Here is a 57671-nt window from a genome sequence, read left to right on the forward strand (position 1 = left end):
CCTGACTTCCGCTTCGCCCTGGCCGTCGCCTCCACCGCGGACATCCTCCGGGGCAACCCGGCCGCCGAGGCCTGGAGCCTGGCCACTGCGCAGAAGCTCGCCGAGGGCGCCGCCGCTGGAGACGCTGACCGCAACGAGTTCGTGAAGCTGGTGTCGCAGGCCCGCGCGCTGTCCGGCGCGTCCGCCCGCGGCGAGTAGGCAGGCCCAAGCAGGTTGCAGGGGGAATGGGGTGGAAGGCCCGGGGGGCGCCTTCCACCCCATTATTTTTCGGGCGGGTCCGAGGGACGCGCTCAGTACGCGACGACGGTGGGCGCAGTGGTGCTGGTGAAGAAGTCCGGGAAGGTGGCCACGTAGTTGCCGCCAGTGCCCGTCTCCCCGCCGATGCGGCCCGACTTCGACCCACCCACCGTCAGCGTCGTGCCATCCGTCTGGATGCTCAGATAGGACAGGAAGACACTTCCAGTGCCCAGGTACACCGCGAGGCCGGAGGTCCGCACCACGGTCATCAGCTCCGGGTCCACGTGCCGAAGGCCCACCGTCACGGGCGAGCTGCCGCTGTAGTTGTTCTTCATGGTGTACCCCACGGCCACGCCCAGGTCATTGGCCGCCAGCGCCAGGCTGGGAGTGACGATGACGGAGCTGCCTACCCACACACTCGCCGCGGGCCAGCGGCACGACTCCGTCGCGAGCCGGGACAAGGTGATGTCGTGGATGGGCGGCACCGTGCCCGTCCGCACCGCGGAGGTGAGCTCGAAGGTGCAGCCTCGGGACACCGCGGCCACCAGCGCCGACTCCCGGGTGCCGGCCCCCTCCTCCATCCCGCCCGCGGGCTCCTCGCCACCACACGCCGGGAGGACCACCGCCGCACAAAGACAGACAGCGCGTCTGAAGAATTTCATGACGTGACGACCCCCATGTTCGTTTGAAAGCGGCGGCACGCTAACAGTCCTGCAAGTCATTGCATGGACATTTCCGTGCAAGGAGGGCAGGCACCTCGTGGACGCGTTGCGGTATCCTTCGGGGCGTATGCGCCCATCCCACCTGCCCTCCCGACGTCTGCTCGTTCCCATGGCCACGCTCTTCCTCGCGTGTGGCGGATGCAGTGATGACCCCAGCGGCGGAGGCGTGCCGCTTGGAGAGGAGCAGAAAGGCATCGCGACGTACTACGACGCGACGGGCGCGGGGAACTGCAGCTACGACGCCAGCCCCAACGACTTGATGGTGGCCGCGATGAACACCCCGCAGTACGCCGACAGCGCCGCGTGTGGCCAGTGCATTGACGTCCAGGGCCCCAGCGGCAACGTGCGGGTGCGAATCGTGGACCGCTGTCCTGAGTGCGAGGCCGGCCACCTGGACCTGAGCCGCGAGGCCTTCGCCAAGATTGCCGAGATGCGCCTGGGCCGCGTGGACATCACCTGGAAGGTGGTCTCCTGCGACGTGGCCGGCGGCCTGGAGTACCACTTCAAGAACGGCAGCAACCCGTGGTGGACCGCCATCCAGGTGCGCAACCACCGCGTGCCCATCTCCAAGCTGGAGTGGCGTCGCGGCGACGGCGCGTGGAAGGACGTCCCGCGCCAGGACTACAACTACTTCGTCAACGACAGCGGCATGGGCGAAGGTTCCTTCACCGTGCGCGTGACGTCGACCACCGGAGAGCAGGTGGAGGACACCCTGCCCCGCGTCCTGGACGACGACACCTTCGAGGGCTCCGCCCAGTTCCGCTGACCCGGACCTCCTTCTGGAAGGCCGAGGCTCGACACACCGCCGAGCCCCGGCCTCGAAAGGTCCGAGCGACTACCGACGCAGCATGGAGCGCAGCAGCTCCAGCGCCTCGGTGACGTTCTGCCAGACCTGGAGCGACTTCACGTTCTCCCCCTCGCCCTGCACGGCGCGACGGGAGGCCCGCTCCAGGGGCAGCAGCACGCCCTCCACCAGCTCAATCTGCCGGCTCAGCTCCGCCGGTGACGGCCCGGCCACGGCGGCCCGCTGGAGCGCCTCCGCGGGCATCTGCGCCGACACGTTCACCGGCCGGTCCGCCAGCGCGGCGAGCGCCCGGGAGAGCTGCTCCATGTACGGCCCGAAGTCCTGGGCCGGCGCCTGCTGGACGACGGGCGCCTGGGAGGCGGTCGCCACGCGTTCGGTGAGCGCCTTGAGGAGCTGGGCCAGGTGCTTGAGGTACGGCGACAGGTCCGGCGTCTGCGCGAGCGGAGCAGGAGGCAGCGGCGGCGGCGTGTCCTTCACCTCGCGCCCCACCTTCGCCACTTCCAGCACCGCGTCGCGCAGGGCCTCCAGGTACGGCAGCGCCTCCGCCGTGGGGTCCTCGTTCCGGTCCGCCGAGCCCTGCTGCACCTGGGTGGCCGCCTGCACCACCGCGTCGCGCACCGCGCCCAGCTGCTCCTCGATGCCGCTGAGCTGGCCGGTGACACGCGCCACGGGGTCGTCCTCCTTGCCCCCCATGCGCTTGACGCGCGCGAAGCCCTGCTTGATGTCCTCCCACCGCTTCGCCTTCTCCGGCGTCAGGCGACCGCGCATCTCCGCCAGCTTGAGCAGGTTCTGCTCCGCCGCGGTGGTGAGCGTCTGGGACTCGCCCTGGTAGTGGTCGTCGATGAGCCGCTCCAGCTCCGCGTCCGTCATGGCCGCGACGAGCTTCTCCGACAGCTTGTTCATGTTGCGGTAGGAGCCCTGGAGCTTGAAGGCGGGCTCCGCGCGGAAGCGCTCGTCCTGCGCCGCCGAGGCGATGTACTGCATGTTCACCTTCAGCAGCACCGACTGCACCCGGAACATCCGCTGGAAGATGGCGATGATCTCCTGCAGCTCCGCCGCCGCGTAGCCGTGCTTCAGCTCGCCCGCGGGCACCTCCTCGCCCTGCGCCATGCGCAGCAGTCGGTGCGTGTCCGCCGCGTCGCGCGTGGCCAGAGGCGCCGTCACCGGGTTGGAGGTCAGCGCGTTCTCCAGATAGCTCAGCGCGAACAGGTGCTCCTTCCCGTCGAGAATCTCACCCAGGTTGTAGGTGTCCGCGCGGTTGGCGAGCATGTCCGGAATGCGGAAGCGCTCACCCGTCTCCGTGTAGGGATTGCCTGCCATGACCACGCAGAACTTCTTGCCGCGCAGGTCATAGGTGCGCGTCCGGCCGTTCCACACGCCCTCGACACGGCGCTGGCCGTCGCAGAGCGAGATGAACTTCTGGAGCAGCTCCGGGTCCGTGTGCTGGATGTCGTCGAGGTAGAGCATCACGTTGTTGCCCATCTCGAAGGACAGGTTGATGCGCTCCACCTCCTGCCGCGACGTGGCGTTGGGCGCCTCCGCCGGGTCCAACGACTTCACCGAGTGACCCAGCGCGGGGCCGTTCACCTTGACGAAGGTGAGGCCCAGCCGGCTCGCCACGTACTCCATCAGCGTCGTCTTGCCGTAGCCCGGCGGCGACATGAGCAGCAGCATGCCCATGCGGTCCGTGCGCTTGCCCTCGCCCGCCGCGCCCAGCTGCTTGGCCAGGTTGGCGCCGATGAGCGGCAGGTACACCTCGTCGATAAGGCGGTTGCGCACGAACGACGACAGCACCTTCGGCGTCAGCTCCTCCAGGCGCAGCTTGCGGCGCTCGCGCTCCAGCAAGTCGCGCAGCAGCCCCCGGTACGTCTGGTATTGCGGCACGCGGAGCTGACGGAACTCGCCCAGGCGCGCCAGGAACTCGTCCAGGCGCAAGGACAGCTTCCGGTCGTGCACACGCGGGTGGCTGCCCAACAGGCCCGTCACCTCGGCCGCCGTCAGCGCGCCCGCGGGCTCGCGGTCCAGCTTGCGCTCGGTGAGCAGCAGCACCGCCGTCTCCAGGGCGAAGTAGCCCGCGTCACCGGGGCCCCCTTCGCGCTGGGCCAGATAGGCCTCCACCCACGCCTTGGCGATGAGCAGCCGCGAGGACAGGTCCTTCTCCAGCCCGCGCAGGTCCTCCTCGAAAGCCGTCCGCGTACCCTGCCGCTCCAACTGCGCCAGGAACGCGTCGCGCAGCACCACCGCCTCGCCGCTCGTGGTGAAGCGGGGCCGGTCCACGGCCAGCTCTTCCACCAGGTAGCGCCCGGCCTGGCGCGCCTCCGCGGGCGAGTGCGCGAGCCCCTGCGCCTTGAGGAACGCCTCCACGGCCTCGCCCAGCGCGAGCCCCAGCTCGGACAGGCTGCCCACGGAGGAGAACGTCTGCCGCAGCCGCGCCAGGCTCCGCGCCCGACGGTGCAGCAGCGTCCGCGCGGCCTCCTCGGTGTCGAAGGCCCAGTACAGCGAGGCCCACGCCCGAGGCACCGGCGCGAAGCGCAGCAGGCCCGCGCCCTGGTGCAGCGTCAGGAGCTTCTCCAGCACCGCCGCCGCGTCCACGTCATGCACGCCGCGCTCGTAGCCCTCGTCGAAGCGGTCCGCCGCGTAGGCGCGCACCTTCTCCAGCAGCGTGCCGGCGATGACCGCCTCGTGCAGCGCGGACAGCGTCAGCCCGCCCTTGCCGTCCTCCGCGTCGGAGAGGATGCAGGAGGCCAGGTACTCCACGCGGTACACGTCCCGCGTCTCGGAGACCAGGTGCTGCTCCCAGAGGCCCTGGTGCTTGAGCAGCTCCGGGTCCTCCAGCTTCTGCGCGTAGTCGGAGCCGGTGAGCTGGAGGTAGAGCGCGCCGTCGCGCGGCACCAGCGTCAAGTCGAGCGGCTGCGTGTTGACGTTGAACCGGTAGGTGCCCAGCTTGATGAGCGAATCGCCGTCCGCGAACAGGTCCTGCTTGTCGCGCAGCGCCCGCAGCGCGTCCTGCTTGGCGGACTTGAGCCGCGACAGCACCTCGTCCGAGCGCACGCTGTCCTGGAGTCCCAGGAGCTGCTCGGAGAGCTGCCGCAGCTTGAGGATCATCGCGTCGGTGGCGAAGTACCCGTTCAGCTCGTCGTCCGACTTGAACGACTTGGAGCGGCGCTGCACGCCCTGGAGGATGCGCTCCGCCGCGCCGAAGAGGCTCTGCGCCCGGCGCTGCCGCTCGTCCACCAGCGTCTGCTTGCGGGCGCCGAACGCCTCCAGCAGCTCCTCGCGCTTCTGGGTGATCTGCCCCAGGAACTCGTCGAACTCGCCGAAGCGCCCTTCCAGCTCCTCCAACTGCACCGTGAGGCGCGACAGCCCCTCGTCGCACTTCTCCGGCAGGTCCGCCTGGGCCAGCGCGTTCTCAATCGCCTGCCCCAACAGCTTGAACTGGGCGCCGAACTCCGCGCGCTTCTCCCGGCTGGACAGCTCCTTGCGCTTGGCGGCGAGGCTCGCGCGCACGCGGTTGAGCCGACCGAACAGCTCGGAGATGCCCTCCAGGATGCGGGCGCGCGCCAGCGGGTCTCCCACCTGGAGCCCACCCACGACTTCGCCCAGCACCGTGAGGCCCTGCGCCGTCTTCTCGATATCCTCGCCCAGCGGCGCCAGCTCCACCGTGGTCTTCACCGGCTCCAGCTTCGCGAGCAGCTCGTCCAGGCGCGCGGCCAGGGGCTGCAGCGCCTCACCCTTCTGGAGGAAGTCCACGCAGCCGGAGCTGGTGTTGTCGGACGCCTCCACCACCGCCTTCTCCAGGGCGTCCACGCGCCCCAGGTCCATGTAGCGGATGTCCTTCAGGGTAATCAGGTGCCCGCGCTGCTGACGCAGCTCCGCCAGCACGTGCATGAACTCCTCGGCCGAGGTCAGCAGCTCCGGCTGCACGCGTCCCAACAATTTCGTCTGCGCCTTCTCCGCCTCCGCCAGCGACTCGGACGCGCGCTTCTGGAGGGCGAGCACCTTCTCGAACTCATCGATGATGAGCTCGGAGGTCTTGCGCAGCAGCTCCACCGGCTCCTGCAGGCCCGTCTCCGCGTGGCCCAGCCAGTAGTACGCATCCAGCGCGCGCGTGGCGGCGGCGACCAGGTCCTCGTACGTGCGGCGGTTGGGCTTCTCCGTCTTCGCGATGCGCTGGAGCGTCAGCGAATCGGAGATGCCTCGCACCAGCTCCGCGTTGCCCACCTTGCCCAGGTAGCCGGGCGCAGCCGGCACCGACGCCGCGTGCTCGTCTGAGACGAAGGGCGTCTGCCACACCTGCATCGGGTGCACGCGCGTGGGCTCCTGCGACGTCTCGCGGAACACCACCAGTCCGCCGTCCGCGAAGAGGCTGTAGCCGTTGCACACCAGCGGGTTCTGCACCTCCTTGCGCACCAGGTTGTACGGGAAGAGCAGGTACCGGCCTTCCTCGCGCTGATGGAAGATGTAGAGCACGTCCTCGCCATTGGGCGACTTGATGACGTGCTTGAACTCCATCCCCGAGCCGGTGGCGTCACCGTCGAAGACCTTGTAGTCGCCCGTCTGGAGGTAGTACCCGCCGGGGAAGATGATGCCCTGGTCCTCGGGCAGCCGGATGCAGGCCTGACCGATGGCGTCGATGCGCACCACGTGCTGCGTGCGCGAGTTGAACACCAGGTAGCGCTGGGCCTTCTCGCGGAAGGGCAGCACGCGGAGGAGGATGAGCGTGCCCACCTGGGCCCAGGCGAACCGCGCGTCGTCCAGCGACTGGTTCGCGTCCTCCACGGGCTCGCTGTAGATGCCCAGGCCAGACGAGGTGTTGTTCTCCACCTTGACGGTGAGGTCGCCCTTCACCGTCTCCACGAACACCTGGTCCAGCACGTTGACGTGCGGGTGCTGGCCCAGCACGTAGTTCTCGCGCGTGGCCACCGTCCACTCGAAGTCGTGGGACGGCGGGAAGACGTGGTCCTTCTCGCCCTGGTTGTCCACGTAGGTGGCGCGACCCTCGGTGTCCAGGTTGAAGCGGAACACCTTCAAGTCACGAGCCGTCTGGCCCGTCTGGAAGACGGCCAGCAGGCGCGCGTCCCTGCGCCGCAGCTGCAGGAGCTTCGCGTCCTTGTAGTACCGGTACAGCTCGCTGAAGTCCTTGATGAAGCGCGGGTCCGCCAGGAAGCCGCCCGCCTCCGTGTGCGGCACGGCGGACAAATCAAACCCGTCGGCCGTCTTCTCGAAGCGGTGCAGCGAGAAGACATCCGCGACGGACGTCTCCTTCTTCAGCCCGATGAAGACGTTGTAGCCGAAGAGCAGATACTTGCCGACGCTGACGATGTCGCGCGCCACGCAGTTGTTCTCGGTGCGCACCCGCTCGTTGCCGGTGACCGCCAGCTCCGAGCCGCCGAAGAACGCCTTGCGCCGCGCATTGAGGTCGTTCGCCTTCGCGCCCAGCACGTCCGCCTGGGCCAGCAGACGCGTCCGGATGACCTCGTAGCTGCCCCCCTCTAGCGCCGTCTCGCCCGTGGGCGCCGCGCCCTTGCCACCGTCAGTTGCCATGAGTGCTCACCGGAAATTTAGCGGGGACCCCGCCCCCGTCCCGCCCGATGGGAGGAACGCGCGCCCCGGAAGGCGCCGGGGCGAGGTCGTCGTGACGCCATGCCCGCCCTCGCGCTTCAGGCGAAGGCGGACCCTGTGCTGCTACCGCCCGAATCAGCCCTGCTTTTCGGTGGTGGACGACTTGCCCTCGGCGCCCACGAGCGCCTTCAGGTTCGCCGCCGGGTCCGTCGGGCCGGGCGTCATGCGGTGCAGCAGCGCCGCCACCGCCAGGTTCTGCGCGTCGTTGCTCAGGCCCGGCTTGGAGAGGATCTCCTTGAGGTCCGCCGGCAGGTCCTTCTCGCCGTTGAGGTAGCCCCCCAGCGCCGTCTTCAGGGCCTCGCCATGGTCCAACGCGCCGTCCACCGCGGTGCCGAACGACACCGCCTTGACGAAGCGCTCGAAGAACTGGCCGTCGCCACCGACGATGTTGAACTTCGCGTTGGCGAACGCCTTGGCCAGGACCTCGGCCTGCGCATGGGCGATGTCCTTGCGCACGCGGATGGACTCCAGCTCGATGTCGCGCTCCTTGTTGAGCTTGAGGCGGAACTCCTCGTGCTCGCGGCCCACGCCGTCCATCAGCTTCATGGACGCCGCCTTCTCCGCGAGGCCCCGGGCCTCGGCGAACAGCTTCTCCTGGATGGAAGAGGCCTCGGCGAGCTGCATCTCCTTCGTGGCGAACGCCTCCGCCTCGCCGCGCTTGTGGATGGCCACCGCTTCGGCCTCCTGCACGCGAGCCCGGGCGATGCCCTTCTCCTGCTCACCCGCGGCCTCCGCCAGCAGCCGCTCGCGGACGACCTGCGCCTGCGCGTGGCCCTGCTTTTCAATCGCGCCGGCCTCCGCCTCCTTCACGCGCACCTGCGCCATGCCCAGCTTCTCCGTGGCCGCGGCGTCCGCTTCCTTCACGCGGATGCCCGCCAGGCCCTCGGCGGCGGACTCGGCCTGGATGCCGTCGGCCAGCCGCATCTTCGCCTTCGCCGTCTTGTCGGCGGCCTCGAGGTCCGCCTCGGCGAGGGTGAGCTTCTCCTTCGCCATGAACACCGCCATCTCGCTGTTGGCCTTGGCGCCGTTCACGTCCTTGACGGTCTTCTCCTGCGCCTGGGCCTCGGCGTTGATGATGATCGCCTGCTTCTTGCGAAGGGCGTCGGACTCCACGCGCAGGTCCTTGATGCGCTCCTCCTCCTGCGCCACCGTCTTCTCCACGGCGATGCGGGCGCGCACCACGTCGGCGATGTTCTTCTTCTGCTCCTCGAGCGCCTTCTCCTTGTCGATGCGCTCCAGCTCCGTCTCACGCTCCCGGCTGATGGCCGCCAGCGAGCGGGCGCGCTCCACGTTCTCCGCCTCGACCCCCACTTCGCGCTCGCGGTGCTTCTGGGCCACTTCCACGTCGCGCGACTTGTTCTGCTCCTGGACGAGGATCTCCTGCTCCGCCTTGATGCGGGCGAGCTGCGCCTTGGAGTACTGCTCCTGCTTCACGCGCTCCGTCTCGGCGGACTCCTCGGCCTGCACCGTCTCAATGGCGCGCCGCTGCTTCGCGGAGGCCTCTTCACGCTGACGCTCCAGCTCGAAGATGCTCTGGTCGGCTTCCACGTTGCGCTTCGTCACCGCCTGGCGCTCCGTCTGCCGCAGCTCGTTCGTGACGATGTTCTGCTCGGTGGTGAGCTTGGTGATCTTCCGGATGCCCTCGGCGTCGAGGATGTTGTCCTTGTCGAGCATCTCCACCGGGGTCTGCTCCAGATAGTCGATGGCGCAGTCCTCCAGCATGTAGCCGTTGAGGTCCCGGCCAATCACCTCCACCACGTTGTCCTTGATCTCCGCGCGCTTCGTGTAGAGGTCCACGAAGTTGAAGTTCTTGCCCACCGTCTTGAGGGCTTCGGAGAACTTGGCCTCGAAGAGCTTCTCGAGCGTCTCCTGGTCGCTGGCGCGCACGCAGCCGATGGACTGGGCGACCTTGAGCACGTCCTCACGCGTCTTGTTCACGCGCACGAAGAAGGTGACCTTGATGTCCGCGCGGATGTTGTCCTGGCAGATGAGGCCTTCCTTGCCGCGACGGTCGATTTCAACCGTCTTCAGCGCGATGTCCATCACCTCGGCCCGGTTGATGATGGGGAAGACCACCGCGCCGGTGAACGTCACCAGGGGCTCGGTCTTCAAGGTGTTGACGATGAGCACCTTGCCCTGATCCACCTGCCGGTACAGGCGAACGATGGTGAGGACGATGCCCGTGAGGAGGATGACGCCTCCGCCGACGGCGGCTACCAAGGTGATGGGATCCATGGCCTTTTTTCCTGTGAAGTAATGACAGCGGGCCTTGTATCAGGCGCCAGAGATCCCCCGCGAAAGCCCTCTGGCGTCGAATCCATACACGGGCCGCCCCCCTGAGCGGACCGCGCCTCGACTCAATTCATGTACGTGCTCGCGAGCGGGCCAGCGCCGCGGCCCGCGTGGGGTCGCGAAGCTGATCCATCTCTTCCGGCAACAGCCAGTCCACGGGCTCCACCTCGTAGACATCCCGCTGGGCGTCGTACGACAGCACCAGCGCGGGATCTCCCCGCTTGAGCCCGTTCTTCTTCGAGCAGACCACGTTCAGGATGAAGCCCGCCTCGCCGTCCTCGAACGTCGCGTGGCCGTTGCGGTCCGTGACGCCGCCGCTGGAGATGGTGCACACCCGGCCCATCAGCGAGTCGCGCCCCGGCGCCTTGCGCGCCACGAAGACGGGGCGCAGGGGCCGCACGGCGACGCCCGAAATCACCAGCCCCGCGATGAAGCAGAGCATCCCCACCGTGCTGTTGAGCAGCCACGAGGGCAGCACCCCGCCGAGCAGCGCGTGCGCCGGAGGCGTGGCCAGGAGCGACAGGAACCACGAGAAGAACGAGACGAGGCTCACGGAGACCGTGAGCGGGATGCCCGCGAAGCCCAGCGTGGAGAGGATGCCGCCCTCCATGTGCGCGTCGTGGTCATGCGCGCCCATGGCCTTGCCGCCGCCCTGGATGGCCTCACCCGCCGCCTTCGCTCCACCTTCCAGCGTCCCGGCCAGGGCCTTGCCCCCGCCCTCGAACGCCGCGCCCAGTGCCTTTCCGCCAGATTCGAAGTCGACGTGACCGCCATCGAGCAGGTCGATACCCACCGCTCCGATGATGACGAACAGCCAATAGGTGAGCACCACGCCCATTGCCGTGGTGAAGATCGCGGTCGGAAACGCGAGGATGGCGTCGAAGAAGGGCGTCATCGTCGCCCGGGACTCTAATCGAGCCTGATTCCCTCCGAAAACCGCCCCCGTCGATTTCCTGGACGCCCGCCCGGCGAGCCACCGAGCGAAGCCCGCATTGCCTTATCGCTCCCGGCTGCACAACTCCTGGAGGGCCGGGCCTCGACGAGCCCGGGGTCCACCCTCACCCGGACGACAGGACGATGCCAGCCACCGCCGCCACGGCTCTCGCGCCCCCAGCCCCCGTCAAACGAAGGGGCCTCACGCAGCTCGAGCGGCTCCAGCGCGACGGGCTGCGCCGTCAGGGGACGGCGCGCCTGGGGTTCCGCTACGTGGACGCGGGGGGCAAGCCCGTGGACGCGAGCCAGAAGGCGCGCATCGAGGCCCTGCGCCTGCCCCCCGCCTGGCGCGACGTGTTCATCGCCGCCTCCGCCACCGCGCGCCTGCAGGCCATGGGGCGGGACGCGGCGGGCCGCTGGCAGTACCGCTACCACGCCGCGCATCGGCGGCGCGCGGACGAGGCGAAGTTCCGCCGCATCGTCGGCTTCGCCCGGGCCCTGCCCCGCCTGCGCCGGCGGGTGAACGCGGACTTGCGCCGTCAGGGCCTCGGCCGGGACAAGGTGCTGGCGGCCACCCTGCGCATCCTCGGCACGTGCTTCATCCGTCCCGGCAGCCAGCGCTACGCGGAGACCAACGAGAGCTTCGGCATCGCGACGCTGCGGCGCCAGCACGTGCGCGTGTCAGGGGACACGGTGACGTTCGACTTCCCGGGCAAGAGCGGGAAGCGTCAGCGCCGCCTGCTCGTGGACCGGCGCGTCGCCACACTCGTGCGCAAGCTGCTGAAGGTGCCCGGGCGCGACGTCTTCAAGTACGTGCTGGACGACGGGCACGTGGTGGACGTGCGCCGCCGCCACATCAACGAGTACATCCAGGAGGTGCTGGGCGAGGAGTACAGCGCCAAGGACTTCCGCACCTGGGCGGGCACCCTCATCTGCGCCTGCGCCCTGGCCCGCGCGCGCCAGCACGCCGCGAAGCAGGAGGTGCCGCCCGGGAAGCTGCTCAAGAAGAGCATGGTGGCCGCGGTGAAGGAGGCCGCGGAGCACCTGGGCAACACGCCCGCGGTGGCCCGCTCCTCGTACATCTACCCGTCCGTGCTGGCCCTCTTCGAGCGGGGCCAGGTGGTGGACCGCTACTTCGAGTCCGTGGACGAGCTCACCTCGTCCCGGAGCGAGCGCCTCCACTGCTCGGAGAAGGCCCTGCTCCACCTGCTGAAGTCCTCGGAGCGCCGGCCCGGCGCGTGAGTCGGAGCGCCGGGCCGTCGGGCTCAGGCGGGGACGACCTCCACCACGCTGGGCGGCATGTACGTCGGCAGCACGCGGTGGATGCGCAGCCCGGCCTTCTCCACCAGCGCGGTGTACTCGGTGCCGGTGCGCTCCTGGCCGCCCACGAGCACCAGCATGGCCATGTCGTAGAGGTTGCCGAAGTGCTGCACGTTGTCGCCCGGCAGCACCGTCTCCACGATGAGCAGCTTCGCTCCCGGGTGCATCGCCTGGCGCATGTTGGTGAGGATCTTCAGGCTGCGCTCGTCGTCCCAGTCATGGAGGATCTGCGACAGGATGTAGATGTCGTAGCCCGACGGAATCTTCTCGAAGAAGTTGCCCTCCAGCACCTCGGCGCGCGGCGCCACGCCCATGTTCGTCAGGCGCGCGGTGGCCTCCGCCTTGACGTGCGGCAGCTCGAACAGCGCTCCCCGGAGGCTCGGGTGGGCCTGGAGGATGTGCGCCAGCAGCGTGCCGGTTCCACCGCCCACGTCCACCACGGACTTCGCGGTGGAGAAGTCGTACGCGCCCACCACCGCCGGAGCATTGAGGCTCTGATACGCGGCCATGCTGCCGTTGAAGATGGCCGCATCCTCCGGATGCTTGGACATGTAGCCGAAGAAGCTGTCCCCCATGAACTTCTCCACGGAGGGCTGGCCCGTCTTCAGCGACGACACCAGGTCTCCCCACGCCTGCCAGGACAGCAGGTGGCCGTGGGCGCGCAGTGAGCCGTACACCGAGCCCGGGCTGTCCTTGCGCAGCATGTGGCCCAGCTCCGTGAGCCCGAAGCGCTCGCTCTGCTCGTCCTTGACCAGCACCCCCAGGCCGGTCAGCAGTCGCAGCATGCGTCGCAGCGCCGGCGCATGGGTGCCGCTGGCTTGCGCGAGTTCATCCACTGTCTTGGGCACCTCACCAATGGTGTCAGCGATACCGAGCTCCGCCATGATCTGCAGGGTGCGGGAGACCCAGAAGCCGTAGACCATCTGGGTCATCACGACCGCGGGCGGAGGAGACGAGCTGGGAGCGACAGGATCGGCGTTGACGGGACGAGGTTGCTGGCTCATGCAGGGGGGGACCTTGCGCGGGGGGAGTGAGACGCGCCAATTCTGAAACCTAAAAGGTAGGCTGTAAAAGCACTATTGGTCAGTTCCCTCGCAATCCCCGCCTTTTGTCGTGCGCGCATACATCACCCAACGTCAAGCCCTCCCGACCGTGGAGTTGGAGTCACTGCGAGACGCCCTGCTGGGCTCGCGTTTCGTGGCACGCAGCCCGCTCATGGGCACGTTCCAGGCGAGTCGGGGCTTCGCCTTCATCTTCACACATGAAGGTCGGAGCACCCTGGAGGCGCGCTTCCCGTTCCTGCGCGCATACCTCGCGCGGGTGCTGGCGCCGGACAGCGCACGGGGCCTGCTGCCGTGGCGGGAGCGACTGTTCGGCTCGCGACAGCCGACCCCCAACGCGTTCTATCTGAACCTGCTGTTGCTCGAGGCGGGCAAGAGCGTGGGCCGACACATCGATGCGACCTTGCAGGGCCCCAGTGGAGTGCCTGACGCGACGCCTCGCCACGTGAGCGTCCTGTATCTCCAGATGCCTCGCGGCGCGCACGGCGGCGCGCTCCGTCTGCTCCACGACAATCGCCGCGTGGGTGAAGTCCAGCCTCGGCCCGGGCTGCTGGTCCACTTCCAGGGCCACCTCCAGCACGAGGTGCGGCCCTTCATGGGTGCCCAGGACGACTCGCAGCGCGCGAGCCTCGTCTGCGAGCAGTACGTCTTCGCTCCGGACGCCCTCGCCCGCCTGCCAGCCTTTCGCATCCAGTCCAAGGCCGGCTTCGCCGCGTACCTGGATGCGCAGCGCGAGCGCACCGACAGCTGAGACAGACATCAGCGACGGACGCGACGAGCAACCAGGCGCCTGTATCACTGATTGTTCCTGTATTACTCGTCCTGCGCGCCGTGGGTGAGGCGGGCCCCAGTTTTGGGGAATACCGGGTCTGTCCTGTGCCGGGTTCACCGCACGGTGGGACTGAGGGACAATGACCTGCCGTCTCGATGGGGGCGGACGACCGATTCGTTTTCAGGAGGCACCGTGGCTGTCGATCCGCAGGGCACCGACGTTCAGCGCTTCATCCAGGAAGACCCGGGGGGGCCGCTGGTGATGATGAACCTGGTGCGGTTCAAGGAAGGGGGCCGGGCCTCGTTCGCGGAGTACGCGAGCGCCATCATGCCGTTCATGATCAAGGCGGGCGCGCAGCCCCTCTATGCGGGCGACGGCTCCACCGCGCTGGTCGCCGAGCCGGGGCAGACCTGGGACGCGGTGATGCTCGTGCGCTACCCGAGCCGCGCCGCGTTCCTCCAGATGGTGAACGACCCGGACTACCAGCGCTTCAGCCACCTGCGCACGGCCGCGCTGCACGAGGCGGTGATGCAGGCGACGCTTCCCTGGGTGGCCTCGCCTCCCTGAGTCTGGCGCGGACTCAACGCCCGGCGACGAGGCGCAGGTCCGCGGTGGGCACGAAGCCAGGCGGGCGTCGGTGCCGCGTGGCCTGCTCATAGGCATGAGCGAGCTTGAGCAATGTGGGCTCGCTCCATGCTCGACCGATGAACGACAGCCCCACGGGCAGGCCGCGCACGTAGCCCGCCGGCACCGTGAGGGTGGCATAGCCGGCGACGGCCGCGGGCGTGGAGCTGCTGCCCAGCCAGTGGTCGCCGTTCACCAGGTCGATGAGCCCCGGAGGCGCCTGCGTGGGCGCGACGAGCGCGTCCAGCTGGTGCTTGCGCATCACCGCGTCGATGCCCTGCTCGCGTGACAGCTTGCGACTGGCGGCCAGGGCCTTGAGGTACTTCGCGTCGGAGAGCGAGCCGCGCGCCTGCGCCTGACGCAGCAGCTCCTGACCGAAGTACGGCATCTCCACGTCCTGGTGCTCCTCGTTGAAGCGGATGAGGTCCGCGAGCGTGCGCAGCTTCGTCCTGTCCCCCAGGCTCGCGAGCCACGCCTCCGTGCCGGCCTTGAACTCGTACAGCAGGACTTCGAACTCGGGGTCATCCAGCTTGGGCGCGTTGGGGATGGAGGCCGGGTCCACGACGATGGCGCCCTTGGACTTCATGACCTCCAGCGCCTGCTCCACCAGCGCGTCCGTGGCGGCGTGGTAGCCGAAGAAGCGCTCGCGGGCGACGCCGATGCGCGCGCCCTTCAGCCCGTCCGCATCCAGGAACTTCGTGTAGTCGAGCCCCGTGCGGCCCTGGCTCGCGGCCGTCGCCACGTCAGCGGCGTCGACTCCCGCGAGCACGGTGAGCAGCGCGGCGGCATCCGCCACGGTGCGAGTCATGGGGCCCGCGGTGTCCTGGCTGTGGGAGATGGGGATGATGCCCGCGCGGCTGACCAGCCCCACCGTCGGCTTGAGTCCCACCAGCGAGCACGCCGCGGAGGGCGACACGATGGAGCCGTCCGTCTCCGTGCCCACGGACACGACGCAGAGGTTCGCGGCCGTCGCGGCGCCGGAGCCGGAGCTGGAGCCCGAGGGAGACCGGTCCAGCGCATAGGGATTGCGACACTGGCCGCCGCGGCCACTCCAGCCGCTGGCGGAGCGCGTGGAGCGGAAGTTGGCCCACTCGCTGAGGTTCGTCTTGCCGAGGATGACGGCGCCCGCCGCGCGCAGGCGCTCCACCACGAACGCATCCCGTGAGGGCACGGCGCCGACGAGCGCGAGCGAGCCCGCGGTGGTCTGCATCCGGTCCGCCGTGGCGATGTTGTCCTTGATGAGCACGGGGATGCCGTGCAGCGGACCGCGCGCGCCCTTCTCCTTGCGCTCCTTGTCCAGCGCCTGCGCGAGCGCGAGCGCGTCCGGGTTCAGCTCGATGATGGACAGCAGCGGCAGCGAGCCGGTGCGGTCCGTGGCGGCGATTCGCGCCAGGTAGCGCTCCGTGAGGCCGTGCGCGGTGTACTTCCCTGCCCCCATGCCCGCTTGAAGGTCGGCGATGGTGGCCTCCTCCAGCTCGAAGGGACGGGCGGAGGGCGCGGCCTGACCCTCCGGACTCCCGGAGGCGTCCAGCGAGGCCATGGCCGTGACAGCGGCCGTGCCTCCGAGGAAGGCACGACGACTCATTTCCCAGGAACGATGACCGGGAGGCGTGGGCTTTTTCATGGGGTCGTGCGCAGTACAGCAGTGGCGCATGGCTTGTCGCAAGCCAGGCGGGGCGCACCTGCGGAAGTCCCGCGCGACTCGCACGCTCCTGGTACGGTTCCAGACCGACATGGCCTCGAATCTGACGCTTCTGGCGGGACCTGACGCGCTGCGCCTCCTGCGTGCGCGCGGGCTGCGCGGGGACGATGTGGATGTCGTCCCTGGAGCTTCCGGTGGTCCCAAGTGGTTGGTGCTCGCGGGGTTGGACCGCGCCCTCTTCGGCGAGCTGTTCAAGGGGCGCACCCGCCCGCTGCACCTGATTGGGAGCTCCATCGGGAGCTGGCGGCTGGCGTGTCTGGCGCAGAACGACCCCGTGTCCGCTCTGCGTCGCTTCGAGGCGGCGTACATCGACCAGCGCTATCCGCCCAAGCCCTCGCCGGCCCTGGTGAGCGAGACGAGCGAGCGGATCCTCGACGCGCTCCTGGGCGACGACGGGCTGAAGGAGATCCTCCACCACCCCTGGGCCCGGCTGCACATCGTCACCGCGCTGTGTCGTGGACCCATGGGCGCGGAGCATCCCCGCGTGCAGTTCCTGGGCCTGGCGCTGTGCGCCATGGGCAACGTGGTGAGCCGCAAGAGCCTGAGCCTCCACCTGCGCCGAGTCGTCTTCGACACGGCGGGCGACACCAGTCCGTTCAGGACGCAGAAGGACCTGCCCTCCGTCCACCTGCCCTTGACGGAGGAGAACCTGAAGCCGGCGCTCATCGCCTCGGGCTCGATTCCGTTGGTGCTCAGCGGCGTGCGCATCCCCGGCGCGCATCCGGGCGTGTACCGGGATGGGGGCGTCGTCGACTACCACCTGGACCTGGACTTCGGTCCCGGTGAGGGCCTGGTGCTGTACCCGCACTTCTATCCGTACGTGGTGCCCGGCTGGTTCGACAAGGCCCTGCGCTGGCGGAGGGCGCGGCCGGAGAACTTCCGGAGGGCGCTGCTCATCTCCCCTTCCCCCGAACTGGTCGCGAGGCTCCCCGGCGGAAAGATTCCGGACCGCGTCGACTTCGAGCGGATGACGGACACCGCGCGCATCCGCGCCTGGAACCAGGTGGTCTCCGAGAGCGAGCGGATGGGAGACGAGCTCCAGGAGCTCATCGCCACGGGCCAGCTCGCCGAGCACGTACGGCCTCTCTGAGTCCGACGCCTCACGGGCGTGACGGTGGGGACTCGTCCTCCAACTGGACCTGGTCCACGTAGCACCAGCCCCAGTTCTCACCGGGCTCCAGCGAGCGGATGAGCGGATGCGTCGTGTCGTGGAAGTGCCCTGTCGCGTGCTTGTTCTTCGAGTCGTCGCAGCACCCCACGTGGCCGCACGTCATGCACAGCCGCAGGTGCACCCAGGTGTCGTGGAGCTTGAGGCACTCCTCACAGCCCTTCGTTCGGGCGCGCACGGGGCGAAGCTGGTCCAGGTGGGCACATGGGCCCGTGCCTTCCTTCGGATGGAACTCGAGGGTGGCCTGCGGGTCGATGAGCTCCGCCGCCGTGCGCGGCGCGGTGGGCGCGGGGGCTGGTGAGTCCACCTCGAGTCCCTCTGGGGGCGGTGCGCGGAACAGCTCGGCGCCGCGTTCGAAGACCGCGACGGAGCCCTTGAGGACCAGCTCGTCCCCTACCTCGAAGCGCGTGTGGGGACTGAGTTGCGCCAGCAGCTCTCCCTCCCTTCGCAGGGACAGGACCTGGAACGGGCCGTCCGCGCGCTGGACCAGCGCCTCCACCGTCATGCCCACGACGGGCGCGCCGGGGCGGACCGTCACGCGACGCGTGCCGAGGCAGTCATCCTCCAGCGCGCACACGAGCAGCGGTTTCTCCAGGGCGCCCGACAATCGCAGCGCCGCGTAGCCGGAGCGCCGCACGGCATCCTCGTGGTCTTCAATCTCCTCCGGCGACTGCCGGTAGTCCTCCAGCACAGAGGACAGCACGGCCACCAGGCTCTCCAGCTCCTCGCACACGACGACATCCGCGCCGGCGGTGCTCATCGGCTCTACGTCGGCGACGGTGCGGACGCGCGCCACCAGGCGCAGCGTGGGGTTCTCCATCCGCGCCACGGCCACCACGCGGTGGGCCATGGCGACCTCGTCATCCACCACCATGAGGAGCTTGGCGCGCTGGACGCCCGCGACGCGCAGCGTGCGCTGCCGCGCGTAGTCGCCGCGCAGCACCACCATGCCCTCGGCCTCCGCTTCGTTCGCGCCCTGGGGGCTCAGGGTGGTGACCAGGAACGGAATGCCAGAGCCGCGCAGCACGCGCGACAGCCTGCGCGCCCCGTCTCCATAGCCCGCGACGATGACGTGGTTCTCGAAGCGGGCGAAGGACTCGGCCGCCAGCGCCTCCGACTCATCCGTGGTGGGGCTCTCCTGCGCCAGCGCGAGGCGCCCCCTGCGGGTGAGCCGGCCGCCCGCCCAGGCGCCCAGCCGGGACAAGGCCGGCGTGAGCACCATCAACATCACCGTGGCCGCGATGAAGGCCTGGGAGCCTTCAGGGACACCCGCTGGAAACAGCCCCAGCCTGCGGCCGCTGCGCTCCAGCACGAAGGAGAACTCCCCCACCTGGGCCAGCAGCAGCGCGCTCTCCAGCGCCACGGGCGGACGATAGCCGAGCGCCAGCACGCTGATGCCCGTTGTCACCGCCTTCACGACGAGCACCGCGACGATGGCCAGCAGCACCGTCGGCAGGTGGGCCACGAGGAAGCCCACGTCCAGCAACATGCCCACGGAGACGAAGAACGTGGCGCTGAAGAGAATCTGGAGCGGGAGGATTTCTCCGAAGGCGTGCTCGCTGAAGCGGCTCTCGCTGACGACGAGGCCCGCGAGGAAGGCCCCCAGGGACACGCTGACGCCCGCGAGGCTGGTGAGGTACGCGGTGCCGAAGCACACGGCGATGACGGTGAGCAGGAACAGCTCTGGCGAGCACGTCCGGGCCACCACCTCCAGCAACTTGGGCATCAGCCGGCGCGCCACCACCAGCACCGCGATGATGATGCCAATCGCCTTGGCGAACGCCCACACGAAGTGGAGCGGCGTGTCCCCCTTCCCCGCCAGCACGGGGACGAGCAGCACCATCATCACCACCGCGAGGTCCTGGAAGATGAGCAGCCCCAGGGACACCTGCCCCACGTCGGACGAGGTTCCTCCCCGGTCTCCGAGCAGCTTGAGGACGATGGCGGTGGAGGACAGCGCCACCAGGAAGCCGGTGAACAGCGCGGGACGCCACGCCACGCCGAACAGCATCAACAGCCCCATCATCCCCACCGAGGCCAGCCCTACCTGGAGCCCTCCGCCTCCGAACAGGAGCGTCTTGAGGCGGGACAGCTTCTCCAGGCTGAACTCCAGCCCGATGCTGAACAGCAGCAGGATGACGCCCAGCTCCGCGGCGGAGTTGACCAGCTCCAGGTCCTTCACCAGGGCCAGGGAGTTGGGGCCAATCACCGCGCCCGCGAGCAGGAAGCCGACAATGGGCACCAGCCGGAAGCGGTGGCCCACGTAGGCCATCACCGCGCCCGCGGCGATGAGGATGACAATCTCCTGCAGGAACGGCGGCGAGGAGGCGGAGGCGAGAGGGAACATGGACGCAAGGGCGGCGGTCCGACCGGGCCACACGCGAGCCGAGCCTGCCCCAGCGCGAGAGACCGCCCGCGCGCCGCGCCGCGGATTCGTGCACCAGTCACCGTCACCGCCCCTCCAGCGGCGCCGGAATGAGCAACGGCCGACACCCTCTCGAGAGGATGCCGGCCGTCTGACTTCAAGAGCGTTCAGAACCGCTGAAGCGAGTGGAGTGCCTCCGGGTCCGGGCCTGTCAGGCACCCAGCCCCGGAAGTGAGCCGCCTCTCCAAGGAGAGAGGCGGCCTTCCGACTAGTTCAGGCGGCGACGACGGTGCAGCAGGCTGAGGAGCGCCAGGGCGAGCATGCCCGCCGGAGCACCCGCGCCCGTGGACGAGCAACCACCACCATCATCCGGGGTGGCCGTGGCCTCCACCGTGACGCTGTGGGTGGCACCCGCCGGGTCCTTCACCGTCAGCTTGAACGAGAACGTGGCGCTGTCGTCATCCAGCTCCGGCACGTCCACGCTGAGCACCGCCTTGGTCGACTCGTTGAGCGTGACGCTCGGGCCGCCCGTCTGCTCCCACTTGTAGGTCAGGGCATCGCCATTCGCGTCGGTGGAAGCCGAGCCGTCGAGGGTCATCGACGTCTGGCTGCCATTGAGGATGATGCGGGCCTTGGCCACCGGCGCGGTGTTCTCCACCGGCGCCGCGGTCACGGTGATGACCACCAGGGAGGCCGTGCTGCTCGCCGCCCCGTCGCTCACCACCAGGCTGAACACCAGGTCGCGCTCCGCCGTCACCGTCGGAGCGGTGAAGGAGGGCTGAGCCGCCGTGGCGTCGGACAGCGCCACGGACGGACCGCTGACCTGGGTCCACGCGTACGTCACCGCCGTGCCGTCGGCATCGCTGCTCGCGGTGCCATCCAGCGTCACGGTGGTGCCAGACTGGGCAGTGGCCGCCGCGCCCGCGTTCGCCGTGGGAGCACGGTTCACGTTGCGCACCGTCACCGTCACGTCCTTGGTCACCGTGGCCGTGCCATCGGACACCGTCACGCGGAACGTCAGCTCCGCGTTGGCATCCACCTCGCCCGCGTCGAAGGACGCGGTCGCGGTGTTGGCGTTCTGCAGCGTCACGGTGGTGCCCGTCAGCTGCGTCCACGCGTAGGTCAGCGTGTCGCCGTCCTCATCCGTGGCCTGGGCCACGAGGGAGACAGTGCTCCGCTCGTCGGCCGTCACCGCGGACGCGCTCACCACGGGAGCCCGGTTCGGGATGTCCGTCGGGTTGATGGTGATGACCACCAGGGAAGCCGCGCTGCTCGCCACCCCGTCACTCACGACCAGGCTGAACACCAGGTCGCGCTGCGCCTGCACCGAAGGAGCGGTGAAGGTCGGCTGGGCGGACGTCGCATTGGACAGCGCCACGGACGGGCCGCTGACCTGCGTCCACGTGTACGACAGCGCGGTGCCATCGGCATCGCTGCTCGCGCTGCCATCCAGCGTCACGGTGGTACCGGACACAGCGGAGGCCGCCGCACCCGCGTTCGCCGTGGGAGCACGGTTCACGTTGCGCAGCGTCACCGTCACATCCTGGGTCGCCTCGACGGTGCCATCGGACACCGTCACGCGGAACGTGAGCTCCTCGTCGGCGTCCACGTCACCCGCGTCGAAGTCCGCGGTCGCCGAGTCGGCGTTCGCGAGCGTCACCGGGGTGCCCGTCAGCTGCGTCCACGCGTAGGTCAGCGTGTCGCCATCCAGGTCGGTGCCCTGGGCGATGAGGGAGACGGTGCTCCGCTCGTCGGCCGTCACGTCGGACGCCGTCACCGCCGGGGCGCGGTTCACCGCGTTGACCTGCACGTTGACCGTGTCGCTGGCGGTGGAGCTGCCGTCGCTCACCGTCAGGAGGAAGGTCAGCGTCTCACCGGTCGCCGTCTCCGGCGCGGTGAAGGTGGCGATGGCCGAGGTGGCGTTGGTGATGCCCACCGGCGTACCGGCCGTCTGCACCCAGGCGTACGTCAGGGTGTCGCCATCTTCGTCGCTCGCCGAGCCGCTCAGCGTGGCCGTGGCGCGCTCGTCCACGGAGCCGTCGAGGCCCGCGTTCACCGTCGGAGCGCGGTTGATGTGGAGCACGTTCACCGTGACGTCCTGCGTGGCGTCGACCGTGCCATCCGACACCGTCACCCGGAAGGTGAGGACGGCGTTGGCGGCCACTTCGCCCGTGGCGAAGGTCGCGTTCGCGGTGTTCGCACCGGACAGCGTCACCGCCGGGCCGGACGTCTGCGTCCACTCGTACGTCAGCGTGTCACCATCCGCATCCGAGGCCGTGGCCGCGAGGGTGGCGGTGCTGCGCTCGTCGACCGTCACCGACGAGGCGGTGACGACGGGGGCGCGGTTCACGTCGTTGATGACCACGTCCACGGTGTCGTTCACGCTGACCTTGCCGTCGGAGACGGTGAGGCGGAACGTGAGCGTCGTGGCGAAGTCCACCTCGGGGGTCGCGAACGTGGCGGAGGCCGCCGTGTAGCCCGTCAGCGCCACCGGCGTGCCGGACACCTGCGTCCAGAGGTAGGTGATGCTGTCGCCGTCCGCGTCGCTCGCGGAGCCGGACAGGGTGTAGCTGCCACGCTCATCCGCGGAGCCGTCCAGGCCCGCGTTCACCGTGGGAACGCGGTTGACGTTGAGGATGCGCACCGTCACGTGGTCCGTGGAGGTCAGGGTGCCGTCGCTGACATCCAGGCGCAGGACGATGTCGCGGTCCGACGCCACTTCCGGAGCCGTGAAGGACACCGTGGCCGTGTTGGCACCGGACAGCGTGACCGCCGTGCCGGAGAACTGCGTCCAGGAGTACGTCAGGGTGTCGCCGTCGGCGTCCGTCCCGCTGCCCGTCACCGTCACCGCGGTGCGCTCGTTGACGATCTGATCCGCACCGGCGTTGGCGACCGGAGGACGGTTCACGCACACGTTGTCGTCCGCCGCCAGCGCGGTGAACGGGGTGTTGGTGATGCCGCTGAAGGACAGGTTGTCCAGCGCCCAGCCCGTGGCGCCGACGAAGTTGTCGGTGCCGATGCGGAAGCGGATCTGGACCGTCTGGCCCGCGTAGGTGGTGCCCAGGTTCAGCGAAGCGGCCTCGAGCGTGGGGAAGTTCGCGCTCGTGCCGACGATGGCCTGACGACCCTGCAGGGGGTTCAGCACGCCCGGAGCGGTATCCAGCACGCCGCCGTACAGGGGCCCGCCGATGTCGATCCACGTCTGACCGTTGTCATTGGTGAGCTCGATGACGGCGCCGTCGTAGTTGAAGTTCGCGTCGGCCTCGAAGTCGTGGGCGTGGTCGAACGTGACGATGAACGGCTCGGTGGCGCTCACCTGGAGAGGCGGCGTCCTCAGCCAGAAGTCCGTGGGGAACTCCCGGTTCTCGCCGTAGAAGGCGCGGTCGATGAACGCCTCGTCGACGTAGACGAGTCCGAAGTAGTACTCGGTGACGTCCGGCGACTCGCTGGACTCCAGCTCCCAGGGGAGCGTCGCGGGGTTCGACTGGACGGTCTCCGTGCGGCTGCTCGCCGGAACCTCGTCGTAGTTGGTCATCGCGGCCAGCGACGCGACCACGTCGCCCGGAGACGCCTGGTTCTCATCGCGGAAGGAGATGATGAACTCCGCGACGGAGTTCGGGGCGGCGCCCGTCAGCGTCACGGGCAGGGACACCGTCGTCTCGCCGAAGACGGCGATCTCCGGCAGCCGGACAAAGCCGCCGTTGGCGATGCTGACACCGCGGGTGGGCGAGAACACGGTGACGGAGCCATTGCGCGCGGGGTGCGAGCCGGTGTTCGCGATGGTGACGACGATGCGGCCCGTCTCACCATTGTCGAGCACGCCGTCGCGATCGCACGAACTGGTGGGCAGGTCGTCGGAGAGCGTCGCGCCCAGCAGCCCCAGGGCGGGACCCGTGCGGAAGCTCTGCACCACACCCTCGTGGGTGGTGGAGGTGTAGGGCGGAGCCACGGCGCCGACACCGGCACCGCGCTTGGCGAAGGCGACCCACATGCGCTGGGCATCTTCGGGGTCCACGGCCTGGGCACCCGCGAGGACGGCGTCACGCGCTTCCAGGAACGTGGGCGCGAACGGCGTCTGCATGTATCCCAGGACGATGTACAGCTTCATCCGGTCCTGGGCCTCCTGGAACGGGTGCGCACGCAGCAGCGAGGTATAGGCCTCCCACAGCATGGTGGCCCACACTTCACCGGAGTTGTGCACCTGCGAGTTCAGGCTGGCATTCGGGATGAGGGGCGCGGTGGTCGGCAGCGTGGCCGAGTTCGCGATGTGACCGAACGTCAGTGCGTTCTTCGTCATGTCCGACGAGTACGTCACGCGACGGATGCCGAAGAAGGCGCTGTCGGGAGAGCCGTAGCGCGGGGCGAACTCCGCCGCGCCGTAGGCACCGTTCCAGTTGGCGTTGGAGGGGACGTTGATGTCCTCCGGCCGGGTCACCATGAGCAGGGCGTGGAAGTCCGCCCAGCCCTCGCCCATCGCGCGACCCTGGTTGTTGACCAGACCGCCCGCGTCGAGGACGAGGCGGTTGCTGATGTAGTGCCCCCACTCGTGCGCGACGATGATGTTGTCGACGGTGCCGTCCGGGCCGATGCTCGGCTCACGGACCATGCTCACGTTGAGGCCCGCCTCGTTGCGGATCCGGTTGCCATCCGCCAGGGTGATGCGCAGCACGGGGATGGTGATGGCGGCCGAAGCCCCTCCCATGTCCGCGATGGGGCCGGCGACATTGTCGGCGATGATCATGCCCCGCGCCCCCGCGGCCTGGGCATTGGTGGCCTTGACGAGGAAGTCGCAGTTGCCGCGGTCGATCAGGGCGATGTTGCCCGCCACCGCCGCCGCGTTGGTCAGCGCGCTGCAGCCGTCCGTCGGGGAGACTCCAGGAGCGGTCACCCCGTCCAACGCGATGACGACGTCGCCCACCACGTCGAACACCTGAGGGCCCATGCCCGACGCGATACCGACGGTATAGTTACCCGCGACGTTGGCCGGAGCGTTCACCGTCAGGCGCGCGATGCGCGGACCGGAGAAGCGGTACATCTGCATGCGCGGCGAGGCACCATCCGCCGGCGTCAGCATGTTGGCGTTGTCGACGCCGCTGTAGTCCTGCGCCTGCGCCTGGATGGGGTCGCCGTCCTCGCCACCGCGCCCGAAGTTGTCGAGCTGCGCGTTGCCCGTGGACTCGTCGAAACCCGTGTCGTAGTACCAGTCGTGCAGCCAGTTGTTCATGAAGAACAAGCTGGTCGTCGCCGCGGCGATCTGCTCCGCGTTGGCGTTCGGCTGGATGTCGAACTGCATCGTCCGGTCGAACACGCCAGGGGCGGTGACGGTGGGACGAAGGTCGCCCGCGCTGTAGTAGTCCGGCGCCACGAGGTCCGCGTACGCGTCCACGTTGTTGCCGGCGGTCACCGTCGCGCCGGCCGGCAGCCACGGGTCATTCTGGCTGAAGGGCGCGTTCTGCAGGGTGACGAGAGAGGGAGGAACGAACGGGGGACGCCAGCCCGTCGGGGCTCCGTCCGGGTGCGGCGTGGCGTTCGTGCCCGCCGGGCCGTCGTGAGGCGTATACGGGGGTGTGGTGTCCGCGAAGACGCGGTAGCTGAAGGCGGCCTCCTCGCGCATGTTCTTGCGAGACAGCACTCGACCATCCACCGCGGAGATGACGTACGCGTACGCGTCCGAGTCGACGCTGTTGTCGCGCCCGGTGATGACCTCGACGTAGTACGCGGGCACCAGCGCGTTCGGCAGCGCGTAGTAGACCTGCTTGGAGCGAGCCGGCTCCCGGAGGCCCTCGTTCTGCGGGCGCGCGTACGAGGCCAGGGTGTAGCGCGTGTAGCGCCCCGTGGGCTTCGCGCTCTTCACCTGCGTCAGCAGGCTGCCGTCGAGCGCCGCGCCCGTGACGTCCTGGAAGGCGGCGGCGATGGCGGACTTCGCGGACAGCTTGAACTGCAAGCGCTCGGGGACCGCGCGCGTCGCGGTGACGTGCTCGGAGATGGTGCCGGAGACGGACACCAGCTCGTTCTGCTTGTTCAGGAGCAGCCGGAGGCTCTGGCGGTACACCTCGACGCCGGAGATCTCCTGCGCCACGGTAACGACCTTGACTCCCGCGGCCAGCTCCTTGACGCCGGAGACGCGCGCGCCGGCCACCTCGAACGACTTCACGCCGTACACCGTCGCGTAGTCGTTGAGCTGGGCGAGGGCCGCCTGCGCCGGCGCCATGCTGGCGTACTGCGCCTTCAGCTTGTTGTTCGTCTGAGCGCCACCGTTGGCCCAGATGAAGCGGGGGGCGCCGGTGTGCTCGTCGCGGTGGGTGACACGAACATCCGTATCGGCGTCCACCGGCTTGAAGCTCGCGGCGGCACGGCCCGCGGGCTTGGCTTCAAGGAATGCGTCGTAGTTCGGCAGCGTCCGGGCGAAGGAGCCGGTACCTGAAAGTACCAGCGCCAGGCCGGACAGCTTGGCAACCAACCTTCTCACGTGGGGGTGCTCCCATGGGATTGCGCGGGGTGGGAGCCGCCCGGGAGACCCGATACGTCGCTTTCCGGCAACCTCACCGGAAGTTCAGGTCTGTTCTGAATGGCTCCCAGGTGACAATTTGTCACCTGTCGGAGAGATTAGTGCCTTTACTGGTGTAAGTTGAAAGGCGACATCGCGGTTATTTCTACGATGGCGGGAGATTTCCGTATCCACGAGAGACCGGGTCCGAAAAATCCCCAGTCAAATCAAGCGGCTACAGTGTCCGCGAGCCACATTCCAGTGCTGACGGACCTACCCGGGCTTGCCCGTGTCAAGTCAGACGCGACGCGGAGTCCCAGCGCCCGTCGGGGCTCGGACAATCCACCTCGCCAGCGGCCGCCCTGCCCTGCCTGGAGCAAACCCAGTACGTGGGGCGGTAGCGTGCGGCGAGCGGAGGCACGAGCGCACCGGCGGAGTGCACCAAAGAGAAAACCCCGGCCACCATTGCTGGCAACCGGGGTCTTCAACCTTGCGGCGCTTTCGAAACCAGACAGGCATCGAAAGACACCAAGTTGCGGGGGCAGGATTTGAACCTGCGACCTTCGGGTTATGAGCCCGACGAGCTACCAGGCTGCTCCACCCCGCGCCATGTTGTGACTGCCTATAAACACCAGAGGTCCGGCTTTCTATTCTCCGGACCTCTGGCATTCCTAATTGCGGGGGCAGGATTTGAACCTGCGACCTTCGGGTTATGAGCCCGACGAGCTACCAGGCTGCTCCACCCCGCGTCAGCGGCGAGGGAGGTAGTACCGCCCCTCGCCGTGGACTGCAACATCTATTTCCTGCGAACCCGAACACGCTTCAAACGTGCTCGGGCGCGGTGAATCACTTGCCGAACTTGCTGAAGAGATCGGCGAGCGTGCCGAAGCCCTTCTTGCCAGCGGCGGCGCCCTGCGGCTGCTGCGTCTTCTGCCACTCCTCCACCTCGGCGCGCTCCTCGGCGCGCACCGCGGCGGTGACGGACAGACGAATCTTGCCGGAGGCGTCGATGTCGAGAATCGCCACCTTCACCTCCTGGCCGAGCGCGTAGTGCTTGCGAAGATCCGTGCCGCGCTCGGTGCCCGTCTCGCTCGCGGGGAGCAGACCCTTGCCGCCCGGGAACTGGAGGAACACGCCGTAGGGCTCGATGCGGTCCACCTTGCCCACCACGACCTGCCCCGCCTTGGGACGGGGCGCCGCCGGAGCCGACGGCGCGGTCTTCTCCGCCGCCACCGGAGCCGTGCGCTCCTCGGGAGGACGCTGCGCCTCCTCCTCGGAGATGCGGCGCAGGCCGATGCGCTTGTCGTTCACGTCGATCTTCTCGACGGCGACCCAGATGGTCTCCCCTTCCTTCACGACGTCGCGCGGGTGCGCGATGCGCCGGTCACTCAGGGCGGAGATGTGGACCAGGCCGTCCACGCCGGGACGCAGCTCCACGAAGGCGCCGAACTGCTGGAGGCGGACGACCTTGCCCTGCAGGCGGTCGCCTTCCTTGATCTCGGAGATCGCCTTCTTGAACGGGTCCTCCTGCCGCGAGCGCATGGACAGCGTGATGCGCTCCTTCTGCTTGGTCTTGTCGGGCGAGTTGGGCTGCGCGGGCTCCATGCGCAGGATCTCCACCTCCACCTCGTCGCCGGACTTCACCACGTCGCTGGGGTGACCCACGCGGGTGTACGAGAGCTCGGAGACGGGGATCATTCCCTCCACGCCGCCAAGGTCCACGAACACGCCGAAGTCGCGCACGCCAGAGACCTTGCCCTTGACGATGCTGCCCTGGGCCAGGTTCTTGCGCGTCTCCGAGGCCAGCTGACGCTGCTCGTCCTCGAGGAGCGAGCGGCGCGAGAGCACCACGTTGCGGTCACGCACTTCCGTGACGCGGAACTTGAGCTTCTCGCCGATGAACTGGTCCGGCTTCTCCACGTAGCGCAGGTCCAGCTGGCTGATGGGGCAGAAGGCGCGCTGGTCACCGATGGCGACCTCCACGCCTCCCTTGTTCACGCTCAGCACCATGCCCTCGACGGGCATGCCGGAAGCGCGAGCCTCGGCCAGCATCGCCATGGACGCGCTGCCCTTGGCCAGCGCGCGGCTCAGGACGATGCCCTTGGCGCCCACCTCGATGACGTGCGCCTCCAGGCTGTCGCCGACGCCGAAGCGCAGGATGCCCTCGTCGTCCTTGAGCTCGCGGAGCTCGATCATCGCCTCGCTCTTGGCCGAGCCCTCCAGCGACACGAACGCGGTGTCCGCGCCGAGCTGGAAGATGGTGCCCTTGACCTTCTCGCCCAGGCGCACGCCTCGACGACCCGGAGTGCCCCCCTCCTTGGCCTGCGCCTCGAACATCTCGGCGAAGGACTCGGACTCGGGCTGCTCCTCGTACAGGGCCGAGGAAGGCGCCGGCGTCGGCGCGACAGGGCGCGGCGTCGGAGTCGGCGTGGCACCGGAGGCCTCGGCGGCGGCCGTGGTCGCCTCCGCGGTCGCGGTCGCATCGGCGGGCTGATCACCCACCGGCCCCCGCGTTTCGATGGCACCCGACGCACGCTTCACGACGACCATGGGACCGGACGGACGGCGCTCGCCGCCACCACCGCCGCGGCTCGCGCCGCCTCGGTCACCCCCCCGCGGACGGCGCTCCTCGCCGGGCGCTCCTCCCTCGGGGCGCGGGGCCGCGCCGCGTCCCTGACCGGGACCGCCGCGCTCGCCTCCGCGACCACCGCCGCCGCCGCGACCTCCCTCGCCACGGCTCGCGCCGCCCGAAGGAATGCCGAGCATCACGTCGCCGAAGGTCGCCTTCGGCTTCTTGGGGCCCGTTCCGCCAGGACCGCCCGCATTGGAACCGTTCTTCTCGTCGCTCACTGCCGAGACCTTCCTGAGACGAAGTCAGCCCAGACTTCCCGTGAAGCCGGAGCCCATGAAAAAGGCGGCGCACTCTACACGCGCGCCCTGTCGGGAGGAAGCCCCGATGACACGCACGTGGTCCACACCGCTCCCTGGACCCTAACGAAGAGAGTCCCCTACGCCATCCCATCCGACACCTGATTGCACCCCCAATCAAAGCCTGCCTGCCCCGTCAGGAGCCGAGCAATGGCGCGGGCTTAGCGCTTGCGACGCAGGCGGCCAGAAACCTTGCGGAACACCCCGCTGGCCTCCGGCACGCCGAGCGCCGCGGCCACCGCGAAATAGATGACTCCCATCGGGAGGGCGACGGCGACGAATCCCAGGATGGGATGCAGCGCGGGGGGGGCGAGGAAGGCTCCACCCCACTCTTCTTGCACTCCCGGCATGGGACCCAGCACCGAGGCGAGCCCCAGCTTCACCCCCAGGGCCACCGTTCCGGCGATCACCGCCGCGCCCCACAGCCGGGGCAGCAGCCCCGAGGGCACGCCCACGCGGCCCAGCTGCTTGGAGAGCTTGTGGCGCAGGAGGGTCGACTCCAGCCACGCCACCAGGCCACTGGAGAGCGTGAGGCCGAGCGCGCCCAGGTGCGGAGGAAGCCCCAGCCACTCGGGCCCGTGCAGGCCCAGGAGCCACGCGCCCAGCGAGCCCAGCGCCACGCGGACGATGGCGAAGCGCAGCGGCGTCTTCGGGTCCTTCAGCGCGTAGAACGCGGAGGCGTAGAGCCGGCCCACGGTGGCGGCCACCAGCCCCACGGACGCGCCGATGAGCAGGTACCAGAGGTAGCGCGAGTCCGCCGCGCTGAAGCGGCCCGTCTGCAGCAGCGCCGCGGCGACCATGTCCCCCAGGAAGAAGAAGGCCGCGGCCGAGGGCACCACCCAGAAGGCGATGCGCCGCGCGCCCGCGTCGATGCGCGCCCGCAGCTTCGCGACGACCTCTTCCCGCTCGCCGTCCGCCGCGCGGGCCATCTCCGGCAGCTCCGCCGCGGACACCGCCATGCCGAAGAGGCTCACCGGGATGAGGTAGAGGGTCTGCGCATAGACGAGCGAGGACATGGCCCGCGCGGAGATGAGCGTGGCGAAGGCCGTGTCCACCCACGCGCTGAACTGCACCACGCCGCGCCCCAGGACGACGGGCCCGAAGCTCTTGAGCACCTGGCGCACGGGCGCGGCCACGGTGGAGAGCGACGGCATGAAGCGCCCCAGCAGCTTGAGGACACTGGGTACCTGCACCGCGAACTGGAGGAAGCTGCCCGCGACGACGCCGTAGGCGAGCAGTTCGACCAGCCGGCCCTCGGTATAGCGCCCGCCCAGCACCAGCAGCGTGAGGATGATGGCGCCGTTCCACACCACCGGCGCCAGGTACGACAGCAGGAAGCGGCGGTGGCTGTTGAGGATGCCCAGGCACCAGGCGCTCAGCACCAGGAAGCCGGTGCCAGGGAAGAGGATGCGCACCACGCGGATGGCCAGCTCGCGCGAGGGGCCCTCGAAGCCCGGGGCGATGAGGTCCACGAAGAACGGCGTGAAGAGCATGCCCGCGCCCACGAGCAGCGCGGTGGCCAGGGACAGCAGGCCGAACACCGCGCCGGCCACCCGGTCCGCCTCCTCCGTGTCCTTGCGGCCGAGCAGCTGCGCGTACACCGGAATGAACGAGCCGGAGAGCACGCCCTCGCCAAACAGGTTCTGCAGGAAGTTGGGGATGCGCAGCGCCGCCTTGAAGATGGCCGCCGCCGCCTCGTTCCCCAGGTAGTGCGCGAAGACGCGCTCGCGCACGAGCCCCACGAGCTTGGAGGCGAGGATGCCGGTGGCCACGAGCACCGCGCCTCGTCCGCTGGAGCGCTCGGACCGAGGGGACGAGGCGGTGGGAGGCGGCGGCGAAGGCTCGGGCACGGAGGCGGTCACGAGCGCCGGACTCTACGCGCGACGTCAAGTGGCATGAAGCAGGAAACCCACCGGGCCCTGTTTCTCTTGACGGTGCCCCCGGCGCATTGCAAGGGTCCATTCCCAATGGCCGATACCCCGGACAGCGACCTGGACGACGTGGCGCGCATCCGCCGCGTGCTGGCGCGTGAGCTGGAGACCATCAACGAATACGAGTCCTTCGCCCGGGCCGCCTCCCACCCCGAAGTGAAGGCGTTCTTCCTCCACCTGGCGACAGAGGAGAAAGAGCACGTGTCGGAGGCGGTCCACATGCTGCGCTTGCTCGACGCCAGCCAGGACACCCGCTTCACCAGTCCCATCGCGGCCGGGCACTTCCAGCAGGCCGTCGCCAGCACCGGCACGCCTGTCGCGGCCCATTCACCCTCTCCGCCTCCACCGCCGACACCGAACGTCATCAACGGCCGGTCCCCGGTGGAGCCGCTCACGTCCCTTCCCCCGCAGCGCCTGATGTACGGCCTGCCTGCTCCGCCGCCCGCCGTGGAGTCCCATCCCCTCACGGTGGGCTCGCTCCGCCGCAGTGGTGGCGGTGGCGGCAGCAATCGCTGAAGCGTTCCTTCCCTCTTCTCCTTGTTGAGTATCTGGAGACTGTTCGATGCCTGACTTCCTTGGACATGCCGAGAACCCGCTCCGTGAAGAGGAGTGGGCGCGCCTGAATGAGACCGTCATCCAGGTCGCGCGGCGCTCGCTCGTGGGCCGCCGCATCCTCGACATCTATGGTCCGCTGGGCGCGGGCGTGCAGACGGTGCCCTACGACGAGTTCCAGGGCGTGTCCCCGGGCGCGGTGGACATCGTCGGCGAGCAGGAGACCGCGATGGTCTTCACCGACGCGCGCAAGTTCAAGACCATCCCCATCATCTACAAGGACTTCCTGCTGCACTGGCGCGACATCGAAGCGGCGCGGACGCACAACATGCCGCTGGACGTGTCGGCCGCCGCGGGCGCCGCCGCGCTGTGCGCGCAGCAGGAAGACGAGCTCATCTTCTACGGCGACGCGAAGCTGGGCTACGAGGGCCTGATGACGGCCAACGGCCGGCTCACGGTGAACCTGGGCGACTGGACGGTGGCGGGCGGCGGGTTCCAGGCCATCGTCGAGGCCACGCGCACGCTCAACGAGCACGGCCACTTCGGCCCCTATGCCGTGGTGCTGTCGCCCCGCCTGTACTCGCAGCTGCACCGCATCTACGAGAAGACGGGCGTGCTGGAGATCGAGACCATCAAGCAGCTGGCCGCGGACGGCGTCTACCAGTCCAACCGCCTGCGCGGTGACTCGGGCGTGGTGGTGTCCACCGGCCGAGAGAACATGGACCTGGCGGTCGCCATGGACATGGTGGCGGCCTACCTGGGCGCCTCGCGGATGAACCATCCGTTCCGCGTGCTGGAGGCCCTCCTGTTGCGCATCAAGCACCCGGACGCCATCTGCACCCTCGAGGGCCCTACCGCGGCGCCGGCCCCCCGTCGTTAGTCCGGCCCTCCCGCGCCCTGCTCCCATGGCCAAGGTCCTGGTGATCGACGACGAGGCGAATCTCCGCAAGGTGCTCGCCGCGATGCTGCGCCGGGATGGCTTCGACGTCACCGTCGCGGAGAATGGTGAGCAGGGGCTCGCCGAGTTCAACAAGAACGGCGCCGACATCATCGTGACGGACCTGGTGATGCCCAAGGTGGGCGGCATGGAGGTGCTCAGCACCATCCGCGCCGCCAACCCGGACGTGCCCGTCATCATCATCACCGCGCACGGCACCGTGGACTCGGCCGTGGACGCAATCAAAGCGGGCGCGTTCGACTACATCACCAAGCCCTTCGACCAGACGGAGCTGTCCGCCGTGGTCGCCAAGGCCGCCAAGACGAACGAGAGCGCGCGCCGCTCCGTCCGGCCGGACCTCAAGGCGCGCGCCGCCATCATCGGCGAGTCGCCCCAGATGCAGGACGTCTACAAGGTCATCGACAAGGTGGCGGACACGCCCTCCACGGTGCTCATCACCGGCGAGAGCGGCACCGGCAAGGAGCTGATCGCCACCGCGCTGCACGGCGCCTCCAGCCGTCGCGACAAGCCGTTCATCAAGATCAACTGCGCGGCCATCCCCGCCACGCTGCTGGAGAGCGAGCTGTTCGGCTACGAGCGCGGAGCCTTCACGGGCGCCGTCACCTCCAAGCCCGGCCGCTTCGAGCTGGCCGACGAAGGCACGCTCTTCCTGGACGAAATCGGGGAGATTCCCGTCGAGATGCAGGTGAAGCTGCTGCGCGCGCTCCAGGAAGGCGAGTTCGAGCGCGTGGGGGGCATCAAGACGACCCGCGTGGACGTGCGCCTGGTCGCCGCCACCAACCGCGACCTCCAGGCGGAGATTGAAGCGGGCCGGTTCCGTAAAGACTTGTACTACCGCCTGGCGGTGGTGCCGCTCACCCTGCCGCCCCTGCGCGAGCGCCGCAGCGACATCCTGATGCTCGCGCGGCACTTCGTGGACAAGTACAACCGCCGCCTCAACAAGAAGATCGAAGGCATCGCCGACGAAGCGCTGGCGCTGCTCCAGAACTACTCGTGGCCGGGCAACATCCGCGAGTTGGAGAACCTCATTGAGCGCGCGCTGCTGTTCGCGGACGGCCCGCTCATCACCGCCAAGGACCTGCCGGACCCCGTCCGCCAGGGAGCGGGCGTCCAGCCAGGCCCCTCTTCGTCCACCCCCACGCCGAGCATGGATGTTCCCACGGGCGAGGTGGGCCTGAAGGACATCGTCCGGATGAAGGCGGCGGAGCTGGAGCGGGACCTCATCGTCAAGAAGCTCGATGAGACGGGGGGCAACGTCACCCGGGCCGCGCGGCTCCTGCAGATCAGCCGCAAGTCGCTGCAGACGAAGATGAAGGAATTCGGCCTGCGCGACTCCACGCCAGACGAGCAAGAGGACGGCCCCGAGGATTGACCCTCGGCAGGCGGAATTCCTCGTCGCGGGCGCTGGTTTTCGCGCCCGCCCACTCTTTCCATTCACGGAGCCAGCATGCGGCCGAACCTTCCCACCCTCGGTGCACCACCCAAGCGCAGCCCCATCGGGCCCGTGGTCGCCGTGTCACTCATCCTGGGCGGCGCCGCCGGGGGCGTGTGGTGGTGGAAGCAACGGATGGCCAGCGCCACGGGCGAGGCCGCCATTCATCAGCCTGTCGCGGAGGCCGCGGGCGCCGTCGATGCGGGCGCTGTCGCTGCTGCGGCGCTCACCGCGCCCGTTCCCGTGGACCCGGTGAAGGCCGCGGGCCTGGAGCGCGCGTCCATGCGCATCGAGGGCCCGCTGGAGACGGCCATCAACAACGCCGCGGGAGCGGACATCGGCCCGGCCCTGGCGCAGGTGGTGACGCGCACGCTGGTGTGGTGGGTGGCGGTGCCGGGTGAAATCCTGCGCGGCGACACCCTCGACATCCTCTTCCAGCGCCGCCCCAACGAAGAGCCCCTGGTGCACGCGGTGCGCTTCACCAGCGCCAAGCTGGGCAAGACGCTGAGCGCGTACCGCTACCAGGCGGGCACCGAGGGCGCCGCGCGGTACTACCTGTCCACGGGCGAGGAGCTGGAGCTGCGCCTGGAGAAGTCGCCGCTGGACGACTACGAGCAGGTGACGTCGCTCTTGCGCGACGGTCGGCGGCACAAGGGCGTGGACTTCCGCACCCCCGTGGGCACCCCCGTCAAGGCGCCCTTCGCGGGCGTGGTGAAGCGCAAGAACTGGAACTGGGGCAGCAACGGCAACTGCCTGGAGCTGGTGGAGTCGGGGGGCCGTGGCCGCCGCGCGCTCTTCCTGCACCTGGACGAGGTGGGCAAGGACATCCACCCGGGCACGCGCTTCAACGTGGGTCAGGTCATCGGCCGGAGCGGCAACACGGGGCGCTCCTTCGCGCCCCACCTGCACTATCAGCTGATGACGCAGGATGATCGGGTGCTGGACCCTTTCGACCAGCACAAGACCTACCGCCGCACCATGGCGGCCAGCCACAAGACGGGCTTCGATGACGAGGTCCGGCGCCTGGAAGGGCTGCTCGGAACCTCCGTCGCGGGGAAGTAAAAGCAACCCGATTCTTGACACTCCTTCGACGGCGCGGCTAGCTGGAAGCCCCCGGGCTTGCCGGAAGGCCCGGTCGTTTCGCCGTCGGAGGTCGGATGCACAGGCTTCGCGCCGTACTCGCCGCGCTTACACTGGGCGCGCCGTTCGCCGCCAGCGCGGCGGACATCACCCGGATCGCTTCCTCTTTCGAGGAAGACGATCCGTTCGACCTGTTCATCGACGTCGGGTTCGAACGAACGCAGACTCGCGCCAAGATTGTGCGCGAGCAGCTCGCGCCCGCGGGCACGCCCGATAACGAGGATGGCTCGCCCGCCACCCGCGGGGATGCCGCGGAGCTCTGGTACAAGGGCGTGGATGCCCGCCTCAACCTGAGGCTGGCCGTCGGTCTCTACAAGGACCTGGAGCTGTCCTTCCTGCTCCCGCTGGTGTTCCAGCAGAACGAGCGGTGGGACTTCACCTCCCAGTCGTCCCGGGAGACGTCCACCATCACCAACAACTGCATCAACGCGGATGGCTCGACCATCCCGGGATGCCTCGGAGACCCGCAGGCCCTTGGAGCGCCGCTCTTCGGCGTGCCGCAGGAGAGCTTCCGGGGCGGTCTGGGCAACCTCCACTTCGGTCTGGCCTACGCCTTCTTCAACCAGGCGAACGACGACACCAAGCCCACCTGGATTCTGGGCATCGACTACGAGGCCCCTACCGCGAAGGTGCGGGATCCGAGCGTGGACACCACGAATTCGGACGAGCGCGGCAACATCGGCGACCGGGTCCACAAGTATCAAATCTACACGGCGTTCTCGCGCCGCATGGGCGTGGCCGAGCCGTACTTCAAGGCCAGCTACACCATCCCCGTCCGGGGCCCGCTCTTCTATTCGAACTGCGACCAGCGCAACGCCAACCCGCCGAACCTCGGCGCGCCCGGCAACTGCGGCACGGGGCCGTGGAACCGCAAGGAGACGGGCATCAAGGCGCCCGAGATGCTGGGGATGATCGCCGGTGTGGAGCTGGTGCCGTTCGACCGGCCGCAGAAGCACCAGAAGTTCACCCTCGACCTCCGGGCCATCGGCAACTACGTGGGCTCCGGCCGGTACAACAACGAGCTGAGCGCGGCGCTGCGCAAGCTGCTCACCTCCGAGGACTACTTCCAGGTCGGCGGAATGCTCGGCGCCACGGCGAGCGCGTCGGACACCTTCAAGATTCGCGCGTCGGGCACGTTCCTCTACAACACGGACCACACGCTGACGAACGAGGAGCTGGGCCAGGACCTGGATGGCAACGGTCAGGTCGACACCGCGGTGGGCTCACCCGAGCTCAACCCGAGCTTCGACTGGCGCTACGACCTGGTCTCCCGCCGCTTCCGTGCCGTGGGCAGCACGACGTTCCGCTTCGACCTGAGCGCTTCGTTCAACTTCTAGCGACAGGCCACACCCGGGAGGCGCGGCATGAACCGCCTGCCCTCCCGGTGCAGCGACCTGGGCTCCAGGAACGAACGCTCCCCGTCCCGAAGCCCGCTCCGCTTCACCGCTTCAGCGACAGCCCGAGTCGGTAGACGTCCTGTCCCGACCAGCCCGCACGACGCGCCAGCTCGGTGCTCAGCGGCTTGAGCTTCTCGCCGCGAGCCAGCCCCTCCTCGAGCCCGCGCTTGAGCTCCTCCTCGGACCAGCGCCGCTCGCCGGTGCGGCCCTCCACGAGGACGACCACCTCGCCCCGGGCCTCCTCCGTCGCGTAGCGCGCGGACAGTTCCGACAGCGGGCCCCGCACGAACTCCTCGTGCAGCTTCGTCAGCTCACGGGCCACGCACGCACGGCGATCTCCCCAGGCCTCCTGCAGGTCAGGGAGCGTCTCTCCCAGCCGGCGAGGAGACTCGTAGAGCACCAGCGTCGCGGACAGCGCGGCCACCTCCTCCAGCATGGCGCGTCGCTCGGCGCCCTTGCGGGGCAGGAAGCCCAGGAAGTGGAAGCGCCCCGTGGGGAGCCCTGAAGCGCTCAGGGCCGCCACGAGGGCCGTGGCGCCCGGAATGGGCACCACCGTCAGTCCTCGCTCCAAGGCCTCGGCCACCAGTCGCTCGCCAGGGTCGCTGATGGCGGGACTGCCCGCGTCCGTGACGAGCGCGCAGTCATCCCCTTCCGAAATCCGGTCCAGGATTCGCCCGGCCCGCTGTCCCTCCGCGAAGGCCGGCAGGCTCACCAGGTCCTTGCCGCCGATGCCGAAGTGGTCCAGCAGCACGCGGGAGTGCCGCGTGTCCTCGCAGGCGATGAAGCGCACCGCGCGAAGCGTCTCCAGCGCGCGAGTCGTGATGTCACCCAGGTTCCCGATGGGCGTGGCCACCAGGTACAGCGTTCCAGCCATGCCTTCCCCTTACATGCCCGCATCGAAGGCGCCGGGAATGTGCTCCACGGTGGCGCGCTCTCCGCGCCCCACCACCGAAATCACGTCGAAGCGCATCATCCGCCCACGCAGGTCATGAGCGAAGAGATAGTGCAGCGCCGCCTTCACCACCCGACGCTGTTTGGCGAAGGACACGGTGTGCGCCGGGTCTCCCCACACGGCCGAGGAGCGCATCCGCACCTCGACGAAGCACACGGTGTCCTCGCGCTCCGCCACCACGTCCAGTTCGCCGTAACGACAGGGCCAGTTGCGCGCCCTCACCACCCAGCCCCGCGCCTCCAGGTACCGCACCGCCACCGACTCCGCCTCGTCCCCGAACTCCCGCCGCACCCCACGCCCCATCCCCATACCCCCACGGTCCTCCCCCACGGAGGACACCCTCCACATCGGACTACACGTTAACCGTGCCGTCCGACATCTGGGCGAACCCGGCGTGCGGGGTGACGTGGAGCACCTGCGTCAGCGTGCCCAAATGCTTCAGCATGCGGGCGATGAGCGGCAGCTTCACTTCCTCGACGCCGGCGAAGACATCCTCGAGGACGAAGGGCCGCTTCGCGCGGGCGCTCGCCTTCTCCACCACCGTCATCCGCAGCGCCAGGTAATACATGTCCAGGTCCTTGGGCGGAATCTCGCCCACCGGCACGCGCTTGCCGCTCGTGAGCGCGAAGGCCCGGCCCTCCTTGTCCCACTCGACGCCCTGGTACCGGCGGTCCGTGAGCGCGGTGAGGTACTGGACGCAGCGCTCCTTGAGCATCGCCTGCACGCTCAGGACATCGGTGGTGAAGACATCCGCGGCCAGGGCCAGCAGCGCGGGAGACGGGTCCTCCAGCGGCTCCGCGGGCGCGGGCGTCCCATCCGGCCCGGCGGCGGCGGGCGGCGGTGGCGCCTTCGCCATCGCGATGGACTCCTTCACGCGGCCCAGCTCGCGCTCCACCTCGCGCATGTCGCGCACGTAGGAGCCCTTCTGCGTGAGCTCCGCGTTGAGCGCCTCCAGCTGATCCTTCAACGCCTGACGCTGCGTGGACGCGGCCACGAACTCCGGGTCGGCCTCCACGGCCGCGAGCTGATCCTTCAGCTCCACCACGCGAGCGGCCAGCAGCTCCTTGCGCTCCAGCGCGGCGGGAATCTCATCCAGGCTCTCCACGCCGAGCGCCTTCTGGGCCATGCGCACCGGCGCGGCCTCGGCCTCGAACTCCTCGTGGATCTTCTTCTCGCGCGCGTCGAAGCGGCCTTCCTTGCTGCCACGCTGCGAGGTCTTCTGGATTTCGTCCACGTAGCGCAGCGCGAGCAGCGCGGAGAAGCCGAAGGCGGGGATATCCAGCAGGGCCAGGTAGCGGAACATGCTGTCGATGCCGAAGCCCAGGCCCACGCCCAGCCCCAGGAACAACACGCCCACGGCGATGCCCGCCCAGAAGCCACGGTCCTGCGTCAGCGGCTCCACCGAGGCCGGAATCTCCGCCGCGTCCGCGTCCCGGTCCGCCCCGAGTCGAACCAGCGCGTCGTCCCGCTTCGCCACCGCCTTGGAGAAGCGCTGCACCCGGTTGAGGATGTCCTGGGGAAGCCCCAGCGTCTGCGGCGTCGGCGCGGCCCGCCACGCGTTCTCCGCGTCGTTGATGGCGGCCTTCAGGCCCTCGGTGCCCTTCAGGCGCTGGTCCGCGTCGAAGATCTGCGAGGACAACCCATCCACCTTGAACTGGAGCGCATCCACCTCGCGCGCGGAGACGAGCTCCGCTTCCAGCGCGCGCACCTTCGCCTCGGACGCCGCGATGTCCTCGGAAGGCGCCACGGCGGACGCGGACGCCAGCGAGGGGAACTTGCCGGACGTCTTCGGATCCACGCCGGCCTTCGCCGCGGCCTTGCGCGGACGCCGGGACGGCAGCTGCCCCAGCTGGAGGCAGTAGAGCTGCTCGAAGGTCGTCCTCGGAGGAAGCCCCACCTGTCCCCGGAGGAACTGGTTCATCTCCGACGCGTCCGAGGACACCAGCTCCGGCTGCTGCGTCGTCTTGTTCAGACGGTGCAGCGTCCCCGAGCCGCCCAGCTCCCGCAGTACCCGGTACGTGGCGCCATCGACGCCCTGGAAGGTGAGCGCGGCCTTGCCGGACTTCGCACCGGGGGCCACGAAGGAGGCATCCCCGCCACGGCCGTCCGCATAGAACAGCGCGAGCAGGAGCCCCGCGAACGGACTCGCCTCGGCCGAGGGTGGCTTGAGGACAAGGTACCCGGACTTCAGCGCGAAGCGGCCCGCGGGACTGAAGCCCCGGACATTCTGGACGGCGACCTCGACGAATTGCATGGCCGGCGCATGTTACCGCGAATGAAAAAAGGAGCGCCCGGGATCGGACGCTCCTTCTCACGACGGCCCGAGGGCCGACGAGGACTCAGGCGCTCAGGAGGCCTTGGCGGCCTTGGGGGCCACCTTGTCGGGGTCTTCCTGCACGTCCACGCGGGCCGCCTTGCCCTTGAGGTTGCGGAGGTAGAAGAGGCGGCTGCGGTTCACGCGGCCACGCGACAGGACTTCGATCTTCTCGTAGCGGGGGCTGTGCAGCGGGAAGATGCGCTCCACGCCGACACCGAAGGACGTCTTGCGGACGGTGAAGGTGGCCCGGTGGTTGCCCGAGGTCTTGCGGATGACGGTGCCCTCGAACGCCTGCACGCGCTCCTTCTCGCCCTCCTTCACCTTCCAGAAGACGCGCACGGAGTCACCAGGACGGAACGAGGTGACGTCCTGGCGCAGGTACTTGGCCTCGACGTGCTGAATGGCGCTGTTACGCATGACAGACTCCAGTAAAGCGGAAGCTAACGCGACGATGAACGCGTGAAAGAGCGGGCCGTACTACCAGAGAGAGCGGTGTCGGACAAGCCCGCTGAAGCCCAATCCACTGAGAACCCCCAGGGTTACAGCTCTTCCTCGCGGCGGGCCAGCAGTTTCTGATCCGCCTTGGACAACTCCAGGCGGGAGTACAGGTCGGGCCGGCGCTCTCGTGTGAGCACCAGCGACTTCCACCGGCGCCAGCGGGCGATGCGGGCATGGTCCCCCGACTGGAGGACGGCGGGCACCTCGACGTCCCGGAAGACAGGGGGGCGCGTGTAGTGGGGATGCTCCAGCGTCCCCTCCTCGAAGCTCTCCGATACCGAGGACGCCACGTTGCCCAGCACCCCGGGGACCAGGCGAGCCACGGCGTCCACCACCGCCATGGCGGCGACCTCCCCGCCGGTGAGGACGAAGTCCCCCAGGGACAGCTCTCCGTCCAGGTGGCTCATCACCCGCTCGTCCACGCCCTCGTAGCGACCGCAGACGAGGATCAGCCCGGCGGTGTGCGCCACCAGCTCGCGCGCCGTGGCCTGCGTGAAGGTCGTTCCGCGAGGGCTCATCAGCAGCACCTTCGCGCCGGGCAGCCGCGACCGCGCCGCCTCGATGGCGGAGATCAGCGGCTCGGGCTTCATCACCATGCCCGCACCGCCCCCGTAGGGCGCGTCGTCGGTGACGCGGTGCTTGCCCTCCGCGTACTCGCGGATGTCGGTGATGGTGGTGGAGAGCAGGCCCTTCTCCTGGGCCTTGCCGAGGATGCTCGCGCCCAGATAGCCGGACACCATCCCAGGGAACAGCGTGAGCAGCTCCACCGGATACGGCGGGCTCACGACTCGGACCCGTCCGGGGCATCCTTGTCGGAGTCGGGGCGACCGACCACCACGTACTCAGGGGGGCGGATCACGATGCGCTGGGCGGCGATGTCCACGGTGGGGACGAACTCGTCCGCGAAGGGCACCACCAGCTCCTGACGGCCCGCGGCGCGGATGACCAGGTTGGGCACCTCACCGGTGGCCCAGATCTCCTCCACCGTGCCCAGGGGCGCGCCCGCCTCGTCCACGGCGGACAGGCCCAGGAGGTCTCCCTGGAAGAACTGGCCCTCCTCGGGTGGCTCCAGGTCCTCGCGGAAGACGAACACCGCGGAGCCCACGAGCGACTCCGCCTCCGTGCGCGTCTCCACGCCCTCGAAGGCGACGATGTCCTCTTTGGGCGTGGGCCGCAGCTCTTCAATCTTGAGGTCGCGCTCCACGCCCGCACGGGTGCGGATGCGGACCCGCTCGACGGTGGCGAGCGTCTCCGAGTTGGGATCAAACGGCCGCACGGCCACCTCGCCGCGCAGTCCGTGCGCGCGCGAGATGAAGCCCAGCTCAAGCAAGGGGGTCGGAGTCACCGCGACGTGTCCGGTGCGCCGGCGGGCTGTCCGCTGGCCGCATTGCGCCGGTCGTCGAGGATCTCCAGACGGACCTTCTGGCCTGACTTCTGGGCAGCGGCATTGAGCAGCGTCCGGAGGGCATTCACGGTACGCCCATCACGGCCGATGACCTTGCCGACATCCTCGGGGGCGACCTTCAGCTCGAAGAGCCGCGCGCCGTCCACCTCGGAGATGCGCAGGCCCACCTGGTCCGGTTGATCGACCAGGGCCCGCGCCAGATACGTGAGGAGTTGCTCCACGTCCGCTCAGTACAGGCGGTCGCGGATCAAGCCGCGGGGGTGGACTTGGGAGCCTTCGCGGCGACCTTGATGAGGTCGGCGACAGTCTCCGAAGGCGTCGCGCCCGTCTTCAGCCAGTAGCTCAGCCGCTCCTCGTTGAACTCCACCTTCGGGGGGGTGAGGTTCGGGTCGTACGCGCCAACGGCCTCGATGAACTTGCCGTCCCGGGGATTGCGGGAGTCGGTGGCGACCACGTGGTAGTAGGGCTTCTTCTTGGCGCCCGCTCGGGCAAGACGGAGGACGACGGCCATGGAGTGCTCCAACGAACAGGTTACGACGATGGAAACGGGGTGGCGCTCTTAACGCCGCACCCGCTGGATTGTCAAGGAAGCTCGGGACTTTATGTCGTGCTTTCGGCCGGACTGGCCTCGCCACGATTCGCGAGTTGCCCGCAGGCCCCCGCGATGTCCCGGCCCCGGTTCTTGCGGATGTACGCGGCCACGTGCCCATCCGACAGGATGGCCCGGAACTCTTCGGCCCGCTCTTCCGCGGTGGTCTGGAAACCCAGACCGGGGTTCTCGTTGTAGGGAATCAGGTTCACCTTCGCCGGAATTCCCTTCAAAAGCTGGATGAGACGATGGGCGTCCTCGTCCGTGTCGTTGAAGCCCTGGATGAGGACGTACTCGAAGGTGATGCGGCGCCCCTGGCGCAGCGGGAACTTGCGACACGCGTCCAGCAGCGCGGCGATGTTCCACTTGCGGTTGACGGGCATCGTCTTGCTACGCTGCTCGTCGGTGCTGGCGTTGAGGGAGATGGCCAGCTTCACGTCCGTCTCCTGCCCGAAGCGCTCGATCATGGGAACGAGGCCGACGGTGGACACGGTGATGTGGCGGTGGCTGAAGTTCGGCCCGTCCCCGGACTGCAGGATTCCGAGCGCCGTCTTGAGGTTCTCGAAGTTGTGCAGCGGCTCGCCCATCCCCATGAACACGAGGTTGGAGAGCGGCCGCAGCGTCTCGTGGCCCTCGTTCTTGCGGACCTCGCGATTCACCGCGTGGACCTGGGCGACAATCTCGCTGGGCGTCAGGTTGCGCTTGAGGCCCATGGTGCCCGTCATGCAGAAGCCACAGGCCATGGCGCAGCCCACCTGGGTGGACACGCACAGCGTCCTGCGGTCCTCGGAGGGCATGTAGACGGACTCGATGTAGCGGCCGTCCCGCGTCTTCCAGCGGTACTTGATGGTGCCGTCGATGCTGCGCTGCTCCAGGTCCTTCACCAGCGGGACGATCTCCGCGGCGACCTTGAGCTTCTCGCGCAGGACCTTCGACAGGTCCGTCATCTCGTCGAACGAGGTGGCGCCGCGCTGATGCAGCCAGCGGTAGACCTGGGGGGCGCGGAAGGCGCGCTCGCCCAGCTGCTCGGTGACGAAGCGGGTGAGCGCCTCCATCGACAGGCTGGCCACGTCCACGAGCTTCGCTGGCGCGGGCGCCGGCAGGGGCTCCGTGACGGGAAGAGAGGGGGTGGCGGAGGTGTCGGTCATCGTCGTCGCGCTAGTGAACGGTGGGGCCCGGGGCGTCCCTTCCCACACCTGGGCACGACAAGTCAAAGGAGCGCCCGGCCCCTGGGTCCTACCTCGGTTAACAGGGCCCTACACGGCCCTCCCCTGCCCCGCTGGCAGGCCGCCGGCCCGGTCAAGGGGGCTGAACAGCGACCACCGGCTGACGGCTTCACCACGTTCGCCTCCTCCCTTCGGTCACTTGAGGAGCACGAGCCTCATCTTCATCCTCGAGTCCCGGTCTCCGCCCGCGATGTGTCGCTCGCCGTCATGGTTCGTCCCCGCGCGAAGGCCATCCCATCCCGGAGAGAGCCTGAAGACGACGACGCGCGGCCGAGCGGGTTGGCTGCTGGGGCCGATAGCGCTCGGATTCAGCTTGGCGCACGGTGCTCCGGCGCGGCAACCAACGGACCCTGGCGAGGGTGGCGGAGCAACACTCTTCCAGAACGTGCGCGTCTTCGATGGTCGCGGAGGCGCGCTCTCCGGCCCCAGGAATGTCTTGGTGCGCGGCAACCGGATCGACCGCATCTCCCCGGAGCCGATACCGACGGAGCGCAGCGGGAACATGGTCGTGGTGGATGGCGGCGGCCGCACGCTGATGCCCGGCCTCATCGACGCACACTGGCACGCCCTGTTGGTACGGCCTTCCACCGCGCTGCTGTTGCAAGCCGAAGTCGGCTATCTCAACCTCCTGGCTGGCGCCGAAGCCCAGGCCACCTTGTTGCGCGGGTTCACGACGGTGCGGGATCTGGGCGGCCCTGTCTTCGCCCTCAAGCAAGCCATCGACGAGGGAACGGTGGCGGGCCCGCGCATCTACCCTTCCGGCGCGATGATCACGATCACCAGCGGGCATGGAGACTTCCGCTCGTCGTTCGAGGTTCCACGCGTGGTGGGGTCCCCCCAGTCCCGGGGAGAGAAAGTGGGGGCAGCCATGATTGCCGACAGCCCGGATGAGGTGCGCGTTCGAGTCCGCGAGCAACTGCTCCAGGGGGCATCTCAAATCAAGCTCACCGCGGGTGGAGGGGTGGCCTCACCCCACAGCCCGTTGGATGCCTCCACCTTCACGGAGTCCGAGCTTCGCGCGGCGGTGGAGGCGGCGGAGAACTGGGGCACGTACGTGACGGTGCATGCCTACACCTCGGCTTCCATCCGGCGCGCGATCTCCGCTGGCGTCAAGTGCGTCGAGCACGGCCACCTGATGGACGAGTCCACCGCCCAGCTCATCGCGACGAAGGGGATATGGCTGAGCACGCAGCCGTTCCCTGACGAGATGGCTGATGCGTTCCCGAAGGGCTCCGTCGAGCACACCAAGGCGCTCCAGGTGTTCGCCGGCACGGACAAGACCTATGCCCTGGCGAAGAAGCACAAGGTGAAGCTCGCCTTCGGGACGGACATCTTGTTCTCGTCCGCGCTCGCGCGACGTCAAGGCGAGCTGCTGGCCAGTCTGCTCCGTTGGTTCAAGCCCGCCGAAGTGCTCGCGATGGCGACGAGCACCAACGCCGAGTTGATGGCGTTGTCCGGCCCGAGGAACCCGTACCCGGGCAAGCTGGGCGTCGTCGAAGAGGGGGCCCTCGCGGACCTGCTTCTCGTCGACGGAGACCCGCTCGCCGACATCAAGCTGCTCACGAACCCCGAGAAGAACCTCCTCGTCATCATGAAGGACGGGAAGATCTACAAGAACTCGCTTCGCTGAGCTCCGCCGGCACCGCCACCCCTGCCCCGCTGGAAAGCCGACGGCCCGGGCCAGCCCCTCGCGGGTGCCGACACCGGGCCGTCAGTCAGGAGCCCCGCTGGGGGCCCCGCCGCCCTACTTCTTGGCGGTGTAGTCGTACGGCTGCACTTCCGTCTCGCGGAAGAAGTACGCGATCTCGTTCTTCGCGTTCTCCAGGCTGTCGGAGCCGTGCACCGTGTTCTGGTCGATGCTGGTGGCGAAGTCCTTGCGGATGGTGCCCTCAGCCGCCTGCGCGGGGTTGGTGGCGCCCATGATGTCGCGGTTGCCCAGGACGGCGTTCTCGCCCTCCAGCACCATCAGGACGACGGGGCCGGAGATCATGAACTGCACCAGGTCCTTGAAGAAGGGCCGGGCCTTGTGGACCGCGTAGAAGCCCTCGGCCTCCTTCTGGGAGAGCTGCTGGAGCCGGATGGCGACCGGCTTCAGACCCTTCTCCTCGAAGCGGCTGATGATCTTCCCGATGACGCCCTTCTGCAGACCGTCCGGCTTGATGATGGAAAGCGTACGCTCGATGGCCATTTTGACTGGCTCCTTGTTCCCTTGAGGGGGTGTTAGCGCTTCTTGGGGCCGCGCTTCACGGCCTCCTGGAGGGTGGTGCCCAGCTCGGCGGGGCTGGCCGCCATCACGATTCCCGCGGCCTCCATCGCCTTGATCTTCTCCGTCGCAGTGCCCTTGCCGCCGGAGATGATGGCGCCGGCGTGGCCCATGCGCTTGCCCGGGGGCGCCGACTGGCCGGCGATGAACCCGGCGATGGGCTTGGTGAACTCGCGAGCGACGTACTCCGCGCCCAGCTCCTCGGCGCTGCCGCCGATCTCACCAATCATGATGACCGCGTCCGTGTCCGGATCCGCGTTGAACAGCTTCAGCACGTCCACGAAGTCCGTGCCGTTGACCGGGTCTCCGCCGATGCCCACGGCCGTCGACTGGCCCAGGCCCAGCTGCGTGAGCTGGTGCACGGCCTCGTACGTCAGCGTGCCGGAGCGCGACACCACGCCGATGCGGCCCGCCTTGTGGATGTGGCCCGGCATGATGCCGATCTTGCACTTGGCGCCGGGGGTGATGACGCCCGGGCAGTTCGGACCGATGAGGCGCACGCCCGGCTTGCCCTGCAGGTAGCGCTTGGCGCGCACCATGTCGAGGACCGGGATGCCCTCAGTAATCGTGATGATGAGGGACACGCCCGCGTCAGCGGCCTCCATGATGGAGTCCGCGGCGAACGGGGGCGGGACGAAGATGACGGACGTGTTCGCGCCCGTCTGCTTCACGGCGTCGGCGACCGTGTTGAACACGGGAACCTTGCCCTCGAAGGTGGTGCCGCCCTTGCCCGGCGTGACACCGCCAACGAGCTTCGTGCCGTACTCCAACATCTGCTTCGAGTGGAACGAGCCCGCCGAGCCGGTGATGCCCTGGCAGAGGACCTTCGTGTTTTCGTTGACGAGGATGCTCATGGCGCTCCTTCAAAAAAGTGTGGGCGATGAAGCGCGCGGACTACTTCAGCGCGGCGACGGCCTTCTCGGCCGCCTGACGCAGGTTGTCCGCCGGGGTGATGGCGAGGCCAGAGTTGCGCAGCAGTTCCTTGCCCTGCTCCACGTTGGTGCCTTCCAGGCGAACGATGAGGGGGACCTTGAGCTGCACTTCCTTGGCCGCGGCGATGATGCCGTCCGCGATGACATCGCACTTCATGATGCCGCCGAAGATGTTGACCAGCACCGCCTTCACCGCGGGGTCGGCCAGGATGAGCTTGAAGGCCGCCGTCACCTTCTCCTTGCTCGCGCCGCCGCCCACGTCCAGGAAGTTGGCCGGAGAGCCGCCCACCAGCTTGATGGTGTCCATGGTGGCCATGGCCAGGCCCGCGCCGTTCACCATGCAGCCGATGTTGCCCTCGAGCGCGATGTACGCCAGGTCCCACTCCTTGGCCTGCGTCTCGCGCGCGTCCTCTTCCGCCAGGTCCCGGTAGTTCAGCAGGTCCTTGTGGCGGTAGAGCGCGTTCTCATCGAACGTCACCTTCGCGTCCAGCGCCACCACGCCGCCATCCTTCAGGATGACCAGCGGGTTGATCTCCACCAGCGACGCATCCGTCTCGATGAACATCTTGTAGAGCGCGGTGCAGAACTGGGCGAACTTGTTCACCGTGGGGCCCGTCAGGCCCAGCCCGAAGGCCAGGTTGCGGCCCTGGAAGTCGAGGAAGCCCACCGCCGGGTCCACCGTCTCGCGGAGGATCTTCTCGGGGTGCTTCTCCGCCACTTCTTCAATCTCCACGCCGCCCTCGCGGGACGCCATGAAGGTGACGCGGCTGGTGACGCGGTCCAGCGTCACGCCCAGGTACAGCTCCTGGCCAATGGCCAGACCTTCTTCGATGTAGACCTTGTGGACCTTGGTGCCTTCCGGCCCGGTCTGGATGGTCTTCAGCATCATGCCAAGCATCTGCTTGGCGAGTTCCTTCGCCTCGGCGGGGCTCTTGGCCAGCTTCACGCCGCCGCCCTTGCCGCGGCCACCCGCGTGGATCTGGGCCTTCACCACGACGACGGACGTGCCCAGCTCCTTCGCCGCGGCCTCCGCTTCATTCGGCGAGAGGGCGAGAATTCCCTTCGGCGTGGGCACACCGTACTTCCGGAAGATTTCCTTGCCCTGGTACTCGTGGATCTTCATCGAGGCTCCATGTGGAGACGAGGGGGACGACCCCTTACAGGCGTCAGCGCGTGGCCCTCATTGCGCAGAAACCGACGGATGGCAAGGCCGTTTGACCCTGCACACACCGCGGTGCGGCAGCGTGTGCACAGCTGATAACCAGGAATGTCCGCGTGGATGAGGCCGCCTTCACCTCACCCGGGCGACGGGGCGAACGCTCGAACGGCGACGGCCCATGCGGTATCCCGGAGGACACGCGCACGAGGCCGCTCGCACGTCACGGAAGTGACGGACGCGTCACCCCGGACCGCTGTGGCCCTTCTTCTCCTCTTCCTGCGAGAAGAGGTCCTTGATGACCAGCTTGGTCACCTGACGGTTCATCATCGCGATGGAGGTGGTGAGCGGAATCTCCTTCGGGCAGACCTTCACGCAGTTCTGCGCCTTGCCGCAGTCCTGCACGCCACCGGGCCCCATGAGCGCGCGCACGCGCTCCTCGGAGTTCAGCTTGCCCGTGGGGTTCATGTTGAACAGGCGGGCCTGAGAGATCGCCGCGGCGCCCACGAAGTCGTTGCCCAGCGTCACCTGGGGGCACGCCTCCAGGCAGCTGCCGCACGTGATGCACGTGGAGAGCACGTACATCGTGGACTGGTCCACCGGGGACTGGCGCGGGCCGGGCCCCAGGTTGTGGGTGCCGTCCGTGGGAATCCAGCCCTTCACCTTCTTGAGCGCCTCGAACATCCGGCTGCGGTCCACGGCCAGGTCCCGGACCACGGGGAACTTGCTCATGGGCTCCAGGGTGATCGGCTGCTCCAGCTTGTCGATGAGCGCCGAGCACGCCATGCGCACCCGTCCGTTGATGTTGATGGCGCAGCTGCCGCAGACCTCCTCGAGGCACGCGGCGTCCCACACCACGGGGGGCACGCGCTTGCCCTCCACGGTGACGGGGTTGCGCTGGATCTCCATCAGGCACGAGATGACGTTGGCGCCCTTGCGATAGGGGACCTTGAACTCCTCATAGCGGCCCGGCTGGTCCGGAGCGTCCTGCCGCCAGATGCGGAAGGAGATGGATTGGGTGCTGACGGCGCCTGCCTGTGCGGTGTCCATGTGGCTCGACCCTTCACTTCCAAGTCAGTTGCGGGGACCCGCGCTCGCGCACGGGCCCACCCAGAAAGTTTCCCGGTGACTCACGCGTACCAGCGCGGCTCGGGCTTCAACACCGGCGTCGGGACGTCCTCGTAGGAGATGTTCGGCCCTTCTTCCGCGTACTTCGCGATGGTCGTCTTCGCCCACCTGTCGTGGCGCGCCTGCCACAGCGCCATCCACGACGGGTCGTCGTTGGGGTCCTTCGTCTTCGGCTCGGGCAGCGAGAAGTCCGGCTTGTAGTGCGCGCCACGGCTCTCGTCGCGCAAGAGCGCACTGGTGGCGATGACCTCGCCCAGCTCCAGCATGTTCCAGAGCTGGTTGGTGTACGACAGCGACCGGTTGGACGAGTTGCCCGTGTCCAGGACGTTGACGTTCTTCCAGCGGCTCTTCAGCTCGCGGATCTTCTCCACCGTCTTCTTCAGGCGGTCGTTGTAGCGGACGACGGTGCAGTTCTCCGTCATCACGTCGCCCAGCTCCTGGCTCAGGCCGTAGGGGTTCTCCGGGCCGGCCATCTTCTTGATGGTCCCGAACCGGTCCTCCCAGTAGCGCTTCGCGTCCTGGAAGTACTTCTCCGGCATCGCCGCCGCGCTCGTCGTGTTGCTCTTGGCGAACGACGCCATGGCCGGGCCGCCGATCATCCCCGAGTAGATGCAGGAGAGCAGCGAGTTGGCGCCCAGGCGGTTGCCGCCGTGGAACGCGTAGTCCGCCTCGCCCGCGGCGTAGAGGCCCGGGATGTTGGTGGACTGGTTCTTCGGGCTGCCCTCGAGCGGCGTGAGCGTCTTGGGGTCCGCCTCGAACTGCACGTACAGGCCGCCCATCGAGTAGTGCATGCCCGGGAAGATGACCATCGGCGTGACGCGCGGGTCGTCTCCCACGAACTTCTCGTAGATCTCCATGACGCCCTTGATCTTGGCGTCCAGCGTCTTGGCCGGGATGTGCGTCACATCCAGGTACACGCCGTCCCTGCCCCCGATGCCCATGCCCAGGTCGCGGCAGACGATGAAGATCTCCCGCGTGGCCACATCGCGCGGCACCAGGTTCTTGTACTTGGGGTACTTCTCCTCGAGGAAGTACCAGCGCTCGCTCTCCGGGATGTCCCGGGGCCCGCGCGTGTCGCCCTTCTTCCGGGGCACCCAGACACGGCCACCCTCGCCGCGCACCGACTCGCTCATCAGGCGCAGCTTGTCCTCGCCCGGAATCGACGTCGGATGCACCTGGATGAACTCGCCGTTCGCGTAGATGGCGCCCTCCATGTAGGCGCGACCCGCGGCGGTGCCGGTGTTGATGATGGAGTTGGTGGAGCGACCGAACACGATGCCAGGGCCGCCCGTTGCCAGGCACACGGCCTCCGCCGGGAAGGTGCGGATCTCCATGGTGCGAAGGTCCACCGCCACGCTGCCGATGCAACGGCCGCCCTCGTCCTTCACCGTGCCGAGCCACTCCCAGTACTCGTACTTGGTGACCTTGCCCTCGGCCTCATAGCGGCGAACCTGCTCGTCCAGCGCGTAGAGCAGCTGCTGGCCGGTCGTCGCGCCGGCGAAGGCGGTGCGGTGGTGAAGCGTGCCGCCGAAGCGGCGGAAGTCCAGCAGGCCTTCCGGCGTGCGGTTGAACGTCACGCCCATGCGGTCCAGCAGGTAGATGATGCCGGGGGCCGCGTAGCACATGCCCTTCACGGAGATCTGCTCGGCCAGGAAGTCGCCGCCTCGCAGCGTGTCCTTGACGTGGATCTCCGGACTGTCGCCCTCGCCCTTGGTGTTCACCGCGCCGTTGATGCCGCCCTGGGCGCAAACCGAGTGCGAGCGCTTCACCGGGACGAGCGAGAGCACATCCACCTGGTGGCCCGCCTCCGCGAGCTTGATCGTCGTCATCAGCCCGGCGAGTCCGCCGCCCACCACCGTGAACCGCGCTGCTGCTGCCATCATCGTCTCCTTGACTGCCGGGATCCCGGACGCGCCAGCCGTCAGCCGGCTCGCCACGTTGGCGCGCCACGCTCCGGACATCCCCGTGCGAGTTCTACAGGCTAGTTAACTTGGCGGAACCGCGCCGCAACGGCGGCGTCGAAAGCGATAAGCCCGCGTCATCCGCGGCATCAGCCGTGAAGCCCGCCGACTGCTTCCGGCGGGCTTCACGGCTGGAACGGATTACAGCTTGACTGAGTCGACCGTCTTCTTCACCGACTGGAAGGACTTCTCCAGCTCGGCCTTCTCGGCGGCGTTGAGGTCGACGGTGATGACCTTCTCGATGCCGCCCGCGCCGATCTGCACGGGGGTGCCGAAGAAGTAGTCGCTGATGCCGTACTGGCCCTTCAGCAGCGCCGCGCCCGGCAGGATGCGCTTGCGGTCGAAGATGAAGCTCTCCGCCATGGCGATGGAGGAGGCCGCGGGCCCGAAGTAGGCGCTGCCCGTCTTGTACAGGCCGACCAGCTCCGCGCCGCCCTCACGGGTGCGCTTGACGATGGCGTCCAGCTTGTCCTTCGCGATGAGCTCCGTGAGGGGCACGCCGCCCACGGTGCTGTGACGCACCATGGGAACCATGTCGTCGCCGTGGCCACCGAGCACCAGCGCCTCCACGTCACGGATGGAGCAGTTGAGCGCCTCCGCCACGAAGCACTTGAAGCGGCTGGTGTCCAGCACGCCCGCCATGCCCACCACCATGTTGTCCGGCAGCTCGGCGATCTTGTGGAGCGCGAACACCATCGCGTCCAGCGGGTTCGCCACGTTGATGACGAACGCGCCCGGGGCGTGCTGCTTGATGTTGGCAGCCACGTCCTTCATGATCTTGAGGTTGATCTCGAGCAGGTCCTCGCGGCTCATGCCCGGCTTGCGGGGCATGCCGGCCGTGATGATGATCACGTCCGAGCCAGCGACATCCTTCCAGTCCGTGGTGCCGGTGACGCGACAGTCGTAGCCGTCCACCGCCGCCAGCTGGTTGATGTCCAGCGCCTTGCCCTTGACCAGACCTTCGGCCACGGGGATGTCGTACAGGAACACGTCACCCAGCGACTTCTGCACCGCCAGCAGCGCGAGGTTGCCGCCGATCTGCCCGCCGCCGATGAGGCCAATCTTCTTCTTGCGATTCTGAGCCATGGATTCGCCGTCTCCCATTTCCCCGTGAGGGGACTACATGTGCTTGATGATGGCCTGACCGAACTCGGAGCACTTCACCTCGTTCACGCCAGACTGCCCTTCCTGCTTCATCAGGCGGGCGAAGTCGTAGGTCACCGTCTTGGCGGCGATGGCGCGGTCCATGCCCTGGATCATCAGGTCCGCGGCCTCGTGCCAGCCCAGGTGCCGGAACATCATCTCACCAGAGAGGATGACGGAGCCGGGGTTCACCTTGTCCTGGTCCGCGTACTTGGGCGCCGTGCCGTGCGTCGCCTCGAAGACGGCGTGGCCGGTCACGTAGTTGATGTTGCCACCCGGCGCGATTCCGATGCCGCCCACCTGGGCCGCGAGCGCGTCCGACAGGTAGTCGCCGTTGAGGTTCAGCGTGGCGATGACGTCGAACTCGTCCGGACGCGTGAGCACCTGCTGCAGGGTGATGTCCGCGATGGAGTCCTTGATGATGATCTTCCCGGCGGTGACGGCGGCCTTCTGCTCCGCGTTGGCCGCGTCCTCGCCCTTGGCGGCCTTCGTCACTTCCCACTGGTCCCAGGTGTAGACCTTGTCACCGAACTCCCGCGCGGCCAGCTCGTAGCCCCACTTGCGGAAGGCGCCTTCGGTGAACTTCATGATGTTGCCCTTGTGGACCAGCGTCACGCTCTTGCGCTTGTGGTCCACCGCGTACTGGATGGCCGCGCGGATGAGCCGATCGCTGCCCTCGTGGGACACCGGCTTCAGGCCGATGCCGACGTCGGAGGGGAAGCGGATCTTCCCGAACTCCTTCGGGAACTCCTGCTTCAGCAGGGCCAGGAACTTGTCCGCCGCCGGGGTGCCGGCCTCGAACTCGATGCCCGTGTAGATGTCCTCCGTGTTCTCACGGAAGATGGTCATGTCCACCTTGTCCGGCGTCTTCACCGGGCTGGGCACGCCCTTGAAGTAGCGCACGGGACGCAGGCAGACATAGAGGTCCAGCATCTGGCGCAGCGCCACGTTGAGCGAGCGGATACCACCGCCCACCGGCGTCGTCAGCGGGCCCTTGATGCCCACCAGATAGGTGCGGAAGGCCTCAACGGTCTCATCGGGGAGCCAGTTGTTGACCGCCTTGAAGGACTTCTCGCCGGCCAGCACTTCGTACCAGGCGATCTTCTTCTTGCCCTTGTAGGCCTTCTCCACCGCGGCATCGAAGACAGCCTGCGAGGCGCGCCAGATGTCGCGGCCAGTGCCGTCGCCCTCGATGTAGGGGATGATCGGGTGATCCGGGACGGACAGCTTGCCGTTCTGGAGGGTGATCTTCTCGCCGGACGACGGGGGCGCCATGGACGTGCTCCTGGAAGGTGTGGCCGTGTAAGAATTGGCGCGGGATAGTCGAGAACCCGCCCCCCTCCCGTCAAGGAGTTTGGCCACCCCTCCAGGGTGCAGGACTTATCGGACCCAGCGGCGCGGCACGAGAGGATGTCCCCTCGCGCGCTCCACGAGCACTCGATGTCCTCTCGCCGGCCCGACTACCAGCAGGCCAGGCCGGGCGCGGGCAGCTCCACCGTCACGGTGAGCCCCTGCTCCACTCCGCGCGCCACATCCAATGTCCCGCCCACGGATTCCACCAGCTCCCGCGCGCGAGCCAGCCGCCGGTGCGCCGGCCCCACCAGCATGGGCGACAGCAACACGGCCCTCAGCTCCCGCTCCGACAGGTGCGCGTCCGGCGTCACCACCTGGAAGCGCGGGCCCTCGTCACCGAAGTCGTCCGGCGAATCCAGGCAGACGCGAACCCCGGCTTCCCCGGCGTGGTCCGCCGCGTGCGCCATCAACAGCAACAACACCTGCCGTGTGCGCCGCACACCCGTCCGCGCCAGCACCGCTTCCTCTGGAAGTTCCAGTTTCACCGCGATGCCGTGGATTCTGCGTGTGACTTCCAGCAATTCCTTGGATTCACGCATGAGCGCCGCCACATCCACCTGGTGGAAATCCGGCCCCTCCACCGACTCCAGGGAGGCCACGCGCACGGGGCGTCCGCCCTCGTCCGTCGCTTCACCCGAAGTGCTTCCCACCCAATCCCGTGCCGCGCTCATCGCTCACCTCATCTGGTTGGCGTGCAGGAAGGAGTTTACTGGAGCAATCCGACTCGCTCCATTTCACTACGAGAAAGCACGCAGAGCGTGGTTGACTGGTGACATTACAGTTGCGCGACATCTTGGCGGTGGCGTTGTCGGGTGCTGGGCATACAGTTCGTGAAACTTGGAGAAATGACCTGTCACGGTTGACCCAGTGACCTAGATTCCGGCCTTGACGAAAACAGCAAGGCTGCACAAATTCGATTTGACTGTTCCTGCCGACTCCGTATGATACGGACCCATAGCGAAATGCCGCCCACCGCAGCACCGCTGGAGCAGGGAGGAACTGTTGTGCTTGCAACTTCGCCATCCGCATCAGGCGTTCCTCACTACCGGAGAAGGGGGCTCCTGGACATGGAAGGGGGAAACCCACTCTCTGACCGGCGGACGGTCGAGTTCGATAGCCGAGACGCTTTCATCAATGTGATTCCGCTGCCGCCAGCGGAAGCCGCGCTGGATGACTCGGGATACTCGCTGCACGGTCGAGGCCCCAACGCCATCACCTGCTCGCTGGGTTCGCTGGACGGGATTATTGGCGAGGTGACGCGGCTGAGCCCCACCGTGGTCTGGGTGATGCCGCGAGGCCCCGTGAACCACGCCGAGTCCCCTACCCTGCCCGTCTTCCTCAAGGGCCGTGGCGTCACGATTGGTCCGCTGGTGGGTGCGTTCATCCGCACCGACTCCGAGACGGCCAGCGCGCCCGTGGGCCTGCAGCTCGTGGGTGTCACCGTGGAGCAGGGCCGGCAGATCCTCGCCATGCTGGCGGACGCCCTGCGCAACGGCGTCGCGGAGCCCGCGGCCTCGGCGCTCCCGATGCAGGACACCATCGAGCAGCCCGAGCGCATCCGCTCCATCCTCAGCGCCATCTGCGCGGCGGGGAACAAGGGCGTGCTGCGCCGCATGGGCCGCTCGGTGCAGATGGTGCTGGAGCGCTTCAACTCGGCGACGGCCCAGCTCGAGTGGCGCACGGATGAGACCGTCACTGACTGGGGCGAGGCGCCCTACGACGTGGACGTCATCGGCTACAACAGCGCCTACCGGATGCAGCTGGAGGCGGGCGGCACGGATGGAGATCGGCTCTTCACGCCGCTGCCGACGCGCATCTTCCGCATCCGTCACCGCTGGCACCGCCGCGTCCCCGCGCCCACCGGCGCGAGCGTGCGCTTCCACCACCCGCTCTGGCGGGAGCTGGGGGAGCTGCAGCGCGACGCGGTGGACCTGTCCTTCTCCGGCCTGTGCATCCGCTGCAAGCCGGAGGATTTGATGTTCCCCGGCCTCCTGCCGCCGCACATCGAGCTGGAGACCGGCGCGGGCCAGACTCTGACTTTGCGTGGCGAAATCCGTTACGTCACCAGCCCTCGCGCGGACGGCACCGTGCTGTGCGGCCTGAGCGTGCAGCCCTACTCCGTGGACGAGGCGCGCTGGGTGCGCTTCGTGTCACAGACGACGTCCCCGGCCACTCGCACCAGCGAGGACATGGAGGACGGACTGTGGGACCTGTTCACCCGCTCCGGCTTCTTCAGCCTGGCGGGCAAGTCCACCGAGGAGTTCGAGGAGCTGCGGCTGTCGTTCCGGACCATGGCGAAGCGCGGCGCGGAAGTCCCGCAGCTCTTCTGCCAGGCGGTGTGGCCGTCGGAGCGCGGGCCCGAGGCGACGCTGTCCTTCATGAAGCCCTACCGCCACGCGTGGATGGGGCACCAGGTCGCCAAGCGTCCCGGCAAGCCGCCTCCGAGCGTGACGGAGCCGGGGCAGATCATGCGCGACCTGTACGTGCGCACGTTCGAGCACCCGCAGAGCGACCCGGACTTCCGCTGGGTGGTGGCCTACGTGGAGGCCCTCAACCCGTGGATCGCCAAGGCGCACGTGCGCTACGCCGAGCGGCAGATGGAGACGGGCCAGGGCCTGGCCTTCACCCGCAAGGTGCACATGCTGGACGTGCTCACCCATGAGCAGACCGGCCGCACCCATGAGGGCATCCAGGTGGGGCTGGCCACGCCGCAGGAGCTGACGCTGCTGGCGGACACCATCGCTCGCACCCGCCCGGCCTGCTACGTGGAAGCGCTGGACTTCACGCGGGAGCGCATCGACATGCGCCCGGTGCAGGCGCGCTGGAAGGAATTCGGTCTCGAGCGTGAGCGCGAGATTCTGGTCGCCCGGCGGGGCGGAGTGCCCGTGGCCGCGACGGTGCTGGAGCTGGGTCAGCGGGGCACGAACCTGTACTGCCTCTTGGACATGGCCCGCCTGTTCTCGCTGACCGAAGAAGGACCGTCCACCTATGTCGCCTTGGTGGATGCCGCGCGCCGTTGGTATGCCGCGCGACGCCGCACCTCGTTCCACTTCCTGTGTGAGGACGAGGGGGGGGATTACGTGCAGGAGGCCGGCATCCACGGCGGACCTGATCCATTCATGTGGATCATCTCCTCCAAGCTGATTCCCGACTTCCTTGAGCACATCAGTGAGCTGACCATCGGGCGCCGTGGCGCCCACAACCCTCGCTAACACGCCCTAGAGGTTCGACATGAGCAACAAGCAACTCGTGGAGCAGAAGTACGTTCCCCACGTGGTCGAGGTGCGCGAGCGCCTCAAGTCCTCCCCCGCGCTCAAGACGCTGTTGGATCCGAACGTCGACCCCGCGCTCGTGGAAGGCTTCCTCATCCAGCTCAACTCGCTGGGCGTGTACATGACGGAGCCGGTGGACGGCTGGATTCGCCGCGCCGGCGAGGCCACCGTGAAGATGGGCCTCAAGGACGTGGGCGAGAAGCTCATCACCCACGCGAAGCACGAGGAAGGCCACCACCTGATGATGATCGAGGACACCAAGAGCCTCGTCGCCCGGTGGAACGCGAAGCGCGGCCCCCAGCTGGATGCGAACGCGCTGCTGAACCAGGTGCCCACGCAGGCCATGGTGGAGTACCGGAAGATCCACGAGGACACCATCGTCGGGCCCATGCCCGCCGCCCAGGTCGCGATTGAATATGAAATCGAGAACCTGTCGGTCGTCTTCGCGCCCGGGCTGATGGAGCAGGCCAAGCGCGTGTGTGGCGAGGACATCATGGAGGCGATGTCCTTCGTGAAGGAGCACGCCGAAATCGACGTGGGCCACACCGCCCTCAACGAGGTGATGCTCGGCAAGCTGCTGACGCAGGTGCCCGAGAAGGCGGAGGTCATCGGCAAGACGGGCGCGCTGGCGCTCGACATCTACCTGCGCTTCATGGGCGACTGCGTCGAGCGCGCCCAGGGTCTGCTCAAGCCCGCCGCGGCGGCCTGACCTCACCTGCTGGTGAAAAGCACTCCGGGGCGCCTCGGGCCATCTTCCGGCCCGGGCGCCCCGTCGTCATTTCACGCGTCCGACTGCCCTCGCCTCACCCGGCGCGGCGGACCTCGGTGGAGCCGCCTCGAGGCCGGGGACGGATGAGTCCGCGCAGCGAGCGGCGGAGCCCGTCCAGGCTGGGACCGCTCGCCGTGCCGAACACGTAGCGGTCCGGGCGCAGCACCACCACGTCCTTGCCGTGGTGCTTGAACCACGCGCCCAGCCGGCCCTCCGTGTCCACGAAGGCGTCCGGGGGTGGCTCGCCGATGCGCTCCGC

Annotated in this window: 42 protein-coding genes and 2 tRNA genes (2 of these 44 cut by a window edge); 14 read left to right on the forward strand and 30 right to left on the reverse strand. The window is 68.4% G+C overall.

Annotated elements, in window-relative coordinates; genetic code table 11:
* Positions 1 to 198: the final stretch of a vWA domain-containing protein gene (locus LZ199_RS26775; protein WP_253996603.1), read on the forward strand. The gene continues 1659 nt to the left of window position 1, outside the view; only the last 198 of its 1857 coding nucleotides appear in the window; the start codon falls outside the window, past its left edge; it ends in the stop codon at positions 196 to 198.
* Positions 199 to 290: 92 nt separating this feature from the next.
* Here LZ199_RS26775 and LZ199_RS26780 read toward each other — a convergent pair whose 3' ends face one another.
* Positions 291 to 899, reverse strand: a complete 609-nt coding sequence (locus tag LZ199_RS26780; RefSeq protein WP_253996604.1) for a hypothetical protein — start codon at positions 897 to 899, stop codon at positions 291 to 293.
* Positions 900 to 1026: 127 nt separating this feature from the next.
* Here LZ199_RS26780 and LZ199_RS26785 point away from each other — a divergent pair, with 127 nt between their 5' ends.
* Positions 1027 to 1725, forward strand: coding sequence for an expansin EXLX1 family cellulose-binding protein (locus tag LZ199_RS26785; RefSeq protein ID WP_407667251.1), 699 nt, complete (start codon positions 1027 to 1029; stop codon positions 1723 to 1725).
* 69 nt (positions 1726 to 1794) lie between these two features.
* Here LZ199_RS26785 and LZ199_RS26790 read toward each other — a convergent pair whose 3' ends face one another.
* The 3 genes from LZ199_RS26790 to LZ199_RS26800 form a co-directional block, all read right to left on the reverse strand.
* Entirely contained in the window at positions 1795 to 7308 is a 5514-nt protein-coding gene (locus LZ199_RS26790) for a DNA repair ATPase (RefSeq protein WP_253996606.1), read from the reverse strand.
* Between the two features lie 153 nt (positions 7309 to 7461).
* Positions 7462 to 9621 carry a flotillin family protein gene (locus LZ199_RS26795; RefSeq protein ID WP_253996607.1) on the reverse strand — a complete coding sequence of 720 codons (2160 nt, stop codon included), beginning with the start codon at positions 9619 to 9621 and terminating at the stop codon, positions 7462 to 7464.
* Between the two features lie 127 nt (positions 9622 to 9748).
* The gene (locus LZ199_RS26800) at positions 9749 to 10573 is read right to left on the reverse strand and encodes a hypothetical protein (RefSeq protein ID WP_253996608.1); all 825 of its coding nucleotides are present in this window, start codon (positions 10571 to 10573) and stop codon (positions 9749 to 9751) included.
* Between the two features lie 182 nt (positions 10574 to 10755).
* Here LZ199_RS26800 and LZ199_RS26805 point away from each other — a divergent pair, with 182 nt between their 5' ends.
* Positions 10756 to 11853, forward strand: coding sequence for a DNA topoisomerase IB (locus LZ199_RS26805; protein ID WP_253996609.1), 1098 nt, complete (start codon positions 10756 to 10758; stop codon positions 11851 to 11853).
* A 23-nt stretch (positions 11854 to 11876) separates the two neighbouring features.
* Here LZ199_RS26805 and LZ199_RS26810 read toward each other — a convergent pair whose 3' ends face one another.
* Positions 11877 to 12863: an acetylserotonin O-methyltransferase gene (locus LZ199_RS26810; protein ID WP_253996610.1), complete on the reverse strand. Its 987-nt coding sequence runs from the start codon at positions 12861 to 12863 to the stop codon at positions 11877 to 11879.
* A gap of 181 nt (positions 12864 to 13044) precedes the next feature.
* Here LZ199_RS26810 and LZ199_RS26815 point away from each other — a divergent pair, with 181 nt between their 5' ends.
* Positions 13045 to 13743: a 2OG-Fe(II) oxygenase gene (locus LZ199_RS26815; protein WP_253996611.1), complete on the forward strand. Its 699-nt coding sequence runs from the start codon at positions 13045 to 13047 to the stop codon at positions 13741 to 13743.
* A 213-nt stretch (positions 13744 to 13956) separates the two neighbouring features.
* Positions 13957 to 14331, forward strand: coding sequence for a DUF1330 domain-containing protein (locus tag LZ199_RS26820; RefSeq protein ID WP_253996612.1), 375 nt, complete (start codon positions 13957 to 13959; stop codon positions 14329 to 14331).
* Positions 14332 to 14344: 13 nt separating this feature from the next.
* On the opposite strand, the gene LZ199_RS26825 is transcribed toward LZ199_RS26820, so the two are convergent.
* Positions 14345 to 16012: an amidase gene (locus tag LZ199_RS26825; RefSeq protein WP_407667252.1), complete on the reverse strand. Its 1668-nt coding sequence runs from the start codon at positions 16010 to 16012 to the stop codon at positions 14345 to 14347.
* A gap of 109 nt (positions 16013 to 16121) precedes the next feature.
* Between LZ199_RS26825 and LZ199_RS26830 the strand changes: the two genes are divergently transcribed.
* Positions 16122 to 17180 (forward strand): patatin-like phospholipase family protein, encoded by a 1059-nt coding sequence (locus LZ199_RS26830; RefSeq protein WP_253996614.1) that lies wholly within the window; start codon positions 16122 to 16124, stop codon positions 17178 to 17180.
* Positions 17181 to 17190: 10 nt separating this feature from the next.
* Here LZ199_RS26830 and LZ199_RS26840 read toward each other — a convergent pair whose 3' ends face one another.
* The 6 genes from LZ199_RS26840 to murJ form a co-directional block, all read right to left on the reverse strand.
* Entirely contained in the window at positions 17191 to 19605 is a 2415-nt protein-coding gene (locus tag LZ199_RS26840) for a cation:proton antiporter domain-containing protein (protein WP_323389859.1), read from the reverse strand.
* A gap of 286 nt (positions 19606 to 19891) precedes the next feature.
* Positions 19892 to 26092 carry a myxosortase-dependent M36 family metallopeptidase gene (locus tag LZ199_RS26850; protein WP_323389861.1) on the reverse strand — a complete coding sequence of 2067 codons (6201 nt, stop codon included), beginning with the start codon at positions 26090 to 26092 and terminating at the stop codon, positions 19892 to 19894.
* 551 nt (positions 26093 to 26643) lie between these two features.
* Positions 26644 to 26717 (reverse strand) — tRNA-Met (locus LZ199_RS26855).
* 68 nt (positions 26718 to 26785) lie between these two features.
* Positions 26786 to 26859 (reverse strand) — tRNA-Met (locus tag LZ199_RS26860).
* Positions 26860 to 26956: 97 nt separating this feature from the next.
* Entirely contained in the window at positions 26957 to 28960 is a 2004-nt protein-coding gene (locus LZ199_RS26865; RefSeq protein ID WP_253996615.1) for a S1 RNA-binding domain-containing protein, read from the reverse strand.
* A gap of 239 nt (positions 28961 to 29199) precedes the next feature.
* The gene (gene murJ / locus LZ199_RS26870) at positions 29200 to 30900 is read right to left on the reverse strand and encodes a murein biosynthesis integral membrane protein MurJ (protein ID WP_253996616.1); all 1701 of its coding nucleotides are present in this window, start codon (positions 30898 to 30900) and stop codon (positions 29200 to 29202) included.
* Positions 30901 to 31005: 105 nt separating this feature from the next.
* Between murJ and LZ199_RS26875 the strand changes: the two genes are divergently transcribed.
* From LZ199_RS26875 to LZ199_RS26895, 5 genes are all read left to right on the forward strand, one after another.
* Complete coding sequence (locus LZ199_RS26875; RefSeq protein WP_253996617.1) at positions 31006 to 31485, forward strand: ferritin family protein; 480 nt, start codon at positions 31006 to 31008, stop codon at positions 31483 to 31485.
* A 46-nt stretch (positions 31486 to 31531) separates the two neighbouring features.
* Positions 31532 to 32401, forward strand: a complete 870-nt coding sequence (gene encA, locus LZ199_RS26880) for an encapsulin nanocompartment shell protein EncA (RefSeq protein ID WP_163867008.1) — start codon at positions 31532 to 31534, stop codon at positions 32399 to 32401.
* A gap of 25 nt (positions 32402 to 32426) precedes the next feature.
* Positions 32427 to 33851, forward strand: coding sequence for a sigma-54-dependent transcriptional regulator (locus tag LZ199_RS26885; RefSeq protein WP_253996618.1), 1425 nt, complete (start codon positions 32427 to 32429; stop codon positions 33849 to 33851).
* A 75-nt stretch (positions 33852 to 33926) separates the two neighbouring features.
* On the forward strand, positions 33927 to 34973 hold the full coding sequence (locus LZ199_RS26890) for a peptidoglycan DD-metalloendopeptidase family protein (protein ID WP_253996619.1): 1047 nt from the start codon (positions 33927 to 33929) through the stop codon (positions 34971 to 34973).
* 95 nt (positions 34974 to 35068) lie between these two features.
* Positions 35069 to 36388 carry a hypothetical protein gene (locus tag LZ199_RS26895; protein ID WP_253996620.1) on the forward strand — a complete coding sequence of 440 codons (1320 nt, stop codon included), beginning with the start codon at positions 35069 to 35071 and terminating at the stop codon, positions 36386 to 36388.
* 103 nt (positions 36389 to 36491) lie between these two features.
* Here LZ199_RS26895 and rsmI read toward each other — a convergent pair whose 3' ends face one another.
* The 9 genes from rsmI to rlmN form a co-directional block, all read right to left on the reverse strand.
* Complete coding sequence (gene rsmI, locus LZ199_RS26900) at positions 36492 to 37322, reverse strand: 16S rRNA (cytidine(1402)-2'-O)-methyltransferase (RefSeq protein WP_163867004.1); 831 nt, start codon at positions 37320 to 37322, stop codon at positions 36492 to 36494.
* 9 nt (positions 37323 to 37331) lie between these two features.
* Positions 37332 to 37709 carry a YraN family protein gene (locus LZ199_RS26905; RefSeq protein WP_163867003.1) on the reverse strand — a complete coding sequence of 126 codons (378 nt, stop codon included), beginning with the start codon at positions 37707 to 37709 and terminating at the stop codon, positions 37332 to 37334.
* 43 nt (positions 37710 to 37752) lie between these two features.
* Entirely contained in the window at positions 37753 to 39654 is a 1902-nt protein-coding gene (locus LZ199_RS26910; RefSeq protein ID WP_253996621.1) for an AAA family ATPase, read from the reverse strand.
* A gap of 93 nt (positions 39655 to 39747) precedes the next feature.
* Entirely contained in the window at positions 39748 to 40134 is a 387-nt protein-coding gene (gene rplS, locus LZ199_RS26915; protein ID WP_253996622.1) for a 50S ribosomal protein L19, read from the reverse strand.
* A gap of 122 nt (positions 40135 to 40256) precedes the next feature.
* A complete protein-coding gene (gene trmD, locus LZ199_RS26920) occupies positions 40257 to 41000 on the reverse strand; it encodes a tRNA (guanosine(37)-N1)-methyltransferase TrmD (protein ID WP_253996623.1) in 744 nt (247 codons plus the stop codon).
* The gene (rimM, locus tag LZ199_RS26925; protein WP_253996624.1) at positions 40997 to 41560 is read right to left on the reverse strand and encodes a ribosome maturation factor RimM; all 564 of its coding nucleotides are present in this window, start codon (positions 41558 to 41560) and stop codon (positions 40997 to 40999) included. Before rimM ends, trmD begins: the two co-directional genes overlap by 4 nt.
* The gene (locus LZ199_RS26930; RefSeq protein ID WP_253996625.1) at positions 41557 to 41841 is read right to left on the reverse strand and encodes a KH domain-containing protein; all 285 of its coding nucleotides are present in this window, start codon (positions 41839 to 41841) and stop codon (positions 41557 to 41559) included. Before LZ199_RS26930 ends, rimM begins: the two co-directional genes overlap by 4 nt.
* A gap of 26 nt (positions 41842 to 41867) precedes the next feature.
* Complete coding sequence (gene rpsP / locus LZ199_RS26935) at positions 41868 to 42131, reverse strand: 30S ribosomal protein S16 (protein WP_163866997.1); 264 nt, start codon at positions 42129 to 42131, stop codon at positions 41868 to 41870.
* 89 nt (positions 42132 to 42220) lie between these two features.
* Positions 42221 to 43357, reverse strand: a complete 1137-nt coding sequence (rlmN, locus tag LZ199_RS26940; RefSeq protein ID WP_253996626.1) for a 23S rRNA (adenine(2503)-C(2))-methyltransferase RlmN — start codon at positions 43355 to 43357, stop codon at positions 42221 to 42223.
* A 517-nt stretch (positions 43358 to 43874) separates the two neighbouring features.
* On the opposite strand from rlmN, the gene LZ199_RS26945 reads away from it, so the two are divergent.
* Positions 43875 to 45065 (forward strand): metal-dependent hydrolase family protein, encoded by a 1191-nt coding sequence (locus tag LZ199_RS26945; protein ID WP_253996627.1) that lies wholly within the window; start codon positions 43875 to 43877, stop codon positions 45063 to 45065.
* A gap of 114 nt (positions 45066 to 45179) precedes the next feature.
* Here LZ199_RS26945 and ndk read toward each other — a convergent pair whose 3' ends face one another.
* The 8 genes from ndk to LZ199_RS26985 form a co-directional block, all read right to left on the reverse strand.
* Entirely contained in the window at positions 45180 to 45623 is a 444-nt protein-coding gene (gene ndk, locus LZ199_RS26950) for a nucleoside-diphosphate kinase (protein WP_163866995.1), read from the reverse strand.
* Between the two features lie 32 nt (positions 45624 to 45655).
* Positions 45656 to 46552 carry a succinate--CoA ligase subunit alpha gene (sucD, locus tag LZ199_RS26955; RefSeq protein ID WP_253996628.1) on the reverse strand — a complete coding sequence of 299 codons (897 nt, stop codon included), beginning with the start codon at positions 46550 to 46552 and terminating at the stop codon, positions 45656 to 45658.
* Between the two features lie 40 nt (positions 46553 to 46592).
* Positions 46593 to 47753, reverse strand: coding sequence for an ADP-forming succinate--CoA ligase subunit beta (sucC, locus tag LZ199_RS26960; RefSeq protein ID WP_163866993.1), 1161 nt, complete (start codon positions 47751 to 47753; stop codon positions 46593 to 46595).
* Positions 47754 to 48029: 276 nt separating this feature from the next.
* Positions 48030 to 48836, reverse strand: a complete 807-nt coding sequence (gene sdhB, locus LZ199_RS26965; protein WP_253996629.1) for a succinate dehydrogenase iron-sulfur subunit — start codon at positions 48834 to 48836, stop codon at positions 48030 to 48032.
* 80 nt (positions 48837 to 48916) lie between these two features.
* Positions 48917 to 50794 carry a succinate dehydrogenase flavoprotein subunit gene (sdhA, locus tag LZ199_RS26970; protein ID WP_323389877.1) on the reverse strand — a complete coding sequence of 626 codons (1878 nt, stop codon included), beginning with the start codon at positions 50792 to 50794 and terminating at the stop codon, positions 48917 to 48919.
* Between the two features lie 222 nt (positions 50795 to 51016).
* The gene (mdh, locus tag LZ199_RS26975) at positions 51017 to 51961 is read right to left on the reverse strand and encodes a malate dehydrogenase (RefSeq protein ID WP_253996631.1); all 945 of its coding nucleotides are present in this window, start codon (positions 51959 to 51961) and stop codon (positions 51017 to 51019) included.
* A 33-nt stretch (positions 51962 to 51994) separates the two neighbouring features.
* Complete coding sequence (icd, locus tag LZ199_RS26980) at positions 51995 to 53293, reverse strand: NADP-dependent isocitrate dehydrogenase (protein ID WP_253996632.1); 1299 nt, start codon at positions 53291 to 53293, stop codon at positions 51995 to 51997.
* Positions 53294 to 53478: 185 nt separating this feature from the next.
* A complete protein-coding gene (locus tag LZ199_RS26985; protein WP_253996633.1) occupies positions 53479 to 54042 on the reverse strand; it encodes a histidine kinase in 564 nt (187 codons plus the stop codon).
* A gap of 465 nt (positions 54043 to 54507) precedes the next feature.
* Here LZ199_RS26985 and LZ199_RS26990 point away from each other — a divergent pair, with 465 nt between their 5' ends.
* Both LZ199_RS26990 and LZ199_RS26995 read left to right on the forward strand, forming a co-directional pair.
* Positions 54508 to 56583, forward strand: a complete 2076-nt coding sequence (locus tag LZ199_RS26990; protein WP_253996634.1) for a PilZ domain-containing protein — start codon at positions 54508 to 54510, stop codon at positions 56581 to 56583.
* A 19-nt stretch (positions 56584 to 56602) separates the two neighbouring features.
* Positions 56603 to 57352: a hypothetical protein gene (locus tag LZ199_RS26995; RefSeq protein ID WP_253996635.1), complete on the forward strand. Its 750-nt coding sequence runs from the start codon at positions 56603 to 56605 to the stop codon at positions 57350 to 57352.
* Between the two features lie 94 nt (positions 57353 to 57446).
* Here LZ199_RS26995 and LZ199_RS27000 read toward each other — a convergent pair whose 3' ends face one another.
* Positions 57447 to 57671 carry the 3' portion of a bifunctional 3-(3-hydroxy-phenyl)propionate/3-hydroxycinnamic acid hydroxylase gene (locus LZ199_RS27000; protein ID WP_256569447.1) on the reverse strand. Its footprint extends 1443 nt past the window's final position, so only the last 225 of its 1668 coding nucleotides appear in the window; its start codon lies beyond the right edge, outside the window; it ends in the stop codon at positions 57447 to 57449.

Origin of the sequence: Myxococcus qinghaiensis, assembly GCF_024198215.1 — a bacterium.
GTDB lineage: Bacteria > Myxococcota > Myxococcia > Myxococcales > Myxococcaceae > Myxococcus > Myxococcus qinghaiensis.

What these genes read in the sequence shown, in the direction of transcription:
- LZ199_RS26780 (WP_253996604.1), bottom strand. Translation starts at nt 899, where the DNA reads ATGAAATTCTTCAGACGCGCTGTCTGTCTTTGTGCGGCGGTGGTCCTC.
- LZ199_RS26785 (WP_407667251.1), top strand. Translation starts at nt 1,027, where the DNA reads ATGCGCCCATCCCACCTGCCCTCCCGACGTCTGCTCGTTCCCATGGCC.
- LZ199_RS26790 (WP_253996606.1), bottom strand. Translation starts at nt 7,308, where the DNA reads ATGGCAACTGACGGTGGCAAGGGCGCGGCGCCCACGGGCGAGACGGCG.
- LZ199_RS26795 (WP_253996607.1), bottom strand. Translation starts at nt 9,621, where the DNA reads ATGGATCCCATCACCTTGGTAGCCGCCGTCGGCGGAGGCGTCATCCTC.
- LZ199_RS26800 (WP_253996608.1), bottom strand. Translation starts at nt 10,573, where the DNA reads ATGACGCCCTTCTTCGACGCCATCCTCGCGTTTCCGACCGCGATCTTC.
- LZ199_RS26805 (WP_253996609.1), top strand. Translation starts at nt 10,756, where the DNA reads ATGCCAGCCACCGCCGCCACGGCTCTCGCGCCCCCAGCCCCCGTCAAA.
- LZ199_RS26810 (WP_253996610.1), bottom strand. Translation starts at nt 12,863, where the DNA reads ATGACCCAGATGGTCTACGGCTTCTGGGTCTCCCGCACCCTGCAGATC.
- LZ199_RS26825 (WP_407667252.1), bottom strand. Translation starts at nt 16,012, where the DNA reads ATGAAAAAGCCCACGCCTCCCGGTCATCGTTCCTGGGAAATGAGTCGT.
- LZ199_RS26830 (WP_253996614.1), top strand. Translation starts at nt 16,122, where the DNA reads ATGGCCTCGAATCTGACGCTTCTGGCGGGACCTGACGCGCTGCGCCTC.
- LZ199_RS26840 (WP_323389859.1), bottom strand. Translation starts at nt 19,605, where the DNA reads ATGTTCCCTCTCGCCTCCGCCTCCTCGCCGCCGTTCCTGCAGGAGATT.
- LZ199_RS26875 (WP_253996617.1), top strand. Translation starts at nt 31,006, where the DNA reads ATGGCCGATACCCCGGACAGCGACCTGGACGACGTGGCGCGCATCCGC.
- encA (WP_163867008.1), top strand. Translation starts at nt 31,532, where the DNA reads ATGCCTGACTTCCTTGGACATGCCGAGAACCCGCTCCGTGAAGAGGAG.
- LZ199_RS26885 (WP_253996618.1), top strand. Translation starts at nt 32,427, where the DNA reads ATGGCCAAGGTCCTGGTGATCGACGACGAGGCGAATCTCCGCAAGGTG.
- LZ199_RS26890 (WP_253996619.1), top strand. Translation starts at nt 33,927, where the DNA reads ATGCGGCCGAACCTTCCCACCCTCGGTGCACCACCCAAGCGCAGCCCC.
- LZ199_RS26895 (WP_253996620.1), top strand. Translation starts at nt 35,069, where the DNA reads ATGCACAGGCTTCGCGCCGTACTCGCCGCGCTTACACTGGGCGCGCCG.
- rsmI (WP_163867004.1), bottom strand. Translation starts at nt 37,322, where the DNA reads ATGGCTGGAACGCTGTACCTGGTGGCCACGCCCATCGGGAACCTGGGT.
- LZ199_RS26905 (WP_163867003.1), bottom strand. Translation starts at nt 37,709, where the DNA reads ATGGGGATGGGGCGTGGGGTGCGGCGGGAGTTCGGGGACGAGGCGGAG.
- LZ199_RS26910 (WP_253996621.1), bottom strand. Translation starts at nt 39,654, where the DNA reads ATGCAATTCGTCGAGGTCGCCGTCCAGAATGTCCGGGGCTTCAGTCCC.
- rplS (WP_253996622.1), bottom strand. Translation starts at nt 40,134, where the DNA reads ATGCGTAACAGCGCCATTCAGCACGTCGAGGCCAAGTACCTGCGCCAG.
- rpsP (WP_163866997.1), bottom strand. Translation starts at nt 42,131, where the DNA reads ATGGCCGTCGTCCTCCGTCTTGCCCGAGCGGGCGCCAAGAAGAAGCCC.
- rlmN (WP_253996626.1), bottom strand. Translation starts at nt 43,357, where the DNA reads ATGACCGACACCTCCGCCACCCCCTCTCTTCCCGTCACGGAGCCCCTG.
- ndk (WP_163866995.1), bottom strand. Translation starts at nt 45,623, where the DNA reads ATGGCCATCGAGCGTACGCTTTCCATCATCAAGCCGGACGGTCTGCAG.
- sucD (WP_253996628.1), bottom strand. Translation starts at nt 46,552, where the DNA reads ATGAGCATCCTCGTCAACGAAAACACGAAGGTCCTCTGCCAGGGCATC.
- sucC (WP_163866993.1), bottom strand. Translation starts at nt 47,753, where the DNA reads ATGAAGATCCACGAGTACCAGGGCAAGGAAATCTTCCGGAAGTACGGT.
- sdhB (WP_253996629.1), bottom strand. Translation starts at nt 48,836, where the DNA reads ATGGACACCGCACAGGCAGGCGCCGTCAGCACCCAATCCATCTCCTTC.
- sdhA (WP_323389877.1), bottom strand. Translation starts at nt 50,794, where the DNA reads ATGGCAGCAGCAGCGCGGTTCACGGTGGTGGGCGGCGGACTCGCCGGG.
- mdh (WP_253996631.1), bottom strand. Translation starts at nt 51,961, where the DNA reads ATGGCTCAGAATCGCAAGAAGAAGATTGGCCTCATCGGCGGCGGGCAG.
- icd (WP_253996632.1), bottom strand. Translation starts at nt 53,293, where the DNA reads ATGGCGCCCCCGTCGTCCGGCGAGAAGATCACCCTCCAGAACGGCAAG.
- LZ199_RS26985 (WP_253996633.1), bottom strand. Translation starts at nt 54,042, where the DNA reads ATGAGCGCGGCACGGGATTGGGTGGGAAGCACTTCGGGTGAAGCGACG.
- LZ199_RS26995 (WP_253996635.1), top strand. Translation starts at nt 56,603, where the DNA reads ATGAGCAACAAGCAACTCGTGGAGCAGAAGTACGTTCCCCACGTGGTC.